Source organism: Photobacterium sp. AWH4_225 (assembly GCF_056158405.1).
The window spans coordinates 461567-519237 of the sequence record NZ_JBSWTF010000001.1 but is presented as its reverse complement, the minus strand read 5'-3'; the positions used below and the strand labels follow the sequence as shown (position 1 = coordinate 519237).

The 57671-nt window shown below is 52.1% G+C and carries 49 protein-coding genes and 15 tRNA genes (1 of these 64 cut by a window edge); 8 read left to right on the top strand and 56 right to left on the bottom strand.

From position 1 onward, the window contains the following. The first annotated feature begins 37 nt into the window (after window positions 1–37). Together ACXAD4_RS02690 and ACXAD4_RS02685 are read left to right on the top strand one after the other, a co-directional pair. A complete protein-coding gene (locus ACXAD4_RS02690; protein ID WP_475238475.1) occupies window positions 38–835 on the top strand; it encodes a cytochrome C assembly family protein in 798 nt (265 codons plus the stop codon). A 77-nt stretch (window positions 836–912) separates the two neighbouring features. After that, window positions 913–2190 (top strand): HlyC/CorC family transporter, encoded by a 1278-nt coding sequence (locus ACXAD4_RS02685; protein WP_475238472.1) that lies wholly within the window; start codon window positions 913–915, stop codon window positions 2188–2190. A gap of 94 nt (window positions 2191–2284) precedes the next feature. On the opposite strand, the gene luxS is transcribed toward ACXAD4_RS02685, so the two are convergent. The 29 genes from luxS to pncC form a co-directional block, all read right to left on the bottom strand. Further along, complete coding sequence (gene luxS, locus ACXAD4_RS02680) at window positions 2285–2803, bottom strand: S-ribosylhomocysteine lyase (RefSeq protein ID WP_317524351.1); 519 nt, start codon at window positions 2801–2803, stop codon at window positions 2285–2287. 126 nt (window positions 2804–2929) lie between these two features. Next, window positions 2930–3532: a transglycosylase SLT domain-containing protein gene (locus ACXAD4_RS02675; RefSeq protein WP_475242692.1), complete on the bottom strand. Its 603-nt coding sequence runs from the start codon at window positions 3530–3532 to the stop codon at window positions 2930–2932. A 138-nt stretch (window positions 3533–3670) separates the two neighbouring features. After that, window positions 3671–5239: a glutamate--cysteine ligase gene (gshA, locus tag ACXAD4_RS02670; RefSeq protein WP_475238469.1), complete on the bottom strand. Its 1569-nt coding sequence runs from the start codon at window positions 5237–5239 to the stop codon at window positions 3671–3673. A 160-nt stretch (window positions 5240–5399) separates the two neighbouring features. After that, window positions 5400–8264: a M16 family metallopeptidase gene (locus ACXAD4_RS02665; protein ID WP_475238466.1), complete on the bottom strand. Its 2865-nt coding sequence runs from the start codon at window positions 8262–8264 to the stop codon at window positions 5400–5402. Between the two features lie 12 nt (window positions 8265–8276). Beyond that, a complete protein-coding gene (locus ACXAD4_RS02660; RefSeq protein ID WP_475238463.1) occupies window positions 8277–8708 on the bottom strand; it encodes a YqaA family protein in 432 nt (143 codons plus the stop codon). A 117-nt stretch (window positions 8709–8825) separates the two neighbouring features. Next, complete coding sequence (locus tag ACXAD4_RS02655) at window positions 8826–9956, bottom strand: sodium ion-translocating decarboxylase subunit beta (RefSeq protein WP_475238461.1); 1131 nt, start codon at window positions 9954–9956, stop codon at window positions 8826–8828. 9 nt (window positions 9957–9965) lie between these two features. Continuing rightward, on the bottom strand, window positions 9966–11750 hold the full coding sequence (gene oadA, locus ACXAD4_RS02650) for a sodium-extruding oxaloacetate decarboxylase subunit alpha (RefSeq protein ID WP_475238458.1): 1785 nt from the start codon (window positions 11748–11750) through the stop codon (window positions 9966–9968). A gap of 68 nt (window positions 11751–11818) precedes the next feature. Further along, a complete protein-coding gene (locus ACXAD4_RS02645) occupies window positions 11819–12070 on the bottom strand; it encodes an oxaloacetate decarboxylase subunit gamma (protein ID WP_475238455.1) in 252 nt (83 codons plus the stop codon). A gap of 506 nt (window positions 12071–12576) precedes the next feature. Further along, window positions 12577–12653, bottom strand: a tRNA-Arg gene (locus tag ACXAD4_RS02640). Between the two features lie 37 nt (window positions 12654–12690). Further along, window positions 12691–12767: transfer RNA gene (locus ACXAD4_RS02635), tRNA-Arg, on the bottom strand. A gap of 50 nt (window positions 12768–12817) precedes the next feature. Continuing rightward, window positions 12818–12894: transfer RNA gene (locus ACXAD4_RS02630), tRNA-Arg, on the bottom strand. A 37-nt stretch (window positions 12895–12931) separates the two neighbouring features. Further along, window positions 12932–13008: transfer RNA gene (locus tag ACXAD4_RS02625), tRNA-Arg, on the bottom strand. Between the two features lie 51 nt (window positions 13009–13059). Beyond that, window positions 13060–13136: transfer RNA gene (locus ACXAD4_RS02620), tRNA-Arg, on the bottom strand. Between the two features lie 87 nt (window positions 13137–13223). Then, window positions 13224–13300, bottom strand: a tRNA-Arg gene (locus ACXAD4_RS02615). A gap of 41 nt (window positions 13301–13341) precedes the next feature. Then, window positions 13342–13418 (bottom strand) — tRNA-Arg (locus ACXAD4_RS02610). A gap of 88 nt (window positions 13419–13506) precedes the next feature. Further along, window positions 13507–13583, bottom strand: a tRNA-Arg gene (locus tag ACXAD4_RS02605). Window positions 13584–13621: 38 nt separating this feature from the next. Continuing rightward, window positions 13622–13714 (bottom strand) — tRNA-Ser (locus tag ACXAD4_RS02600). 10 nt (window positions 13715–13724) lie between these two features. Then, window positions 13725–13801: transfer RNA gene (locus tag ACXAD4_RS02595), tRNA-Arg, on the bottom strand. Between the two features lie 50 nt (window positions 13802–13851). Next, window positions 13852–13928, bottom strand: a tRNA-Arg gene (locus ACXAD4_RS02590). A 37-nt stretch (window positions 13929–13965) separates the two neighbouring features. Next, a tRNA-Ser gene (locus ACXAD4_RS02585) sits at window positions 13966–14058 on the bottom strand. Window positions 14059–14069: 11 nt separating this feature from the next. Beyond that, a tRNA-Arg gene (locus ACXAD4_RS02580) sits at window positions 14070–14146 on the bottom strand. Between the two features lie 52 nt (window positions 14147–14198). After that, a tRNA-Arg gene (locus ACXAD4_RS02575) sits at window positions 14199–14275 on the bottom strand. 32 nt (window positions 14276–14307) lie between these two features. Continuing rightward, window positions 14308–14400: transfer RNA gene (locus ACXAD4_RS02570), tRNA-Ser, on the bottom strand. Window positions 14401–14605: 205 nt separating this feature from the next. Then, window positions 14606–14803 carry a carbon storage regulator CsrA gene (csrA, locus tag ACXAD4_RS02565; protein ID WP_036818084.1) on the bottom strand — a complete coding sequence of 66 codons (198 nt, stop codon included), beginning with the start codon at window positions 14801–14803 and terminating at the stop codon, window positions 14606–14608. Between the two features lie 85 nt (window positions 14804–14888). Next, on the bottom strand, window positions 14889–16079 hold the full coding sequence (locus ACXAD4_RS02560) for an aspartate kinase (protein WP_475238452.1): 1191 nt from the start codon (window positions 16077–16079) through the stop codon (window positions 14889–14891). 16 nt (window positions 16080–16095) lie between these two features. Then, complete coding sequence (alaS, locus tag ACXAD4_RS02555; RefSeq protein WP_475238450.1) at window positions 16096–18720, bottom strand: alanine--tRNA ligase; 2625 nt, start codon at window positions 18718–18720, stop codon at window positions 16096–16098. Window positions 18721–18999: 279 nt separating this feature from the next. Further along, window positions 19000–19461, bottom strand: a complete 462-nt coding sequence (gene recX, locus ACXAD4_RS02550) for a recombination regulator RecX (protein ID WP_475238449.1) — start codon at window positions 19459–19461, stop codon at window positions 19000–19002. Between the two features lie 90 nt (window positions 19462–19551). Next, window positions 19552–20604, bottom strand: coding sequence for a recombinase RecA (gene recA / locus ACXAD4_RS02545; protein WP_475238447.1), 1053 nt, complete (start codon window positions 20602–20604; stop codon window positions 19552–19554). Window positions 20605–20738: 134 nt separating this feature from the next. Next, complete coding sequence (gene pncC / locus ACXAD4_RS02540) at window positions 20739–21269, bottom strand: nicotinamide-nucleotide amidase (protein WP_475238445.1); 531 nt, start codon at window positions 21267–21269, stop codon at window positions 20739–20741. 182 nt (window positions 21270–21451) lie between these two features. On the opposite strand from pncC, the gene mutS reads away from it, so the two are divergent. Next, window positions 21452–24022 (top strand): DNA mismatch repair protein MutS, encoded by a 2571-nt coding sequence (gene mutS, locus ACXAD4_RS02535; RefSeq protein ID WP_475242691.1) that lies wholly within the window; start codon window positions 21452–21454, stop codon window positions 24020–24022. A 107-nt stretch (window positions 24023–24129) separates the two neighbouring features. On the opposite strand, the gene rpoS is transcribed toward mutS, so the two are convergent. From rpoS to rlmD, 13 genes are all read right to left on the bottom strand, one after another. Further along, window positions 24130–25122: an RNA polymerase sigma factor RpoS gene (rpoS, locus tag ACXAD4_RS02530; protein ID WP_475238444.1), complete on the bottom strand. Its 993-nt coding sequence runs from the start codon at window positions 25120–25122 to the stop codon at window positions 24130–24132. A gap of 56 nt (window positions 25123–25178) precedes the next feature. After that, window positions 25179–26138 (bottom strand): peptidoglycan DD-metalloendopeptidase family protein, encoded by a 960-nt coding sequence (locus ACXAD4_RS02525; RefSeq protein WP_475238443.1) that lies wholly within the window; start codon window positions 26136–26138, stop codon window positions 25179–25181. Between the two features lie 5 nt (window positions 26139–26143). Beyond that, window positions 26144–26773: a protein-L-isoaspartate(D-aspartate) O-methyltransferase gene (locus tag ACXAD4_RS02520; RefSeq protein WP_475238441.1), complete on the bottom strand. Its 630-nt coding sequence runs from the start codon at window positions 26771–26773 to the stop codon at window positions 26144–26146. Window positions 26774–26778: 5 nt separating this feature from the next. Continuing rightward, the gene (gene surE / locus ACXAD4_RS02515) at window positions 26779–27525 is read right to left on the bottom strand and encodes a 5'/3'-nucleotidase SurE (RefSeq protein ID WP_475238439.1); all 747 of its coding nucleotides are present in this window, start codon (window positions 27523–27525) and stop codon (window positions 26779–26781) included. Next, window positions 27506–28570, bottom strand: coding sequence for a tRNA pseudouridine(13) synthase TruD (gene truD / locus ACXAD4_RS02510; RefSeq protein WP_475238437.1), 1065 nt, complete (start codon window positions 28568–28570; stop codon window positions 27506–27508). The genes surE and truD overlap by 20 nt, the downstream gene beginning before the upstream one ends. Window positions 28571–28632: 62 nt before the next feature. Continuing rightward, window positions 28633–29106 carry a 2-C-methyl-D-erythritol 2,4-cyclodiphosphate synthase gene (gene ispF / locus ACXAD4_RS02505; RefSeq protein WP_475242690.1) on the bottom strand — a complete coding sequence of 158 codons (474 nt, stop codon included), beginning with the start codon at window positions 29104–29106 and terminating at the stop codon, window positions 28633–28635. Continuing rightward, entirely contained in the window at window positions 29106–29804 is a 699-nt protein-coding gene (gene ispD, locus ACXAD4_RS02500) for a 2-C-methyl-D-erythritol 4-phosphate cytidylyltransferase (RefSeq protein WP_475238434.1), read from the bottom strand. The genes ispF and ispD overlap by 1 nt, the downstream gene beginning before the upstream one ends. Window positions 29805–29809: 5 nt before the next feature. Then, window positions 29810–30082: a cell division protein FtsB gene (gene ftsB, locus ACXAD4_RS02495; protein WP_317524333.1), complete on the bottom strand. Its 273-nt coding sequence runs from the start codon at window positions 30080–30082 to the stop codon at window positions 29810–29812. A gap of 208 nt (window positions 30083–30290) precedes the next feature. Beyond that, entirely contained in the window at window positions 30291–31592 is a 1302-nt protein-coding gene (gene eno / locus ACXAD4_RS02490; protein WP_044622522.1) for a phosphopyruvate hydratase, read from the bottom strand. Window positions 31593–31672: 80 nt separating this feature from the next. Beyond that, window positions 31673–33313 (bottom strand): CTP synthase, encoded by a 1641-nt coding sequence (locus ACXAD4_RS02485; RefSeq protein ID WP_044622521.1) that lies wholly within the window; start codon window positions 33311–33313, stop codon window positions 31673–31675. 199 nt (window positions 33314–33512) lie between these two features. Continuing rightward, complete coding sequence (gene mazG, locus ACXAD4_RS02480) at window positions 33513–34322, bottom strand: nucleoside triphosphate pyrophosphohydrolase (protein WP_475238430.1); 810 nt, start codon at window positions 34320–34322, stop codon at window positions 33513–33515. A 73-nt stretch (window positions 34323–34395) separates the two neighbouring features. Next, complete coding sequence (relA, locus tag ACXAD4_RS02475) at window positions 34396–36627, bottom strand: GTP diphosphokinase (protein ID WP_475238429.1); 2232 nt, start codon at window positions 36625–36627, stop codon at window positions 34396–34398. A 32-nt stretch (window positions 36628–36659) separates the two neighbouring features. Next, the gene (gene rlmD / locus ACXAD4_RS02470; protein WP_475238426.1) at window positions 36660–37979 is read right to left on the bottom strand and encodes a 23S rRNA (uracil(1939)-C(5))-methyltransferase RlmD; all 1320 of its coding nucleotides are present in this window, start codon (window positions 37977–37979) and stop codon (window positions 36660–36662) included. A 153-nt stretch (window positions 37980–38132) separates the two neighbouring features. Between rlmD and barA the strand changes: the two genes are divergently transcribed. Next, entirely contained in the window at window positions 38133–40919 is a 2787-nt protein-coding gene (gene barA, locus ACXAD4_RS02465; RefSeq protein WP_475238424.1) for a two-component sensor histidine kinase BarA, read from the top strand. A 219-nt stretch (window positions 40920–41138) separates the two neighbouring features. On the opposite strand, the gene acpS is transcribed toward barA, so the two are convergent. The 11 genes from acpS to rpoE form a co-directional block, all read right to left on the bottom strand. Continuing rightward, window positions 41139–41519: a holo-ACP synthase gene (acpS, locus tag ACXAD4_RS02460; RefSeq protein WP_317524325.1), complete on the bottom strand. Its 381-nt coding sequence runs from the start codon at window positions 41517–41519 to the stop codon at window positions 41139–41141. After that, window positions 41519–42250: a pyridoxine 5'-phosphate synthase gene (pdxJ, locus tag ACXAD4_RS02455; RefSeq protein ID WP_044622515.1), complete on the bottom strand. Its 732-nt coding sequence runs from the start codon at window positions 42248–42250 to the stop codon at window positions 41519–41521. The genes acpS and pdxJ overlap by 1 nt, the downstream gene beginning before the upstream one ends. Continuing rightward, window positions 42247–42957 carry a DNA repair protein RecO gene (gene recO, locus ACXAD4_RS02450; RefSeq protein ID WP_475238421.1) on the bottom strand — a complete coding sequence of 237 codons (711 nt, stop codon included), beginning with the start codon at window positions 42955–42957 and terminating at the stop codon, window positions 42247–42249. Before recO ends, pdxJ begins: the two co-directional genes overlap by 4 nt. Before the next feature lie 8 nt (window positions 42958–42965). Continuing rightward, window positions 42966–43871, bottom strand: a complete 906-nt coding sequence (gene era, locus ACXAD4_RS02445) for a GTPase Era (protein WP_317524321.1) — start codon at window positions 43869–43871, stop codon at window positions 42966–42968. Continuing rightward, on the bottom strand, window positions 43868–44542 hold the full coding sequence (rnc, locus tag ACXAD4_RS02440; protein WP_107300919.1) for a ribonuclease III: 675 nt from the start codon (window positions 44540–44542) through the stop codon (window positions 43868–43870). The genes era and rnc overlap by 4 nt, the downstream gene beginning before the upstream one ends. Before the next feature lie 10 nt (window positions 44543–44552). Then, on the bottom strand, window positions 44553–45452 hold the full coding sequence (lepB, locus tag ACXAD4_RS02435) for a signal peptidase I (RefSeq protein ID WP_475238418.1): 900 nt from the start codon (window positions 45450–45452) through the stop codon (window positions 44553–44555). 174 nt (window positions 45453–45626) lie between these two features. Beyond that, complete coding sequence (lepA, locus tag ACXAD4_RS02430) at window positions 45627–47423, bottom strand: translation elongation factor 4 (RefSeq protein WP_475238416.1); 1797 nt, start codon at window positions 47421–47423, stop codon at window positions 45627–45629. A 79-nt stretch (window positions 47424–47502) separates the two neighbouring features. Next, complete coding sequence (locus ACXAD4_RS02425) at window positions 47503–48000, bottom strand: SoxR reducing system RseC family protein (RefSeq protein ID WP_475238414.1); 498 nt, start codon at window positions 47998–48000, stop codon at window positions 47503–47505. Continuing rightward, window positions 47997–48971 carry a sigma-E factor regulatory protein RseB gene (rseB, locus tag ACXAD4_RS02420; protein WP_107300915.1) on the bottom strand — a complete coding sequence of 325 codons (975 nt, stop codon included), beginning with the start codon at window positions 48969–48971 and terminating at the stop codon, window positions 47997–47999. The genes ACXAD4_RS02425 and rseB overlap by 4 nt, the downstream gene beginning before the upstream one ends. A 14-nt stretch (window positions 48972–48985) precedes the next feature. Further along, window positions 48986–49645: an RseA family anti-sigma factor gene (locus ACXAD4_RS02415; protein ID WP_475238412.1), complete on the bottom strand. Its 660-nt coding sequence runs from the start codon at window positions 49643–49645 to the stop codon at window positions 48986–48988. 23 nt (window positions 49646–49668) lie between these two features. After that, window positions 49669–50247, bottom strand: coding sequence for an RNA polymerase sigma factor RpoE (rpoE, locus tag ACXAD4_RS02410; protein ID WP_039465260.1), 579 nt, complete (start codon window positions 50245–50247; stop codon window positions 49669–49671). Window positions 50248–50648: 401 nt separating this feature from the next. Between rpoE and nadB the strand changes: the two genes are divergently transcribed. After that, window positions 50649–52265: an L-aspartate oxidase gene (gene nadB / locus ACXAD4_RS02405; RefSeq protein WP_475238409.1), complete on the top strand. Its 1617-nt coding sequence runs from the start codon at window positions 50649–50651 to the stop codon at window positions 52263–52265. Window positions 52266–52354: 89 nt separating this feature from the next. Here nadB and ACXAD4_RS02400 read toward each other — a convergent pair whose 3' ends face one another. The 3 genes from ACXAD4_RS02400 to ACXAD4_RS02390 all read right to left on the bottom strand — a co-directional run bounded on the left by ACXAD4_RS02400 (window position 52355) and on the right by ACXAD4_RS02390 (window position 55030). Continuing rightward, complete coding sequence (locus ACXAD4_RS02400) at window positions 52355–54184, bottom strand: methyl-accepting chemotaxis protein (RefSeq protein ID WP_475238407.1); 1830 nt, start codon at window positions 54182–54184, stop codon at window positions 52355–52357. A gap of 188 nt (window positions 54185–54372) precedes the next feature. Further along, window positions 54373–54801, bottom strand: coding sequence for a protein YgfX (locus tag ACXAD4_RS02395; protein WP_475238404.1), 429 nt, complete (start codon window positions 54799–54801; stop codon window positions 54373–54375). Further along, entirely contained in the window at window positions 54770–55030 is a 261-nt protein-coding gene (locus ACXAD4_RS02390; RefSeq protein WP_317524312.1) for an FAD assembly factor SdhE, read from the bottom strand. The genes ACXAD4_RS02395 and ACXAD4_RS02390 overlap by 32 nt, the downstream gene beginning before the upstream one ends. A gap of 340 nt (window positions 55031–55370) precedes the next feature. Between ACXAD4_RS02390 and ygfZ the strand changes: the two genes are divergently transcribed. The 3 genes in view from ygfZ to ACXAD4_RS02375 are tightly spaced (at most 11 nt apart) and all read left to right on the top strand, a layout consistent with a single transcriptional unit that may run on beyond the window. After that, the gene (ygfZ, locus tag ACXAD4_RS02385; protein ID WP_475238401.1) at window positions 55371–56351 is read left to right on the top strand and encodes a tRNA-modifying protein YgfZ; all 981 of its coding nucleotides are present in this window, start codon (window positions 55371–55373) and stop codon (window positions 56349–56351) included. 3 nt (window positions 56352–56354) lie between these two features. Further along, window positions 56355–56816, top strand: coding sequence for an aminoacyl-tRNA deacylase (locus ACXAD4_RS02380; protein ID WP_317524310.1), 462 nt, complete (start codon window positions 56355–56357; stop codon window positions 56814–56816). 11 nt (window positions 56817–56827) lie between these two features. Then, window positions 56828–57671, top strand: the 5' portion of a protein-coding gene (locus ACXAD4_RS02375) for a LysR family transcriptional regulator (protein ID WP_475238398.1). It continues 95 nt past the right edge of the window; 844 of the gene's 939 nt are visible here — the first part of the coding sequence; it begins with the start codon at window positions 56828–56830; its stop codon lies beyond the right edge, outside the window.

Sequence of the window (57671 nt, the reverse complement as noted above, 5' to 3'; positions counted from 1 at the left end):
TTGCGAACTCTTACCATCTTAAATAGTTAAGTTTACTATGGATATGTTGATTGCCGTAATGGCGGCATGCCTTTACTTTCTTGCCCTAGGGCTGGTTGTACCGGGCCTTACCAACAACAATGGCATCAAGACCAAACCGGTCTTTGTTTGTGCCGTGGCCGCTATTGCCCTTCATATCCTGCTGCTCAAAGATCTCATTCTGGGTGGGCAGGGACAAAACCTCAGCATTTTAAATGTCGCTTCGTTGATCAGTTTGCTGATTGCCGCCATCACTTCCGGTGCCATGCTAAAAATGCGGGTCTGGTTCCTATTGCCGGTGGTTTACAGCTTTGCCGCAATAAACCTTACGGCCGCCACATTCTTGCCGGGTGCTTTCATTACCCACCTGGAAACCCATCCAGAAGTACTCTTGCACATTTCGCTGGCTCTTTTCTCCTACTCAACCCTGATGATAGCAACCTTGTACGCGATTCAACTGGCTTGGTTGGATCACAAGCTTAAAAACAAGAAGAGCCTGCTGATAAATCCAAACATCCCTCCTTTAATGATGGTCGAGCGCCAGCTTTTCAAGATCATTTTAGTTGGCAATTCACTATTGACTGTTACCTTGGTAACCGGGTTTATTTTCATCCAAGATATGCTGGCACAGGGCAAAACCCACAAGGCTGTATTTTCCCTGATGGCATGGTGTGTCTACTCCGTTTTGCTATGGGGACATTACCAGAAAGGCTGGCGTGGACGCCGTGTGGTCTGGTTCAGCATGGTAGGCGCATTCCTCTTGACGCTTGCCTATTTCGGCAGTCGCTTCGTCAAAGAAATCATTATTGGGGCATAAATCCGTGCCCCATTCATTGACACCCAGAGCGTCTGGGTACAAAGTTCAAGTAACAGAAACGTTAAGGAAATAGGTTTTTGGACGATATATCCACGGGGATTTTATTCTCTCTCCTGATATTACTTCTTGTTATTTCCGGATATTTTTCCGGCTCTGAAACCGGAATGATGTCTCTCAACCGCTATAAGCTGAGACATCTGGCCAACCAGGGACACCGTGGGGCCAAACGGGTAGAGAAGCTCCTTTCACGCCCGGACAGGCTAATTGGCCTGATCCTGATTGGTAATAACCTCGTCAACATTCTCGCTTCAGCCATCGCGACCATACTCGGTATGCGCCTCTATGGTGATATGGGGGTGGCCATTGCCACCGGTGCATTGACCTTAGTGGTGCTGGTATTTGCCGAGGTGACCCCGAAAACCCTCGCCACCCTCTACCCGGAACGCATCTCCTTTGCCAGCAGTATCGTATTGCAGCTACTGATGAAACTGCTCTACCCACTGGTATGGTTTGTCAACGGTATCACCAATGGCTTCCTGCTTTTGTTAGGATTACGGGTAGACAAGTCCAATGACGGTAAGCTCAGCTCGGATGAACTGCGCACGGTGGTGAATGAAGCCGGCGGGCTGATCCCCCGACGTCACCAAGACATGCTGCTTTCAATCCTCGATTTGGAAAATGTCACGGTGGAAGATTTGATGGTGCCGCGTAACGAAATCGCCGCAATCAATGTCAATGACGACTGGAAGTCAATTGTGCGCCAGCTCAGCCACTCTGCCCACGGACGTATTGTGCTCTACCGTGATACCATCGATGAAGTGGTCGGCATGCTACGGGTACGCGAAGCTTACCGCCTAATGATGGACAAGAACGATTTCAGCAAGGAAAACCTGCTTCGAGCGGCGGATGAGGTGTATTTCATCCCGGAGGGCACCCCCCTCAATATCCAATTGCTGAAGTTCCAGCGCAATAAAGAGCGCATTGGCCTGATTGTTGATGAATACGGTGATATTCAGGGCCTGATCACCCTTGAAGATATCCTGGAAGAGATCGTGGGTGAGTTTACCACGTCGATCAGCCCGACCCTGGCCGAAGAAATTACCCCGCAACCTGATGGCAGCCTAATGATTGAAGGCAGTGCCAATATCCGTGATCTAAACAAAAGCCTCAACTGGGGACTTCCTACGGATGGCCCACGTACCCTCAATGGTCTGATCCTAGAGCATCTTGAAGATATCCCAGACAGTCAACTCAGTATTGAAGTGGCCGGTTACCAAATGGAGATCATCGAGGTATCTGACAATATGATCAAACAGGTACGGGTGCTGCCCAACCAGCTGAAGAAGACCGGGTGATCTTACGACCTAACACCCTATTCAACAGAAAAAAGCCGGCAATCGCCGGCTTTTTCATGTCTAAATCAACATTCGCTGAGTGTCTTAACGCTCATTACTTTACGCTAAGCTCTTGCAGCATAGACTCAGGTAACGCCAGCTCATCATTCTTGTTGACCGCAATACCCTGGTCAAGGATATGGCGGGCAATATCCTTGGCATCATCGAGCGAGTGCATGCTGTAAGTTCCGCACTGGTACTCGTTAAGTTCTGGGATCTTGTCCTGCGACTCAACCTTAAGCACATCCTCCATTGCGGCAGTCCAGCTGTCAGCAACCTGCTGCTCGCTAGGCGTACCAATCAAGCTCATATAGAAACCAGTACGACAACCCATTGGTGAGATATCGATGATTTCAACCTGATCGGAATTAAGGTGGTTACGCATGAAACCCGCGTATAAATGCTCAAGGGTGTGGATCCCACGCTCACTCAGGATATCGGCATTCGGGCGGCAGAAACGCAGGTCAAACACCGTAATGGTGTCACCTTTCGGGGTCTGCATCGTTTTGGCTACCCTTACGGCAGGGGCATGCATTCGGGTGTGGTCAACGGTGAAACTATCTAATAGAGGCATTGCTTCCTTACTCCTTGGCCTAGTAACGGGCATCACCAACAGCCCGCAACTTAGAATCGTATTAAAAGTTATATCACAGTGCAGCAACCCAGCAAGTGAGTTTTGCAATCGCCTAGTCGCTAGGAATTAAAACGGCCACCAGCTGCGGTTATCCTCCAACTCCTGACGGCACTGCTTGAGCTGCCAACCATAGTCTTTGGCCTGCTGCTCGACTCGGCGAGATACCCGCAGCAGAGTAGGTTTGGACTTGTAGGTACCACGACGGTAACCACCACGGCCATCGTGATAGGCCAGGTACTGATTGTAGGCATCCCACTTGGAAATCCCGAGCTGGCGCTGGGTTTCATGGGTATACCAACCGATAAACATCAGAGAATCGGCAAAATTAGTACGGGAACCACCATTGCCTGTGGCCTTCTGGTAATCCGACCAAGCGGGATCCTGCGCTTGGGCATAACCATAGGCACTACTCACCCGTCCCCATGGGATGAAGCCCAATACATAGTTCTTGGGAGGCCTGGCATCATGACGATAACTACTTTCCTGTTTCACAAACGCCATGGCAACCTGCATGGGGGTTCCCCACTCATCTTCCATATCCAATGCAGCCTCGTACCATTTCGGGTACTCACGGAAGATATTGCAGAGGTTGGAGTGATCTTTGGGAGGAGGCGTCGCACAGCCAGATAGAATAACAGCACTAAAGAAAATCAGTGCCATTCGAAACATAGGAGGTTTTGCAGCCTTCAATTGGGCAAACATGGAACTTCACGCCATCCTTGTGGTCAGAATATATGATGGCAGCCAAGCGCTGCTATCATCCCTGCGAAATGAATTATCGGGCAGCAAGGTCGCTGCCCTCTTTTTTTATTTTATATCAGCGAAATACTCATCAAGAAACGCATCAAAAGACAGCTCATCGCTATTTTCGATTTGCAGCTGCCGCTCAACAGATGCTACCGCTTCCTGTTCAAACACATCCTCTGAGTAGAACTGGTACTGGCGATCATTTAGGCCATTAGCATGTTCGGTTGCCAAGTTTTCACCTACAGAACCAATGCCATTTTGCGCTCTAATCGCCTCAAGCAATTGGGCCGACAACGTCAGCTCCGGTTGTTCAATCCATGTCTGCAGTCGTGCCAATGTATCTTGGTATACATTATTCCCTGCAGCGACATCCATCGCCTTGGCCACATCAGCCAGTTCAGCAAACACACGGGTACCCCAGTCCTGAACTGACAGGCGCTCGCCGTTACAGCCAATCTTCAGCATTAGATCAGGGTTACGGCCATCAAGTACCACACGGTTCCAGTTGTCACGCCAGCATTCTAGCTCGGCGTCATCCATCGAAGCCGATGGTGACAGAACTGCCCAGGTCAGGAACATATCAAGGAAACGCACCTGATCGGCAGTGATACCAATTGGGCTGAATGGGTTCACATCCAATGAACGGACTTCGATATATTCCACCCCGCCACGGCTCAAGGCTTCAGATGGTTTTTCACCACTCTGTGCCACTCGCTTTGGACGAATCGGTGCATACAGCTCGTTCTCGATCTGCAATACGTTGTCGTTCAGCTGGCGGTATTCACCGTCAACTTTAACGCCAATCTTGGCAAATTCAGCCGATGGAGTACGGATCGCCTTTCTTAGGCCGTCAAGGTATTGCTCCAACCCGTTGAAGCCAATCTTGAGTGAGCTCTGCTCATGGTTGGTGTAACCCAAATCGCTCAGACGCAACGCGGTCGCGTTTGGCAGGAAGTAAGTGCCGCAACCGATCTTTTCGAAATCAAGCTTCGATTCGGTGTTCTCTAGGAAAGATCCACACAACGCAGGCGATGCCCCAAACAGATAAGGGATCAACCAACCGAAGCGGTAATAGTTGCGGATCAAGCCAAAGTAGGCATCGGAAACAGCGTCTTGGCGCTCTTGCTCAGACTGCTCACCAAACAACTCGTCCCAGAAACTGTCCGGGAAGGAAAAGTTAAAGTGCACCCCGGAAATCACCTGCATAATGCTGCCATAACGGCGCTTGAGGCCCTCGCGGTACAGGGTTTTCATTCGGCCACTGTTCGAACTGCCGTACTGGGCCAAAGTGATCTCATCTTGATCCCCCACCACACATGGCATCGACATCGGCCAAAGTTTTTCGTTACCCAGCTTGCTGTAGGTAAACTGATGAATATCGCTCAGCTGCGACAGCAAGTGATCAACATCCTGAGAAACAGGCGTAATAAACTCCAGCAATGGCTCGGCAAAATCTGTCGTCACCCATTTATTGGTCAATGCCGACCCCAGCTCAGCCGGATGCGGCTCACCGGAAAGCTTTCCGTTCGGGGTAATACGCAGGGCTTCACGCTCAAGACCTCGCCCTAGTTGGGTCAGGGCATCAGGATTAGCCGCAACTTTTTGCAGCCTTTGTGAAAAATCCATCACTGTGCTTCTCAATCTTCAACAACTCAGTCCGGTAGATTAATCATAATTGATACTGATTACCATGATTATCGCATCGAAACTCTTTTACCTATGAGTAACAATCTCGCTTACCGGGACGATATCTAAAAATAAAGCCGGCACAGGGCCGGCTTCGATAAGGTTACATTGTGGGCGAGAGCGCCTTGACCGGTAGGCCCAAGGTCTCTAGCTGCGGTTTGAGGCTTGCAGCGTCACCGACAACAATGATTTGGTAATCAGCCGGGTTGAACCACTTGGTCGCCAGCTCATCGATTCGTGCCTTGGTGATTGACGCCACAATGTCATTGCGGGTATCAACAAAGTTCTCTGGCAATGAGTACGTCAGGATCTGCCCTAGCAGTTGCGCCTTCTTGCTTGGCGTTTCGTAGTTCAGGGCATCTTTCTGTCCTACCGCCAAGCGCATGAAGTTCAGCTCTTCATCCGTTACCCCTTCGCTCGACATTTTCTCGAGCTCGGCCAAAAACTCCTTAACCGAAGGCAGAGTGGCGTCTGCCCTGACCTGAGCGTAATAGACTGATAGACCGACTTCTTTACCCCCGCTTTGGTAACCGCCAGCCCCATAGGTATAACCTTTGTCTTCACGCAAGTTAAGGTTAATACGGCTATTGAAGTTACCTGCCAGGTTGAAGTTTGCCAGCTGGGTTTCATACAACTCACCGGTGGCATCGAACGGTAGCCCTTGGCGCGCTAGACGGATCACAGTCTGCGGCGCCCCAGGTTTATCCACCAGCCAGACGGTTTGCTTTGGCATTGCCGGAAGCTCCGGCGTCACATAAGTCGGTTTCGGCATACCCTGCCAATCGGCCAGGAAACCCAGCGATGTGTTCAGTTGAGCCTTGTCGATGTCACCGACCACCACGATATCGGCTCCGTTAGGCGTATAGTAGCGACGGTAGAAGGCTTTGACATCTTCCAGGGTGATCGACTCGAGCGACGCCTTGGTGCCTTCCGGTGGTAGGCTGAATGTGGTACCACCAAACAAGACTTCTCGGGTTGCTTGCCCTGCCAACCATGCAGGACGCTGGTGTTCATAGATAATACCTTCAAGGGCCTGCTGCTTAACACGATCAAAATCGGCTTGGTTAAACGCTGGCTGGAACAAGCGCTCCTGCAAAATATCCAGCGTTTCTGGCAGGAACTTGGTCAGAGACGTCACAGAGACCACAGTGCCATATTTGCCAGCCGAGAAACTGACCGTACTGCCTAGGCGATCCAAGCGTGACGAAAGCTCTTCCACCGTCGACTTCTGCGAAGCTTCGGCCATCATGCTGGCCGTCATCTTGGCCAAACCCGCCTTGCCTTCCGGCTCGAAGCGACGACCTGCCGGTACAACCATCTGCAGCTCTACCGTCGGGGTCTCGCGATACTCAGTGCCCAACACCTTGATGCCATTGGCCAGCTCGAACTGGTACAACTCCGGCATCACTGCCTCTACCGGCGAAGACGGTTGCGGCATCACCGAGCGGTCAAAATCATCAACAGGCTCGCGCATCTGCTGCTGCAATTTTTCCTCGGAGACTTTGGTGTACTCAGGAATAATGCGTGGTGGTGGTGTAAAGTTCGGTTTCGCCGCCTCAATGCTGGTGCGCCCTCTCGGTACCACACTCAAGGTCACGTTAGGATGACCATTCAGGTAGCGCATATACGCCTGCTCCATGCTCGAGGTGGTTACCGCGCGCAAGTTATCAAGTTCGGTGCCTAGGTAGCCAGGATCATCAAAGAAGGTCTCATAGGCTGCCAGCTGCGAGACCTTGCCGCTGACACTCTGCAAACCGAATATCGCATTGGCTTCCACCATCCCCTTGAGCTCTTCAAGCTCTTTGGTAGACACCCCTCGCTCTTCAAGGCCATCAAGGATATCTGTCACTTCCGAGCGCAGCTTCTTCAAATCGCCCTGCTTGCCGCTTTGGCCAATGGCATACACATACATGGTACAGGCCAGCTCGGCACAATCATGGAAGGCACCTGCATCGACCACCTTGCCGGTTTTCACCAGGTTCTGGTACATCAGGCTGTTCTTACCACCACCGATCACTCTTGCCAGCATATCCAGCGAGGCTTCATCATCAGCGCCGTTGTAGGATGTCGGCCACGCCATCAGCAGCATCGGCTGCTGGATCTTGTCTTCCAGTGTCAGGTAAAGATCATTTTCCAGGGTCACTGGTTGTTTAGCCGGTTTCTCGACTTCAGGGCCGCGAGGAATACTGCCGTAGTATTTATTTACCCACTCAAGGGTTTGTTCGACATCGATATCACCACCGATAGTCAAAGTCGCATTGTTCGGGCCATACCAACGCAGGAAGAACGCTTTGAGATCATTCACATCGACGCGATCGAGATCTTCAACATAACCGATAGTCTGCCAGGAATACGGGTGGGTGCGTGGGAACAGGGCTTCCCCCATACGCTCGTAAACCAAGCCGTAAGGGCGGTTCTCGTAACGCTGGGCGCGCTCGTTTTTCACTGTCGAACGCTGGATTTCAAACTTGCGCTGGGAAACCGCCCCTAGCAGGAAGCCCATACGATCCGCTTCCAGCCACAAGATCTTCTCAAGCTGGTTGGCCGGTACGGTTTGGAAATAATTGGTCCGGTCGCGGTTGGTAGTACCGTTCAATGTACCACCCGCTTCGGTGATCAGCTTGAAATGCTCCTGATCGCCGACATGCTCCGAGCCCTGGAACATCATATGTTCGAAGAAATGGGCAAAACCCGACTTACCCAACTCCTCGCGGGCAGAACCGACATGGTAAGTCATATCAACATGCACCAGGGGATCTGATTTATCCTCATGGAGCACTACGGTCAGCCCGTTGGCCAACTGGTATTTTGAATACGGGATCACCGGTGTATCAGAAGACGAACTGGCCTTGACCTGTTCAACGAATGTCACCCCTTGCGGTAACTCGGGCGCCCCGGCCTGTTGAGACTGTAGTTGGCTACAGCCTGCCAGTGAGATCAGCGCAATCCCCACTATCCACTTTTGCACTCAATGCCTTCCTTATAATAAACCTTGGACCAACAAGGCTAGTACGGTATAACGCGCCGCTTTTCCCACCATGATGATGAAAAAGCTGAGCCAGTGGCGCATCCGCAGCCAGCCTGCGGCCAGACACAGCGGATCACCGATAACCGGTAACCAGCTGAAGAACAACGACCAGTAGCCGTATTTTTTTAGCCACAGTAATGCTTTATGACCATGTTTTTCTTTAGAAGTTTTATCTGGCAGCAATCTACCCAGCCAATAGTTGGTCATTCCACCCAATGTATTACCGATTGTTGCCACGGTAACCACCAGCCAAACAGCATTATCACCCAGCTTCACCGTGGCAATAAGATTGGCTTCCGATCCTCCCGGTAGCAGGGTTGCACTCAAAAAACCGGTGGTGAATAACACCCATAAGGCTGATTCGCCATTAAATAACTCTAGCATTGATCGTTCTAGTTGATTGATATGGTTGCTGTACCTTACCCGATCTGAGGGTAAAAAAAACGGGCTACCCCGAAGGATGCCCGTTTTAAATTGTTGCGATATTTTGCTGTCAGCGACTTAGCCCACCAAAGCTAACAGGATACCGGCAGCCACCGCTGAACCCAGTACCCCGGCAACGTTCGGCCCCATCGCATGCATCAGCAGGAAGTTTTGCGGGTTGGCTTCAAGGCCGACCTTGTTGACCACCCTAGCTGCCATTGGTACTGCCGACACGCCTGCAGCACCGATCAATGGGTTGATATCTTCCTTACTGAAGCGGTTGAGCATCTTCGCCATCAACACACCGCCACCGGTACCGACACTGAATGCCACCGCACCCAGCACCAAGATACCCAGCGTCTCGAAACGTAGGAACTGCTCGGCAGCCAATTTAGAGCCGACACCCAGGCCCAGCATGATCGTCACGATGTTGATCAGCTCGTTCTGTACCGTATTGGACAGGCGATCCACCACACCGGATTCACGCATCAGGTTACCCAGACAGAACATCCCGACCAGAGGTGTTGCTGCAGGCAGGAACAAGATTGTCATCAGCAGTACGGCGAGCGGGAAGAGGATCTTCTCCGTCTTGCTCACTTCACGCAGCTGCTGCATCTTGATCTGACGCTCTTCCGGAGTGGTCAGCGCTTTCATGATCGGCGGCTGAATGATCGGCACCAAAGCCATATAGCTATAGGCCGCGACCGCAATCGCGCCGAGCAAATCAGGCGATAACTGGCTGGCAAGGAAAATGGCCGTCGGGCCATCTGCGCCACCGATGATCGCGATCGATGATGCATCAGCTAGGGTGAACTCCATACCCGGAACGGCATTAAGCAAAATCGCGCCAAACAGGGTGAAAAAGATCCCGAACTGCGCCGCCGCACCGAGCAACAGGGTTTTCGGGTTGGCAATCAATGCCCCGAAATCCGTCATCGCCCCTACGCCCATGAAGATCAGCAACGGGAAGACACCGGTTTCGATCCCGATGTAGTAGATGTAGTACAGCAAGCCACCCGGCTCGGTAAAACCGGCATTGGGGATGTTGGCCAAAATCGCACCAAAGCCCATCGGCAGCAACAGCAAAGGCTCAAAACCCTTGCGGATCGCCAAGAACAACAGGCCGGCACCGACCAGCATCATGATCAGCTGGCCGAGTTCAAAGTTAGCAATCCCCGTCTCGTTCCAGAGAGTTAATAATCCTTCCATGGTACCCTCTTATGCCAGGCTCAGGATCGGCGAGCCGACTGCCACTGAATCGCCTTCCTTGACATGGAGATCCTGTACCGTACCGCTGCGTGCTGCACGGACTTCAGTTTCCATCTTCATCGCTTCGAGGATCACCAAGACATCACCTTCAGACACTTGCTGGCCTGGCTGGACATTGATCTTGAAGATATTGCCCGCCAGTGGCGCTGGTAAATCTTCGGCAGTACTCGCCTGTGGCGCAGGCACCGGCGCACTGGCCGCCGCAGGTTCTACCGAGGTCAGCTCTCCGCTTGGGCCAACTTCAACGTTGTACACCTGGCCGTTGACCTTGACGCTGTATGCTTCTATCGAGGCTGCACTTGCCGCAGGGGCTGGCTGGGCTGCAGGCGCTACTACTTCAGGTTCAGTGCCAGGTACTGGCTCAAATGCCTCTGGATTGTTGCGGTTTTTCAGGAAGTTCAGGCCAACCTGCGGGAACAGGGCATAAGTCAGCACGTCATCAACCTGCTCATCGGCTAAGGCGATACCCTCAGATTTAGCCTTGGCAACCAATTCAGTGGTTAGCGTATCCAACTCAGCATCCAACAAGTCCGCCGGGCGACAGGTGATTGGCTCAGCCCCATCAAGCACGCGGGTTTGCAACTCGGCATTAACCGGAGCCGGTGTCGCACCGTATTCGCCTTTAAGTACCCCTGCTGTTTCCTTGCTGATGCTCTTGTAGCGCTCACCAGTCAACACATTGATCACCGACTGTGTGCCGACAATTTGCGATGTTGGGGTGACCAAAGGAATAAAGCCGAGATCTTCACGAACACGAGGGATCTCTTCCAGTACCTCATCGAACCGATCCGCTGCACCCTGCTCCTTGAGCTGACTCTCCATGTTGGTCAGCATGCCACCCGGTACCTGAGCAAGCAGGATTCGGGCATCAACCCCTTTCAGGCTGCCTTCAAATTTGGCGTATTTCTTACGTACCGTGCGGAAGTAGCTAGCGATCGGCTCAAGCTGCTGCAAATCAAGCTTGGTATCACGTTCTGTGCCTTCCAGCATCGCAATAACCGTTTCCGTTGGCGTATGGCCGTAAGTCTGGCTCATTGAAGAGATGGCGGTATCAAGGATATCCAGTCCAGCTTCAACCGCCTTAACCGCAGTCGCCGTCGACAGGCCTGTGGTCGCATGGCAGTGCAGCGCCAGCGGAACATCACAGGAGGCTTTGATGCGCTTGACCAGCTCTTCGGCCTCATACGGCTTGAGCAGGCCAGACATATCCTTGATACAAATAGAGTGGCAGCCTAAGTCTTCTAGGCGTTTAGCCAAGTCAGTCCAGGTATCGAGGTTATGCACCGGACTGGTAGTATAGGAGATTGTCCCCTGGGCATGGGCACCGACATCAACAGCAGCCTTGACCGCTTTTTCGAAGTTGCGAACATCATTCATCGCATCGAAAATACGGAAGACATCCATTCCGTTGGCATGGGCACGCTCAACAAACTTCTCTACCACATCATCGGCGTAGTGACGGTAGCCTAGCAGGTTCTGGCCGCGTAGCAGCATCTGCATTGGGGTTTTCGGCATTGCTTGCTTTAGCAAGCGCAGGCGCTCCCATGGATCTTCACCCAAGTAACGAATACAGGCATCAAACGTCGCGCCTCCCCAGGTCTCCAATGACCAGTAACCGACATCATCGAGCTTCTCGGCAATCGGCAACATATCTTCGATGCGAAGACGGGTAGCAAATAACGACTGGTGGGCATCACGTAACACAACGTCAGTGATCGCTAATGGCTTGGACATGCTCACAAACTCCTTGTAAAAAATACTTCCTAAAAATCACAATGTTCCCGCGACAGCAACGCTATCGCCTAGGCTTTCTGCTCACGGTAGCGATGTACCGCTGCGGAAATAGCCGCTACAACCTCAGGCTGCACGCCATTGTGATTAACAGCAACTGGTGATGGCTGGCGAGTCGCCTGCGCATCCGGTGTCTCTTTAGGCGCAATTTTGGCCAACAGCTGCACTAAATAGATCAAAATACTGAGAAACATAAAAACCACGACCATACCGGTAACCATGATCGTCGCAGCTTCCCACAGCAAAGGACCTAGATCTGCCATAATGCTTCCTTTCATTCATTTTGTAATAGGCGGGTTAACAAATACCACGTTAGGTAAATTTATGTCAAACTGATTAACAACACACCAACCAACGGTGGATATTTAGCCTGTTTCTGAGGGTTTGATCGTAAAATTACAAAAATCCAGTTTAAATCAGACGTCATTCCCCGTTTAGACTCAACCCAACTTACGGCGGTACAACGCTAACGTCTTTCCAACCACCGTATAGACCTTCCTTGTCACACGGAAATTACGTTTACGTAAACGTAACCTTTAAGTATCTAAAAATACAAAGTCCTTGTTTTGTAACTTATATCAAGTTGCAAGCTAGGTTCTGTTATTGAGTTCAAATTCAAAGCGAAAAGTTCACCCTACCGATCTGAGGGGATGAATATGCGAGGAAACAAGACTAAGAAGTGGATAACCAGAGAAGAGTGGAAATAGGGTAAAGACGCGACAAAGCGCAGATAGAAAAAAAGCCCAGCCGAAGCTGAGCTTTTCAATAATGGCGCGTCCGGGAGGATTCGAACCTCCGACCGCCTGGTTCGTAGCCAGGTACTCTATCCAGCTGAGCTACGGACGCGCAGGCAATGTGCTGCAATGCAGTACATTTTGAATAATGGCGCGCTCGGGAGGATTCGAACCTCCGACCGCCTGGTTCGTAGCCAGGTACTCTATCCAGCTGAGCTACGAGCGCACACTTAATTCGGTTTTATAGCACCGCCTTATGGCAGTACGTTGTAATAATGGCGCGTCCGGGAGGATTCGAACCTCCGACCGCCTGGTTCGTAGCCAGGTACTCTATCCAGCTGAGCTACGGACGCGCAGGCAATGTGCTGCAATGCAGTACATTTTGAATAATGGCGCGCTCGGGAGGATTCGAACCTCCGACCGCCTGGTTCGTAGCCAGGTACTCTATCCAGCTGAGCTACGAGCGCACACTTAATTCGGTTTTGTAGTACTGCCTGATGGCAATACGTTGTCAATAATGGCGCGCTCGGGAGGATTCGAACCTCCGACCGCCTGGTTCGTAGCCAGGTACTCTATCCAGCTGAGCTACGAGCGCGCAAAATCGGTTTTGTTAGGAAATACCTAACGGCCAATGCGTTTCCGTCATTGGCATAAGCAACATTCCATTGGTACTTAGGAATAATGGCGCGTCCGGGAGGATTCGAACCTCCGACCGCCTGGTTCGTAGCCAGGTACTCTATCCAGCTGAGCTACGGACGCGCAGGCTATATATTCTGGCGATGCAGAACATATTAGAAGAATGGCGCGCTCGGGAGGATTCGAACCTCCGACCGCCTGGTTCGTAGCCAGGTACTCTATCCAGCTGAGCTACGAGCGCGCAGAATCTGTTATAGTTAGGAAACACCTAACGACCAATGCGTTTCCGACATTGGCGTAAGTAACAATCCATTGATACTTAAGAATAATGGCGCGTCCGGGAGGATTCGAACCTCCGACCGCCTGGTTCGTAGCCAGGTACTCTATCCAGCTGAGCTACGGACGCGCAGGCTTTCTTTCTCAAGCAGAACTTGAAGATAAGAATGGCGGTGAAGGAGGGATTCGAACCCTCGATACGGCTACAAACCGTATACTCCCTTAGCAGGGGAGCGCCTTCAGCCTCTCGGCCACCTCACCACACAAATTATGGCGCGCTCGGGAGGATTCGAACCTCCGACCGCCTGGTTCGTAGCCAGGTACTCTATCCAGCTGAGCTACGAGCGCACACTTAATTCGGTTTTATAGCACCGCCTTACGGCAGTACGTTGTAATAATGGCGCGTCCGGGAGGATTCGAACCTCCGACCGCCTGGTTCGTAGCCAGGTACTCTATCCAGCTGAGCTACGGACGCGCAGGCTTTCTTTATTCAAGCAAACTTGAAGAAAGAATGGCGGTGAAGGAGGGATTCGAACCCTCGATACGGCTACAAACCGTATACTCCCTTAGCAGGGGAGCGCCTTCAGCCTCTCGGCCACCTCACCACACAAATTAATGGCGCGCTCGGGAGGATTCGAACCTCCGACCGCCTGGTTCGTAGCCAGGTACTCTATCCAGCTGAGCTACGAGCGCACACTTAATTCGGTTTTACTGATACCGCCTTTCGGCCATATCTTTTAAATAATGGCGCGTCCGGGAGGATTCGAACCTCCGACCGCCTGGTTCGTAGCCAGGTACTCTATCCAGCTGAGCTACGGACGCGCAATGCAAGAACATTCATTCTAAAGAAAGAATGGCGGTGAAGGAGGGATTCGAACCCTCGATACGGCTACAAACCGTATACTCCCTTAGCAGGGGAGCGCCTTCAGCCTCTCGGCCACCTCACCGTCTTGCGGGGGCCCATATTACTGCCAGCCAAAAATAAGTCAAACACTTTATTGTGAAAAAACGACATCCACTGCGCGGATGCGCACTTAATAGCCAACACGGCACATTATCGCACTTAATAGCCCAGTATATCGTCTAGATTCAACGGTATGGCGTGGCAGGCAGTAACAAAAAAGGCCAGCATAAATGCCGACCTTCTTCGAATTAGTAGTTACCAGACCCCTGGGAACCCGTTTCTTTTTCCGCTTGAATGCGCATGTAAATTTCTTCGCGGTGAACAGAAACTTCTTTCGGTGCATTTACACCGATACGAACTTGGTTACCTTTAACGCCAAGAACAGTAACGGTTACTTCATCACCGATCATTAGCGTTTCACCTACGCGACGTGTCAAAATTAGCATTCGTGTGCTCCTTGAGTAATCTCAGTATTATAAGAGTTAACGTTTATTATCCAACAATATTTACATTTTCGTAAATGTTCACTGCTCAAGAAACAGCGAGAAGTGGTCGATTATCCAGACTTTCTGGCTCTACCACAAATTTTTTGTGGATGTGTTCTACGGCTAACTGTAAATCTTGCCCATTGATCAATAGTGAGACACAACGAGCAGTGCATTTTCGTTGATAGACACCCACCCCTTGTTCAGTCAGCGCGGCAGCCACTTCCGTACTGCGCACATCTACTCCTTCCCCAACCAGGGTCAGTGTAGCGACTGAGGACTGAGCCAGTTCTGTTTTTTCTAAGATAACATTCAGTCGAGCCAACTCATCATCGGCCGCAACTATATACGTTGCAGGATAGGTTGCTTGCTGACTATCACCATAGCACCAAGCATCTAAGCCCAGTAAGCCGAGCTGCTGATCCACTTTTTCAAGCGGTTGCATCACACGGTAAAGTGCCTGCTGGCCTTTAACCGCCACCCCGGCAGCACCATTATCTGATACCGTCGAGAAATCAACCAAGGTCCCTTCCCCTTCATCAAACGACGAAAGAACCCTCAACGGGACCTTATGTTGCTCAGCATATTCAACCGACTGTAATTGTAGCACTTTTGCGCCGTGGCGTGCCATTGCTGTCATATCATCGAAGTGAATTGACGGCAAACGGGCCGCTTCGCTGACCAAACGAGGATCAGTTGTATACACCCCGTCGACATCAGTGAAGATCTGACACTCATCGGCAGCCAGCGCACCAGCAATAGCCACCGCGGTTGTATCGGAGCCGCCTCGGCCCAAGGTCGTGATGTTATTTCGACTATCACGCCCCTGGAAACCAGCGACCACAACAATGTGGTCACGGTCGAGCAACTCGGTCACCACCCCAGTTTCTACCTCGGTGATGGTGGCATTATTAAATACAGTATCAGTGCGGATACCTAACTGATCACCGGTCAATGATGTTGCCAAATAGCCCCTTTTATTCAGGGCCATCGCCAGCAGGGCTATCGTGACCTGCTCGCCGGTTGACAACAATACATCCAGCTCTCGCTGGGTGGGGACAGCATCAATTTGTTTAGCCAGTCCCAACAAACGGTTGGTCTCGCCAGCCATCGCCGAGACAACCACCACTACCTGATGACCAAGCTGGCGCGCTTTGATCACGCGCTCAGCCACCGCTTCAATACGCTCGATACTCCCGACCGACGTACCACCGAATTTCTGCACTAATAGTGCCACTGCACCTCTCCAACTATTACAGTTTTTCAACCAACCATGGGGTTACTGACTCCAGTGCTGCAGGCAATGCTGCGGCATCAGTACCACCGGCCTGAGCCATATCCGGACGACCGCCGCCCTTACCGCCAACCTGCTGAGCAACAAGGTTAACCAGCTCACCAGCTTTCACCTTGCCCGTCAGATCTTTGGTTACACCAGCAATCAGACCAACTTTGTCACCGCTGACGTTACCCAGTACGACAATACCGCTGCCTAGCTGATTCTTCAGCTCGTCAACCATACCGCGTAGGGCTTTGTTGTCTGCACCTTCAAGCTTGGTTACCAACACCTTAACGCCGTTGATTTCCTGCGCCTTGTTGATAAGGCCCGCACTTTCCTGCGCAGCCAACTTGTCTTTAAGCTGCTGGATTTCTTTTTCCAGCTGCTTGCTGTGAGACACAAGTGCGCTCACCTTAGTTGCAACTGACGCCGCGTCAGACTTCACTAGGCTTGCGGTTTCTGCCAGTAGCGCTTCCTGATCGTGTAGCGCTGCAATCGCCGCTTCGCCGGTTACGGCTTCGATACGGCGGATACCCGCTGCAATACCACCTTCAGAAACGATCTTGAACAGACCAATATCACCCGTGTTAGAGGCATGGATACCACCACACAGCTCAACTGAGAAGTCACCCATGCTCAGGACGCGAACTTCATCATCATATTTCTCGCCAAACAGCGCCATCGCGCCTTTTTCTTTGGCTGATTCGATGTCCATCACATCAGTGTTGATCGCGTGGTTGAAACGGATTTGTTCGTTCACGACACGCTCGATTTCACGCAGTTCTTCCGTCTTCACCGCTTCTAGGTGAGAGAAGTCAAAACGCAGGCCTTCAGGCTTAACCAGTGAACCCTTCTGAGTCACGTGCTCGCCAAGCAGGTTACGCAGTGCTGCGTGTAGCAGGTGTGTGGCTGAATGGTTCAAGCTAGTCGCTGCACGGCGCGCTGCATCAACCGTTGCGGTTAGCTTATCGCCCACTTTCAACGCACCTTCAGCCAGCTTACCGGTATGACCGATAGCGTTGCCGAACTTCTGGGTATCTGCAACCACAAACTGAACACCGTCAGCCGTCATTGCACCCGTGTCACCACACTGACCGCCTGACTCAGCGTAGAACGGCGTGTTGTCCAATACGATCAGACCGTCTTCACCAGCGTTGATCGCATCAACGGCTTCGCCTTCACGGTAAAGCGCAACTACAGTGGCTTGACCTTCGGTCGCCGCGTAACCGCAGAACTCAGTTTCCGCATCGACTTTGATCGCATCGTTGTAATCAACACCGAACTGACCTGCATCACGTGCACGCTGACGCTGGGCTTCCATTGCATCGTTGAAGCCTTCTTCATCGATAGAGAAGCCACGCTCGCGAGCTACGTCGTTGGTCAGATCAGCAGGGAAGCCGTAGGTGTCGTACAGCTTGAATACGGTTTCACCGTCCAGTACTTTACCGTCAAGGTTGTCCAGCGCTTCAGCTAGGATCGCCATACCGCGGTCTAGTGTACGGCCGAAGTTGTCTTCTTCGATCTTCAGTACTTTCTCGACCATTTCCTGCTGTTTCTTCAGCTCTTCGCCAGCAGTGCCCATGATCTCAGCCAGAGGACCCACCAACTTGTAGAAGAAGGCACCTTTCGCGCCCAGCTTGTTACCGTGGCGAACAGCACGGCGGATAATACGGCGCAGTACATAGCCGCGACCTTCGTTTGATGGCATCACGCCATCAGCGATCAGGAACGCACAAGAGCGGATGTGGTCAGCCACAACGCGCAGTGACTGGTTGCCCAGATCGTCATGGCCAATAACAGCTGCAGCTTCTTTGATCAGGGTCTGGAAGATATCGATCTCGTAGTTTGAGTGCACGCCCTGCATGATCGCAGAGATACGTTCGATACCCATACCGGTATCTACCGACGGCTTAGGTAGCGGCTCCATGGTACCGTCAGCCTGACGGTTGAACTGCATAAATACGTTGTTCCAGATCTCGATGAAACGGTCGCCATCTTCTTCAGGTGTGCCAGGACGGCCACCCCAGATGTGATCACCGTGATCGTAGAAAATTTCGGTACAAGGACCACAAGGACCTGTGTCACCCATCTGCCAGAAGTTGTCAGATTCGAATGGCTTGCCACCTTTCTTGTCGCCGATACGCACGATGCGATCAGCCGGAACACCCACTTCTTTGTTCCAGATGTCGAACGCTTCGTCATCTGTCTCGTACACAGTAACCAGCAGGCGGTCTTCCGGCAGCTTCAGTGTCACTGTCAGGAATTCCCAAGCAAACTTAATCGCGTCTTGCTTGAAGTAATCGCCGAAGCTGAAGTTACCCAGCATTTCGAAGAAAGTGTGGTGACGAGCGGTAAAGCCAACATTTTCCAGGTCGTTGTGCTTACCACCAGCACGAACACAGCGCTGAGCTGTCGTTGCTCGAGTGTAGTTGCGCTTTTCCAGACCTAGGAATGTATCTTTAAACTGGTTCATACCCGCGTTGGTGAACAGCAACGTTGGGTCATTGGCAGGCACAAGAGAAGAACTCTCGACTACCTGGTGGCCTTTACTCTCAAAAAACGCAAGAAACGCACGGCGAATCTCATCAGTGCTCATGTACATTGGCAAATCCTGAATAATGCTTTTATGTAAACTGAATGGTCGAATTTAACTGTCTTAATCGCCTGCCCTGAGTTCCACCATGCCCTCGGCAGGACAATTCGGGCAGGCAGTGATGGGACTAAAATAAATTCTTTGGCGGTTATTGTAAAACAACGGCAGCCAATACGGGAAATGTTATGTTCAGAAATACGGCAATTTGTCCCCTACAGGCAGTGCTCAGGGGGAGATTTAGGGAATTGAAGGTGGGATTCTAGCTATTGGCGGCTGTTTGCCGCCATCTCAGTACTCATCGTCAACACCGAGGGCATATTTCACCTGCTCGAAATCAAAGCCCCGGGATTGCATAAAGCGCAGGCGACGGGCTTTTTCCTTATCCGTTTCCATCGGGGTGTCGCCATACTTCTTCTTGGCAACATCACGGGCATGCTCGAACCAGTCGAACTCATCGTCTTCGAACAGCTGGCGGATAACTTCCTCATGAATGCCCTTGAATTCCATTTCCTGGCGGATCCGCAGCAGCCCCCAGCCCTTGGCAATACCGTTATTTAGCAACCGCTCGGCAAAGCGGGCGTCATCAAGCCAGTTATAGTCTTGGCACAGCGCAACGGCCTCATCGACTTCAGCCTGCTCATAGCCGCGCGCCAGCAACTTTTGCTGCAACTCCTGCTCGGCATGGTCACGACGCGACAAAAACCTCACGGCTGCCTGCTTGGCACTCTGTGCTGGTTTCTTTGTTCTCATTCTCTTCTCACTGCAAATAAAAAACGGGCGTGGTAGCAATACCCCGCCCGTTTCTATTAATTATCATCCAGCCTAATAGCCAGAAATGAATTAGAACGCCTGATCTTCGGCATCTTCTTCAGTCTGAGCGTCTGCTGCCGCTTCTTCCAGCACTGCTGGAGTTAGCAATAGCTCACGCAGTTTAGCTTCAAGCTCTTCGGCAATGTGGCTGTTTTCCTCAATGTACTTACAGGCATTTGCCTTACCCTGGCCGATCTTGTCGCCCTGGTAGCTGTACCAAGCACCGGCTTTCTCAACCATCTTGTTCTTCACGCCAAGGTCGATAAGCTCGCCGTAGCGGTTGAAGCCTTTGCCGTAAAGGATCTGGGTTTCAGCTTGCTTGAATGGCGCAGCAATCTTGTTCTTAACAACCTTGATACGGGTTTCGTTACCAACAACCTCGTCGCCTTCTTTGATTGCACCGGTACGACGGATATCAAGACGAACAGAGGCGTAGAACTTCAGTGCGTTACCACCCGTAGTCGTTTCAGGGTTACCGAACATAACACCGATCTTCATACGGATCTGGTTGATGAAAATACACATACAGTTAGACTGCTTCAGGTTACCGGTGATCTTACGCATTGCCTGAGACAGCATACGTGCCTGCAGACCCATGTGCGAATCACCCATCTCACCTTCGATTTCAGCCTTAGGCGTTAGGGCTGCAACGGAGTCGACAACCAGAATATCTACCGCGCCAGAGCGTGCTAGGGCATCGGCAATTTCCAGTGCCTGCTCACCGGTATCCGGCTGGGAAACCAATAGCTGGTCGATATCAACACCCAGCTTGCGAGCATAGATAGGGTCAAGCGCATGCTCAGCATCGATGAAGGCACATGTCTTGCCCTGGCGCTGGGCAGCAGCAATCACTTCTAGCGTCAGCGTGGTTTTACCTGAAGATTCCGGACCGTAGATTTCAACGATACGGCCCATTGGCAGACCACCAGCACCCAAGGCGATATCGAGAGACAGAGAACCGGTAGACACGGTTTCGACATCCATAGTGCGGTTGTCGCCCAACTTCATGATCGAGCCTTTACCGAATTGCTTTTCAATTTGACCTAACGCGGCGGCGAGTGCCTTCTGCTTGTTGTCGTCCATTCGACTCTCCAAGGGATGCTTAATTAATGCTTAAACTAAGTACTGATAATGATGATTAGTATACTGTCTATTCATACAGTGTCTAGCACTGTATGAAAATTTTTTCGCCAATTTGATGTGGCTCCCGCATAGACTCAGGATTGAGCCATTAGGGCAATCAATCCAGACAACGCTTTTTCAACAGCTTGCTGGCGAACCTCTTGGCGATCGCCAGCAAAAAGGCAGGTTTCCACTTTCAGCTTACCGGTGTGATCCGCCCAGCCGAAGCACACGGTACCGACGGGCTTCTCTTCACTGCCACCACCGGGGCCGGCAATACCGCTAATCGCCACCGAAATATCTCCGCGCGACTGGGCCAACGCACCCAACGCCATTTCAGCGACTACCGCTTCACTCACGGCGCCAAATTCAGTCAGAGTTTCTGCTCTGACGCCGAGCATTTCCTGCTTGGCCTCGTTGCTGTATGTCACGAATGCCCGGTCAAACCATGCTGAACTGCCTGCGATATCTGTGATTGCCGAGGATACGCCACCGCCAGTGCAGGATTCAGCGGTAACGGCTACCCAGTTACGTTGGGCCAGGGCCAAACCGACTTGTTGTGCTAATGCCATCATCACTCCCAAATGAATACGACTTGTTGAATACGGCTTTTTGACTTGTTTCATGTCCCTTTTGGCCTACACATTACTCGGCTCTTGCCATGCGGGCAAGCCTGTTGCCCTTGGCCGCTTTTGGGCAAGGAAAGTACTGTATCGACAGGTCGGGATCACGTATCCTAAGCGACCAGAAACTTCCTCCGGGTAAACAGGGTAAACCAGCCCTCCGGCACAATGTAGCAGGCAACAACGTGACAATAAAAGGCATAGAAAAACACACCCCTATGATGCAACAGTATTTGCGGATCAAAGCAGAGAATCCGGAAGTCTTGCTGTTCTATCGGATGGGTGATTTCTACGAACTATTTTTTGATGACGCCAAGCAGGCTTCACAGCTGCTGGATATTTCGCTGACCAAGCGCGGTTCATCCAATGGCAATCCGATCCCGATGGCTGGTGTGCCTTACCATGCAGTAGAAGGCTACCTTGCTCGCCTTGTCCAACAAGGTGTTTCTGTCGCTATCTGTGAGCAAGTGGGTGATCCGGCAACCAGCAAAGGGCCGGTTGAACGCAAGGTGGTACGTATCATCACCCCGGGAACAGTCAGCGATGAAGCGCTACTGAGCGAGCGTCAAGACAACCTGATTGCCGCTATCTACCACGAAGGAAACAAATTCGGTTACGCCACGCTGGATATTACCTCGGGTCGCTTTATGTTGACCGAACCCGAAACCGAAGAAGCGATGCAGGCCGAACTGCAACGCACCAGCCCTGCTGAGTTGCTCTACCCAGAAGATTTCGACCTGCCGGGTTTGTTCCATGGCATGAAAGGGGCACGCCGTCGCCCGGTGTGGGAGTTCGATCTCGACACTGCACGCCAGCAGCTGACCATGCAATTCGGTACCCGTGATCTGGTTGGTTTCGGTGTCGAACAAGCAGAACATGGCCTTTGCGCCGCCGGTTGCCTGATGCAATATGTCAAAGACACCCAGCGCACCGCCCTGCCACATATCCGTGCTATTACCCTAGATACCAAAGATCACTCCGTGATCCTGGATGCCGCGACCCGCCGCAACCTTGAACTAACCCAGAACCTCGCCGGTGGCTTTGATAACACCTTGGCCTCGGTACTGGATCAGACGGCAACACCAATGGGCAGCCGCTTGCTCAAACGCTGGCTTCACCAGCCTATCCGAGATCGCCAACAACTTAACGGCCGCCTTGATGCTATCACTACATTCAAGGACACCGGCCTATTTTTGGATATCGCTGGCGTATTGCGGCACATGGGCGACCTAGAGCGTATCCTTGCCCGCTTGGCCCTGCGCTCTGCCCGTCCGCGCGACCTTGCCCGCATGCGCACCGCTCTTCAGCACCTGCCAGAGCTAGCTGAAATGCTGAGTGATATCGATCAACGCCGTATCGGTGAACTGGCGGGTCTTGCCGCGCCAATGGACGAGCTGTGCGAGCTGCTAGAGTGTGCGATTATCGAGAACCCACCGGTAGTGATCCGTGACGGCGGCGTACTGGCACCGGGCTACAATGCCGAGCTGGACGAGTGGCGTGATTTGGCCGATGGTGCCACCAAGTTCCTTGAGGAGCTGGAAGCCAACGAACGCGAGCGCCATGACATCGACAGCCTGAAAGTCGGCTTCAACAATGTTCACGGCTTTTACATTCAGGTGAGCCGAGGCCAAAGCCACTTGGTACCAAGCCACTATGTGCGCCGCCAGACACTGAAAAACGCCGAGCGTTACATTATTCCGGAGCTCAAAGAGCACGAGGACAAAGTCCTCAACTCGAAATCAAAAGCCTTGGCGCTGGAGAAAAAGTTATGGGAAGAGCTGTTTGATCTGCTGTTGCCGCACCTGGAACAGCTGCAAAATGCTGCTGCGGCAATTTCCGAACTGGATGTGCTGGCCAACCTGGCCGAGCGTGCCGATACCCTCAACTATTGCCGTCCGGAGCTGACAGAAACCACCGGTATCGAGATCACTGCTGGTCGCCACCCGGTGGTCGAGCAGGTATTGAGCGAGCCGTTTATCGCCAACCCGATCTCACTCCACCATGATCGCCGTATGCTAATCATTACCGGTCCGAACATGGGTGGTAAGTCGACCTATATGCGCCAGACAGCCCTAATTGCGCTGCTGGCCCATGTCGGCTCTTTTGTACCAGCGGAAGCAGTCAAGATCGGCCCACTGGATCGGATCTTTACCCGTATCGGTGCCTCCGATGACTTGGCGTCAGGCCGCTCCACCTTCATGGTTGAAATGACTGAAACTGCAAACATTCTGCACAATGCGACGCAGAATAGTTTGGTTTTGATGGATGAAATTGGCCGTGGTACCAGTACCTATGACGGTTTGTCACTGGCATGGGCCAGTGCCGAGTGGCTGGCCGACAAGATCTCTGCCATGACCCTATTTGCCACCCACTACTTCGAGCTGACCGAGCTGCCATCGCTGATGGATGGCCTAGCCAATGTCCACCTCGATGCGGTTGAGCACGGTGACGAGATCGCCTTCATGCACGCAGTACAGGAAGGCGCAGCCAGCAAGTCCTACGGCTTGGCAGTCGCAAGTCTGGCCGGTGTACCGAAGTCGGTGATCAAACGCGCCAAGTTCAAGCTGCAGCAACTGGAAGCCAGCGGCCACCAGCAAGCGGTTGCACCTGCGAGCAAAACCCCGGTTGCCGAACAGCAGCTCAGCCTGCTGCCGGAGCCAAGCGAAGTCGAGGAAGCACTGGCGCGTATCAACCCAGATGAAATGACCCCACGCCAAGCACTTGACGAGCTGTATCGCCTAAAAGCCTTGATGTAATTGGCTATTGGCTATTGGCTATTGGCTAAGCAGGAAATAAAAAGGGATGCCACGTGGCATCCCTTTTTGATCGTAACCGGAAAAAGTCTTAAAAAAAGTGTGCCGGTTTACAGTTGTTCCTGATTGAACAGCGATTCAATACTCAAGCCCTGATGGGTCAGCATATCACGCAAACGACGTAGGCCTTCCACCTGGATCTGGCGAACTCTTTCACGAGTCAGACCGATTTCACGACCGACATCTTCCAATGTCGATGCTTCATAGCCAAGTAGACCAAAACGGCGAGCCAGCACTTCGCGTTGTTTCGGATTCAGCTCCTGAAGCCAATGAACGATAGATGTTTTGATATCATCATCTTGGGTCGACGTTTCGGGACCACCGCTCTTTTCATCAGGGATGATATCCAGCAGGGCTTTTTCCGAATCGCCACCGATAGGGTTATCTACCGAACCAACACGCTCATTAAGTCGGAGCATACGGTTGACGTCATCGACGGATTTATCCAGCTTAAGCGCAATATCTTCCGCCGTCGGCTCATGATCTAGCTTTTGTGCCAGCTCACGGGCAGTACGCAGGTAGACATTCAGCTCTTTAACGACATGGATCGGTAGGCGGATAGTACGGGTTTGGTTCATGATAGCCCGTTCGATTGTTTGACGGATCCACCATGTTGCGTAAGTTGAAAAACGGAAGCCGCGCTCCGGATCGAACTTCTCAACCGCACGGATCAAACCTAGGTTGCCCTCTTCGACCAAATCGAGCAAAGCCAGACCACGGTTACTGTAACGACGGGAGATTTTAACCACCAAACGGAGGTTACTTTCGATCATTCGCTTACGGGCGACTTCGTCACCTCGCAATGCACGGCGGGCGTAGAGGACTTCTTCCTCTGCGGTTAGCAAGGGTGAAAAACCAATTTCACCAAGGTAGAGCTGAGTCGCATCAAGAGCTTTCTGCGTAGCCCCATATTGCGACATATCGACATCATCATCACTAGCACTGACATCTTCGGCTTTGGTTTCAACAGTCGTAGATTCTGCTTCCATTTCTGCATCAAAATCAAAGTCTTCAATATCTGCAGCAGTATTGCTTCCACTCATAGCGCCTCCCAGATGGCGAGTTAGCAAGACATTACAACTTTACTATGCCATGTTGTCTATCGTGGTAAATAACGCATAGGATCTACGGATTTACCTTTGTAACGGATCTCAAAATGCAGCTTTACTGTATTTGTGCCCGAGCTTCCCATAGAAGCAATTTTCTGGCCAACCGATACCTTTTGCTGCTCCTTCACATAAACCTGGTCGTTATGGGCGTAGGCACTGAGGTAATCATCGTTGTGTTTGATAATGACCAAATTACCGTATCCGCGAAGCGCATTCCCGGCATAGACCACCACCCCGTTTGCTGATGCATTGACAGCTTGTCCACGCTGCCCGGCGATGTCGATACCTTTGTTGCCATTCTCCGAATTGGAAAACTTTGCAATCACACGCCCCTTTGACGGCCAAGTCCACTTAGCCACTTTGGTGTTGCTAGGTTGCGGCCTGGATGTAACAACTTTGTTACTTTTGGTTTTTTGAGAGTACTCTTTTGTGGGAGCCGGATCAACATTTTTATTGGCGGCTTTTTGTGCGTTTTGTTTTTGAGACACTGCGGCTTGGGCCGGTTTCTGGGAGGCAGGCTGAGCTGCTGGTTGCGCCTTTGCCGCAGGCTTTGGTTGAGCCGGTTTTGAGCTTGTTGTTTTTGTTGGTGTTTTAGCAGCAGGTGTTGCTGCTACGGCCACAGGAGCTGCCCGACCATATTGCGGGGCAACATATTTCGGCCGCCATAACTGCAACTTTTGACCAGGGAAAATGGTATAAGGCTTCGACAATTTATTACTTGCAATAATATCGTCGACATCACGGCCGGTAATATAGGAAATAAAGTACAAGGTATCGCCCTTTTGCACTTCATAGTAGCTACCACGGTAGCTACCGCGCTCGAGGCTATGGTAGTCCTTACCAAGACTCGTCACCGGCGCAGGGTTATGGTTACTGCAGCCAGATAGCATCAAGCCGGCAACTATCGCTGCCAGCTTCCACGTCCTTGCTGAAGACAACACCCCTAACATATGACCTAAGCCAACTCCCCGGCTACAAGCGGAACAAAACGTACTGCTTCAATATCGCGGTAAGCAAAGCGCTCACCTTCGCGGATAATCACTTTCAACACTTGCGAATGCTCACCGACCGGGATCACCAGGCGGCCACCATCAGCCAATTGCGTTAACAGCTCAACTGGGATTTCAGCTGCAGCAGCTGTCACGATAATGGCATCAAACGGGCCTTTACCTGCCCAGCCACGCCAACCGTCACTGTGCTTGGTCGAGACATTATGCAATTCAAGCTGCTTCAGGCGGCGCTTGGCCTGCCACTGCAACGCCTTGATCCGCTCAACGGAATAGACGTGATTAACCAGATGCGCCAGCACTGCCGTCTGATACCCTGACCCGGTCCCAATTTCGAGGATCCTTGAATCAGGCGATAACGCCATCAGCTCAGTCATCTTAGCGACAATATACGGCTGCGAGATCGTCTGCCCACAGCCAATCGGCAGAGCATTATTCTCATAAGCTTTGTGTGACAGGGCTTCATCGATAAATAGCTCCCGCGGGACAGATGCCATGGCCTGAAGCACCTTGTCATCTTTGACTCCCTGCTGGCGTAAATAGTTCAGCAAAAGCGTCCGCTCGTCCACATAGCGCATTGCGACTATTTCTCCTGTTGCTCAATCCACGTGCTCAGTCCTGCCAGCGCATCATGCGCAGTAAGGTCGACCTGCAGTGGCGTTATCGATACACATTGCTGTTCAATGGCATAAAAGTCAGTACCCGGCCCGGCATCCTGACAAGGCCCCGGAGGCCCCAGCCAGTATAGCTCCTTACCACGGGGGTCGGTTCCCTTAACCATGTTCTCGGCTCGGTGGCGGGCGCCAAGGCGAGTGACCTGCCAACTCCCCAACTCAGAATAAGCGACATCCGGCACATTGATATTTAAAATTTTATTGCTTGGCAGCGGCGCAGACTGCATTTTTTGCAAGACTTGCTTAACCACCTGCGCAGCCGTATCAAAATGCTGATCCCCAACCAAGGATACGGCAATTGCTGGCACGCCTAGAAAATGGCCTTCTGTCGCCGCAGCTACCGTACCGGAGTACAGCACATCATCACCTAGGTTGGCACCATGGTTGATGCCGGCGACAACCACATCAGGACGGTCATCGAGCCATTCATTAAGCGCAAAGTGGACACAATCTGTCGGGGTGCCTTCCACCGAGATCTGCTGTTCGCCTTCGTGGCGGATCCGGAGCGGGTTATCCAGCGTCAATGAGTTTGACGCCCCCGAGCGATTACGATCCGGGGCAACGACCGTCACCTCGCCAATCTCACTCAAGACCTTTGCCAGGGTCTTGATCCCTTCGGCAAAGATACCATCGTCATTACTGATCAGAATTCGCATAGTGTCCTTCCTGTTGTTCCAGCTCAACCATGAGCTCACGAACGACCGCCGTGGCAAAACAGCCCGCCGGAAGTGCAAAAGAAACGGTTACCGTATCGCCTTCTCGTTGCCAAGCCATGTCTTGTGGTTTCAGCAGCAACGGGCGGCGCTCATGGCGCATGCGGTTATCGCGGATCAACTTCAGCAGCAGCGGCTCTTGCTCGGCGATAGCCATTTCAAATGCTTCAGCCTGGCCACTAGTCGGTAGGGCATTATCACCCATCATCGGCGCTGTGATGAAGGCCGTGCCGTTATCTACGGCCTGTTGCCACTGTGCAACATCCGTTTCGACCAGACGATCGCGATCATCACCGTCGACGTCCAGCAGATCACCATCGATCACGGTATGGACATTCTGCTGCTCGATACGGGCTGACAGGATCATGTTGAACAGCCATGAGCGAGCTGCCGACAAGTAGAAGCTGCGCTTGCTCTTATCGCGCACGCGGAATTCATCATTGCCCCAGGCGCGGGCCTTAGTGACATTATTACCGCCGTGGCCAAAACGCTGCTCACCGAAATAGTTCGGAACACCAAGCTGCTGAACCTGCTCCAATCGGGCAATTACATCCTCAGGCTGATCAAGCTCTCGCAATGTCAGTTGGAACCAGTTTCCGGTTAAATCGCCCGGACGGAGCTTTTTATCATGGCGGGCTGTTTCCAGCACTTCAACACCCGGATGTTCAGCTACAAACTGGGTCAGGTCAGGGTCGGGTTTACCCGGTAAGTGGACACTGAGCCATTGTTCGGTCACCGCGTGGCGATCTTTCAAGCCGGCCCAGCTGACATCACGCGATTTCACATCGCAGGCTTTGGCCAGTTCATTAACCACATACTTGGTGTTTTCACCGGTTTTGCGGATCTTCACCATGAAATGCTCGCCCACACCGGCAAACTCAAAGCCAAGGTTTTCCTTTACTACAAAATCTTCAGGCTCAACCTTAATGCGGCCCTGACAGCTAGGTTTTCCATATAACCAGCTGAAGTTGTCCATTACCGTAGACATAATTACACCATTCTTTAGCAGCACCGAGATGCCAGAAGGCAGGGCCACAGGCCCTACCCGATTTATTCTTTGTTGATCAGCACTACCGCTTCACAGGCAATGCCTTCTTTGCGTCCGGTAAAACCAAGACGCTCCGAGGTGGTCGCTTTGATATTGATATTCTCAACATCGGTTTCCAAGTCCTCGGCAATCGCTTGGCACATCGCATCAATGTGCGGTGCCATTTTTGGTGCCTGGGCAATAATGGTGACATCCAGATTGCCCAAGCGGTAGCCTTTTGCTTTTACTTTGCGGTATACGTCGCGCAGCAGCATACGGCTGTCAGCGCCTTCCCACTCCGCATCGGTATCAGGGAAATGGCGGCCAATATCACCGGCGCCAATCGCACCCAGCAAGGCGTCACATACGGCATGCAGTGCAACGTCACCGTCGGAGTGGGCAATCAAACCCTGCTCATAAGGAATCGCAACACCGCCGATAATCACCGGGCCTTCGCCACCAAATTTATGCACGTCAAAGCCGTGTCCTATACGCATCATTGCTCTTCCTTCAATAAGTGTTGCAGATAAAATTCCGCGATAGCGAGATCTTCAGGTTGGGTGACTTTGAGGTTATCAGCCCGTCCCGCTACCAGCTTCGGTGACATACCGCAGTGCTCCAGGGCCGATGCTTCATCGGTCACTACCGCCCCCTCCGCCAGCGCTTTTTCCAGTGCCTGTTTCAACTGGCCTGCCCGAAACATCTGCGGGGTTAATGCATGCCAGAGATCACTGCGCTCAACGGTCACCGCGATAGCTTGCTGGCCATTGCCGCGCTTCATGGTATCGCGCACCGGAGCCGCCAGAATAGCACCACACTCACTTGCCAGTGCCCCATCAATCAGCTTTTGCAGATCCTGCTGGCGCAAACAAGGGCGGGCTGCATCATGAACCAGTACCCAGGCATCAGGGTCATCAATCGCCGCCAAGCCCGAAAAAACAGAGTCCGCGCGTTCTGCCCCGCCATCGACACGGGTGACCCTTGGGTTTTCCGCCAACGGTAAGGTTGGGAAATACGGGTCCTGCTCGCCAATAGCAACGACAACGCGCTCGATCATTGGGTGATGCAACAAACGGTCAATGGTATGTTCGAGAATAGTCTTGCCAGCAATATGCAAGTACTGTTTAGGTCGGTCTGCAGCCATCCGGCTACCGACGCCTGCAGCCGGAACGACTGCGATCATTTTATCTTTCATGGGATTCAATCACTGACAATACGGAAAAAGGTCTCACCGGTTCCGATCATGCCCAGCTCGTTACGGGCCCGCTCTTCGATTGCTTCCTGACCACGGTGCAAGTCATGGATTTCGAAATACATCTGCTGGTTGCGCTGAACCAGTTCGGCATTGGCCTGCTGTTGCACCGCGACGTTATCGCGCACCGCAAGATAGTCGACCATACCGTTTTTGCCGAGCCAGAAGTCATACTGTAACCAGCCGAGAATTGCCAGCAGCAGGAGGTTTAACAATCGCATTGCGCCCTCTTGGCAATGGTATAAGAAATTAAGCTAATCATAACAGATTGAAACACAAAGACGTGTCAAGCTGCTGGTAATAATCCCATAACTTGCACTCTGACACTAGGGGCAGTAAGCCTCCAAGCCGCTATTCGCCCATAAAAAAACCGCCCATGATGGGCGGTTTTTAGTATCAGCTCGAGTTACCCCGACGCGCAGCTTTTAATTAAGCTTGGCCTTTAACTTCTTTAAGACCGTTGTAAGGTGCTTTCTCACCTAGCGCTTCTTCGATACGGATTAGCTGGTTGTACTTAGCAACACGGTCAGAACGGCTCATAGAACCAGTCTTGATCTGGCCAGCAGCAGTACCTACCGCTAGGTCAGCGATAGTTGCATCTTCAGTTTCACCAGAACGGTGAGAGATAACTGCAGTGTAACCAGCGTCTTTAGCCATCTTGATAGCAGCTAGAGTTTCAGTTAGAGAACCGATCTGGTTGAACTTGATAAGGATAGAGTTAGCAACGCCTTTCTCGATACCTTGAGCAAGAATCTTAGTGTTAGTAACGAATAGATCGTCACCTACTAGCTGGATCTTGTCGCCTAGTAGTTCAGTCTGGTGCTTGAAGCCGTCCCAGTCAGACTCGTCTAGACCGTCTTCGATAGAAACGATTGGGTATTCTGCAACTAGGCCAGCTAGGTAGTGGTTGAACTCTTCAGAAGTGAAGATCTTACCTTCGCCTTTCATGTTGTAGTTGCCAGCTTCTTTGTCGAAGAATTCAGATGCTGCACAGTCCATAGCAAGAGTAACGTCTTTGCCTAGCTCGTAGCCAGCTAGCTCAACAGCTTCTTTGATTGCAGCTAGAGCAGCAGCGTTAGACTCTAGGTTAGGAGCGAAACCACCTTCGTCACCTACAGCAGTGCTCATGCCTTTAGACTTAAGAACTTTAGCTAGGTTGTGGAATACTTCAGCACCGATACGTAGACCTTCTTTAAGAGTCTTAGCGCCAACTGGCTGAATCATGAACTCTTGGATGTCAACGTTGTTATCAGCGTGCTCACCACCGTTGATGATGTTCATCATTGGTAGAGGCATAGAGAACTGACCAGCAGTACCGTTTAGCTCAGCGATGTGCTCGTATAGAGGCATGCCTTTAGCTGCTGCAGCAGCTTTAGCGTTCGCTAGAGATACAGCTAGGATTGCGTTTGCACCGAAGTTAGATTTGTTTTCAGTGCCGTCTAGGTCAAGCATGATCTGGTCGATTTCAGCTTGTGCTTTAGCGTCTTTACCTACTAGAGCTTCCGCGATTGGGCCGTTCACAGCTTCAACAGCTTTAAGAACACCTTTACCTAGGAAACGAGACTTGTCACCGTCGCGTAGCTCAAGAGCTTCACGAGAACCAGTTGATGCACCAGATGGTGCAGCAGCCATACCTACGAAACCGCCTTCTAGGTGAACTTCAGCTTCAACAGTTGGGTTACCACGTGAGTCAATGATTTCACGACCTAGAACTTTAACGATCTTAGACATTGTGTTTCCTCTTGCTTTATCTTCAAATTAAAAGCTAAAAAAATAGCTGCAGCCATCACTGCTACAGCTATCCGTAATCCTTACTTGTTAAGCTCACCGCGCTGGTTTGCGCCAGCCGCTTTCACGAAACCTTCAAATAGAGGGTGGCCATCGCGAGGCGTAGAGGTGAACTCAGGGTGGAACTGAGCAGCCACAAACCATGGGTGGTTCGGGATCTCGATGATTTCCACCAATTTCTTGTCTGCTGACAGACCAGAAATCTTCAGACCTGCTTTCTCAAGTTGAGGAAGTAGGTTGTTGTTTACTTCGTAGCGGTGACGGTGACGCTCATGAATCGTTGGGTTACCGTATAGTTCACGCGCTTTAGAACCTTCAGCCAAGTGACATAGCTGAGAACCAAGACGCATAGTACCGCCAAGGTCAGATTTTTCGGTACGCTCTTCAACGTTGCCTTCGCCATCAACCCACTCAGTGATCAGGCCAACAACCGGGTTCTTGGTATCAGCGTTAAACTCAGTTGAGTGAGCGCCTTCAAGACCTGCAACGTTACGTGCGAATTCAATCAATGCCACCTGCATACCCAGACAGATGCCAAGGTAAGGGATGTTGTTTTCACGGGCGTACTGTGCAGTCAGGATCTTGCCTTCTACACCACGGCCGCCGAAGCCACCAGGTACCAAGATAGCGTCAAGGCCTTGTAGCGCTTCTTCGCCTTTGCTCTCAACGTCTTGTGAGTCAACGTACTTGATCTTAACAGACAGGCGGTTCTTCAGGCCTGCGTGCTTCAGTGCTTCGTTCACTGACTTGTACGCATCTGGTAGTTCGATGTACTTACCCACCATACCGATAACAACTTCGGCAGTTGGGTTAGCTTCTTCGTAGATCACCTGTTCCCACTCAGAAAGATCAGCTTCCGGTGCAGTAATGCCGAAACGCTGACATACCAAGTCGTCAAGACCCTGAGCCTTGATAAGCTGTGGGATCTTGTAGATGGAATCTACGTCTTTCATGGAGATAACTGCTTTTTCCTGAACATTACAGAACAATGCAATCTTGGCACGTTCGTTAGCAGGGATCATACGGTCAGAACGACATACAAGGATGTCTGGCTGAATACCGATAGAAAGCAGCTCTTTTACAGAATGCTGGGTTGGCTTGGTTTTCACTTCGCCAGCCGCTGCCAGGTATGGTACTAGTGTCAGGTGCATGAACATAGCGCGCTCGCGGCCCAGTTCAACTGCTAGCTGACGGATAGCTTCCATAAATGGTAGAGATTCGATATCACCTACTGTGCCGCCAACTTCGACGATAGCAACGTCGTGGCCTTCTGCACCAGCAATAACACGCTCTTTGATGGCGTTGGTGATGTGTGGGATAACCTGAATCGTTGCACCTAGGTAGTCACCACGACGCTCTTTACGCAGTACATCAGCGTAAACACGTCCCGCAGTGAAGTTGTTGCGCTTAGTCATCTTGGTACGGATGAAACGCTCATAGTGACCTAGGTCAAGGTCAGTCTCTGCACCGTCTTCCGTTACGAATACTTCACCATGCTGAATCGGGCTCATTGTGCCTGGGTCAACGTTGATGTAAGGGTCTAGTTTCATCATGGTCACTTTCAGACCACGTGCTTCTAGAATAGCCGCCAGCGATGCAGCAGCAATACCTTTACCTAGTGAGGATACGACCCCGCCCGTAACAAAAATGTAATTCGTTGTCATGTTTTACCTGGAAGATTGGTATAGAGGATATAAAAAGTATCTGGACGGGAAATTAGTATACCAGACACACTTTATTGCCACAACGTGAAAACTATCACAGCACGTTTGGTTTTTTTTTGTTTCAAATCAAATCTACTAAACTAGGTGACTATCCTTTGACCATTCCTTCGTGCGAGCGCTACTATCCTCTCCACCTAGCCTACTTTGTCTTCAGCTCGTTTTGCTTGACCTCATCCCAGATCGCATCCAGATAATCCAGCGAGCAATCGTCAAGGCGCTTTCCTCTTTCTAGCACAGTTTTCTCCACTTCGCGAAAACGGCGCTCGAATTTTTGGTTAGCTCGCTGCAGGGCGACTTCCGGTTTGACCTGGACATGACGGCTGAAGTTGGCGACAGCAAACAGCAAATCCCCCATTTCTTCTTCGATCTTAGCCTGATCAGGTGACACTTGGATGACTTCCTCCATCACCTCTTCAATCTCTTCCTGGACCTTGTCGACCACTGGCCCCAAGGTGTCCCAGTCAAAGCCATGTTTAGCACACCGCTTCTGGATTTTATCGGCTCGAGTCAATGCCGGCAGCGCCCGCGGAATGTTGGCAAGGACACTGCTATCCTCCCCTTTAGCTGAACGCTCCTTGGCCTTTTCTGCTTCCCAATTGGCGTTGATGTCCGCCTCGCTGGCAAACTCGGTATCAGAAAAGACATGGGGATGGCGACGGGTGAGCTTTTCGTTGATCCCCAGCACCACATCATCAAAATCAAACAGCCCCTGCTCCTTGCCGAGCTGGCTGTAAAAGATCACCTGAAACAACAAGTCACCCAACTCTTCTCGGACATCATCCCAATTCTGCTGCTCAATCGCGTCAGCCACTTCGTAGGCTTCTTCCAAGGTATGCGGAACGATGGTGGCAAAGGTCTGTTTCAAATCCCACGGGCAGCCATTGTCCGGATCACGTAGCTTGGCCATGATCTCCACCAGTTGTTCGATAGGACGCTGTGATTTACTCATTGGTTTCTTCTCTATGTGCAAAAGAAAAAGCGGCAGCCTCGGCTCCCGCTTTTGTCGTCAATTTTAATAGTGCTTAATGTAGCCTTTTCGCCTCGGCGACGTCTCTCACCTGCTCGATGCGCTTGAGTACCCGGCCCAGCACTTCCAGATCAGTCAGCTCGATATCGAAGTCCATGATCGACATCTGTTTCTTGTAGTCGACCCGGCTCTTCATCCCCGCGACTTTGACCTTCTCGTTAGCCAAGGTATTGGTCAGCTCTTTAAGCAGACCATTACGCTCTGCCGCCGTCACCCTTACCGTGATATGGTAGTTGCCAACAAAGCCGCCGCCCCACACCGTATCGATAATACGCTCAGGCGCAACATGGCGGAGCTCTTCAAGCTGCTCACAGTCACTGCGGTGAACCGAAATCCCGCGCCCCTGGGTGACAAATCCCTGAATATCATCACCCGGAATTGGCTGGCAACAGCGGGCAAGGTGGGTCATCAGATTATCAACCCCTTCCACCACCACGGCATCACGCTGAGGCTTCTTGGTAGTAGCCGGTTTGCTGCTCGCTTCGGTCAGTTTCTCAAGCAGTTGCTGATCTTCTTCCTCGGCGGTTGGTTTGTTGACCAAGGCATTGATGTGGTTGATAACCTGGTTGATACGCAGGTCACCACTGCCGATACCGGCAAACAGTTCATCGGCCGAATTAACATTGAAGCGCTTGAGGGCATAGGCCTCGGCATCCTTCATGGTGGCGCCGATTTTGACCAACTCGATTTCCAAGATCTCGCGACCGGCCAAGATATTCTTGTCGCGATCTTGCTTACGGAACCAAGCATGGACCTTGGAGCGTGCGCGGCTAGAATTCACAAACCCCAGATTCGGGTTCAACCAGTCGCGTGACGGGTTCGGCTCTTTCTGAGTGATGATCTCTACCTGATCACCCATCTGCAGGTTATAGGTAAACGGAACAATACGTCCCTCAACCTTGGCACCAATACAGCGGTGGCCGACTTCCGAGTGGATGTGGTAGGCGAAATCCAACGGCGTTGCATCAAGCGGCAAATCGACAACATCACCTTTTGGAGTAAAGGCATAGACACGGTCATCAAATACCTGGCTACGCAACTCTTCGAGCATCTCGCCCGAGTCGGACATCTCTTCCTGCCAGGCAAGCAGCTTACGCAGCCAGTTGATTTTCTCGTCGTAGGATGACTTGGCGCCGCCTGAAGATGAACCGCTTTCCTTGTACTTCCAGTGGGCCGCAACCCCCAGCTCCGACTCTTCGTGCATCTGCTTGGTACGGATCTGGATCTCAATGGTTTTGCCTTCCGGCCCCAGCACCACAGTGTGGATTGACTGGTAGCCATTAGGTTTCGGGTTGGCGACATAGTCGTCGAATTCTTTCGGCAAGTGGCGGTATTTGGTGTGGACGATACCCAGTGCGGCGTAGCAGTCCTGGATTTCATCAGCGATGATCCGCACCGCACGGACATCGAACAGCTCGTCGAACGCCAAGCTCTTCTTCTGCATCTTGCGCCAGATACTGTAGATATGCTTCGGACGCCCCTGCACATCGGCTTTGATAGCCGAGGCTTTCATGTCATCGGCCAAGTCCGTCACGAAGTGCTCGATGTATTGCTCGCGGTCAATACGACGCTCAGAAAGCTGTTTAGCAATCTGCTTGTAGGTCTCCGGGTGACGGTAGCGGAACGCGTAGTCTTCAATTTCCCACTTGAGCTGACCGATACCCAGGCGGTTGGCCAGCGGCGCATAGATGTTGGCACACTCTTTGGCTGCCGCCCTACGCACCTCATCCGGCTCGTCTTTCACTTCGCGAAGATTACAGATCCGCTCGGCCAGCTTGATCACCACGCAGCGGAAGTCATCGACCATCGACAGCAGCATACGGCGAATGTTATCCACCTGTGCTGACTGCTCAGCGCCCTCCTTGGTAGCGTTGAGCTGACCGATGGCCGCCATCTGACCAACGCCAGTGACCATCTGCAAAATTGTATTGCTGTAGTCTTCCTTGAGCTGCTCTGGGCTGTATACGCCGGCTTCCACCAATGGGAACAGCAAGGCTGCCACCAGCGTATCTTTGTCCATGCTGAGCGTTACCAGGATCTCGACCATCTCGCGGCCGCGCCATAGCAATAATGACGCGCGCTCGTCCTCTGTCGTTAAATCGATACATCGCTGATAGGTCTTGGCCAGATGCTTGGTGACCTTGGCATCTTGCTTCAGGCTATCAACCCACGAAGAAAGCTCGAATGTATCATTTTCCTTTAAATGCGCACCGCGAACTGCGACCATTTTTCTATCCTGTTTACTCTAGTAATGTGAGCCTATCGCTTGATAAATAACGCCATCGACTCCAAATGTCCGGTGTGAGGGAACATGTCCATTATACCCAACCGTTCCAACTGATAACCTTGCTTCAGTAATACCTGGCTGTCTCGTGCCAGCGTTGCCGGATTACAGGAGACATACACCACCCGCTCTGGACCCAAATTTACCACGTGCTGCATAACACCAGCTGCACCGGCCCGGGCTGGGTCGAGCAAAACCTTACTGAATTTTTCTTTTGCCCACGATTTTGTCGTGACATCTTCTTCTAGGTTCGCTTGATAAAACTCAGCATTAACCTGTTGATTCTTTTTTGCATTCTCTGATGCACGATGCACCATCTCGTCGACGCCTTCAACACCAACCAGTGCTTTTGCTCGCTTTGCGAGCGGTAAACTGAAATTACCAAGCCCACAGAATAGATCAAGCACTCGATCATCAGGTCCGACAGCCAACCAGTCCATGGCCTGCGCCACCATCTTCTGGTTCACCTCGCGGTTAACCTGGATAAAGTCTTTCGGCGAGAAAACCAGCTCTAGGCCATCCAACTCATAATAAGGTGCTGGCCCGGAAATGCTATCAAGAGCATCAGAAGTGGGCGCCAGGTACAACATTAACTGGTGTTGGTCAGCAAACTGACGGATGGCGGTCATGTCTTTGTCAGAAAACGGCTGCAGATGGCGGATCAGTACCACCCGGCCGTTATCGGCCTCTACCAGCTCGACATGGCCAAGATGCTTACGGCCTTTCAACTGAGATAACAGAGTTCGCAATGCCGGTAAAAGTTCATTCAATGATTGCGCCAGCACCGGACAATGTTCGACATCGACGATTTCCTTGCTCTGCTTCTTGCGAAAGCCAACCTTCAGCTCACCGCCTTTTGGCATAATGCTCAGGCGGGCACAGCGGCGGTATTGCCATTCATCACTGGTGATAGGTGTCACCTGCTCGACCTGCTCACCGGTACGGGCAAATTTGCCCATCAGCTCGCCCAGCGATTGCTGTTTGGCTGCCACCTGACCCTGATGGGATAAATGCTGCAAGTTACAACCGCCACACTGGTCATAGATAGGACAGGCAGGCGCAACACGCTCTTCGCTGTCACTGAGGCGACGGATCACCTTGGCACGGGCAAACTGCTTTTTGTCTTCCGTCAGCTGGATGATTGCCTTCTCCCCTGGCAATACCCCCTCGACAAACACCGGCTTGCGGTCGAGGTGGCCGATACCGGCACCAAGGTGGTCGAGCCGGCTGATGGTGATTTCTTTATGCTTGGTATCGGTTAATTTTCGTTTCTGAGGCTTAAAAAAGCGTGCCATAGTAATTGGACCCACGGAGCAATTTGCCCAAACTGGTGATTTCAACAACAGTTTGGGATGAGTTGATTGTCGAATAGCCTGACTTTCATTAAGCTAGCGGCCATAGATGGGATAATTGTCCCATAGAATCGCATTCTTGTAATTAAGAGAACCATGACCAAATATGGACTTCGTGCCAGGGTATTCACCCTGACATTAGCACCGACGCTGATTATTGGCCTGCTTTTAAGCGCATTTTTTACCATGAGCCGATATCGCGATCTTGAACACCAGCTTATCTCGACCGGTGCCAGCATTATCGAGCCTTTGGCGATCTCCACCGAATATGGCATGGCCGATCAAAATCGCGAGGCCGTGCGCCGGTTGATCAGCTATGCCCATCGCAAGCATTCGCAAATTGTACGCAGTATTGCGGTCTTCAATACCAAGAACGAACTGTTCGTGACCTCGAACTTCCACCGTAATTTCGAGGCGCTGATGTACCCAGACGATCAGCCAATCCCGCTGTTGCTGGAAACCCGGCTCAATGAAAACTCGCTGATCCTGCGTGCGCCAATCCTCAAGGAAGGCCAGTTCAGCAACTCGTCTGTCCCAGGCTACCAGGCCGAAACACTTGGCTACATCGCGCTAGAACTCGACCTGAGTGCCCTGCGTCTGCAGCAATACCAAGAAGTATTCACCGCCCTGATGGTGCTGCTATTGGGCCTAACGCTATCATCACTGTTTGCCTACCGACTGATGAAAGACGTCACCCGCCCTATTTCGCACATGGTGAGCGTGGTTGACCGGATACGCCGTGGTCACCTTGATGTCCGTATCGAAGGCCAGCTGCTGGGCGAGCTCGATACCCTGAAAAACGGCATCAATGCGATGGCGATTTCGCTGTCGGAATACCATATCGAGATGCAGCAGAGCATCGATCAAGCAACATCCGATCTGCGTGAAACACTCGAACAGTTGGAAATCCAGAACGTCGAGCTGGATATCGCCAAGAAACGGGCGCAGGAAGCGGCAAGGGTGAAATCCGAGTTCCTGGCCAACATGTCGCACGAGCTGCGTACCCCGCTCAACGGTGTTATCGGCTTTACCCGCCAGATGCTCAAGACCCGTCTCAGCACCAGCCAGCAAGACTATTTGCAGACGATCGAAAAGTCGGCCAACAACCTGCTGACTATCATCAACGACATTCTCGACTTCTCCAAGCTGGAAGCCGGTAAGCTGTTGCTTGAAAACATCCCATTCGACTTTACCGAGTCCCTTGATGAAGTGATGAAACTGCTGGCCCCAAGTGCCCATGAGAAAGGCCTGGAGCTGACCCTCAAAGTCGATCACCGTATTCCGAGCGGCATGATTGGCGATCCGCTCCGTATCCAGCAGGTACTGACCAACCTGATCGGCAACGCGGTGAAATTTACCGAGCGCGGCAACATCGATGTCTCGGTTGAGCTCAAGACCGAACGCGATGAGAGCCTCGAGCTGCAGTTTATGGTGCGTGATACCGGTATCGGTATTTCTGAGCGCCAACAAGCCCAGCTGTTCCAGGCCTTCAGCCAGGCCGATGCCAGTATTTCCCGCCGCTATGGCGGTACTGGCCTAGGCCTCGTCATCACCCAGAAACTGGTGAGCCAAATGGGTGGTGAAGTCAGCCTGACCTCGCGCCTGCATCAAGGCTCAACCTTCTGGTTCAGCCTGCGCTTGAACAAGACCGATCTACCGGTATCGCAGCCAATCGACACCCACTCGCTGATGAACAAGAAATTGCTGCTTATCGAGCCGAACATGCAGGCAGCATCGGTGATCCAGCAACGTTTGATCCGCGCCGGTATCCATGTCACGTACCGCTCAAGTATGCCGGATGATGCAGAGCAGCATGACTTTGCCCTGCTCAACCTGTCTCCGGGCGAACAGCCACCTATCGCCACCTTGCTTGATCAGGTCTTCAAGGCCGAGCAGCTGAGTGAGAAAGTCATCGTCAGCCTGCCGACCACCGAGCTGGCACTGTCCGAGCGTCTGATCAATGCCGGGGTAACCTCCTGCTTGCCGAAACCACTCGGTCACCGCAAGCTGTTCGAAGCGCTGGTCAGCGAACCGGATCCGTTCAGCGAGCCAGAGCCACAGCCTATCACCACCGAAGCACCGAACATCCAGCCACTGACCGTCATGGCGGTCGATGACAACCCGGCCAACCTCAAGTTGATCTCCGCCTTGCTGTGCGAGCGGGTAGAAACAGTGATCACCGCCAGTGGCGGCCGCAAAGCGGTGGAATACGCCCACCAGAAAGAGTTTGATCTGATCTTCATGGATATCCAGATGCCGGAAATGGACGGCGTGACAGCCTGTCAGGAAATCCACAAAACCGATCTCAACCACTCGACACCAGTGATTGCCGTTACCGCCCATGCCATGGCCGGTGAACGCGAGCGCCTGATTGAAGCGGGGATGGATGATTACCTGACCAAACCAATCGAAGAGCGGATCCTGCAGCAGATTCTCGCCAAATGGACCACGCCACACGACAAGCCAATACTTGAACTCGATGCGCCAGCACCTGAGCCTGCGGAAGCAGAAGAAGGCAAGAGTGAGGCACCAGCCCCAGTAAACAGCAATGTCAGCTGGGACTGGGAACTGGCCTTAAAACAGGCCGCAGGCAAGGAAGAGTTGGCCAAGGATATGTTGCAGATGCTGCTCGATTTCATGCCGGAAGTAGAAATGCTGGTCAACGAAGCCCTCGACGGGAAGGATATCGAGCTGTGGCCGCCAATCCACAAGCTTCACGGTAGCTGCGCCTATAGTGGCGTACCGCGCCTCAAGAGCCTGTGTCACACCATCGAAACCGAACTCAAGGCCGGTGCCAGCACCGACGATATCGAGCCTGAGCTGTTCGAGCTCATCGACGAGATGAACAACGTGGTTAAGGCGTCGAAGGCTTATAGGCATTAGGGCTATGGGCTATGGGCTATGGGCTATGGGCTATGGGCTATGGGCTATGGGCTATGGGCTATGGGCTATGGGCTATGGTGATATGACTCCCGTAAAATAGATACACTTTGAAAAAAATCCCCGATAAATCGGGGATTTTTTATTGAAGCTTATATCTTGTGGGCTGGAGGTTCACTTTAACAACCTATTGCCAATAGCCTCTTGCCACGGACCGGAGAGCTAGCTCTCCAATACCACCGTCGCCACCGCGTACTTCTTCTCGTCGGCAATGGTCAGGTGGACATGGTTAACGCCCATCGCGGCGGCGAGTTCAGCCGCCTTGCCCGATAAGGCTAGCAAGGGTTTGCCGCGCTCGTCGTTAGTCACGGTAAAATCGTGGAAAGTGACCCCACAAGCAATGCCAGTGCCCAACGCTTTCGAGGCGGCTTCTTTGACCGCAAAACGCTTGGCCAAATAGCGCCCCTGATGCTTGAGCGACTGGTAGATCTCGTATTCACTCGGAGCCAGTAGGCGCTGGGCAAAGGCATCACCGGTACGAGCGAAGGCTTTCTCCACCCGCTCGATATCAGCAATGTCGGTTCCCAAGCCAACAATGGCCATTAGCGGCGGGCACTCAGCATTTCTGCACGCATATCGGCAACCGCTTTCTCCAAGCCGTCAAATACCGCGCGGCCGATAATAGAGTGGCCGATGTTCAACTCGTACAGCTCTGGCAGTGCCGCAATCGGCTTCACATTGTGGTAAGTCAGGCCGTGGCCCGCGTTAACTTTAATACCCTGATCGTCAGCGTAGCTCGCAGCCGCAGCGATTTTCTTAAGCTCGGCCTGCTGCTCTTCTTCCGTCTCGGCATCGGCGTAGTGACCAGTATGCAGCTCAATGTAAGGTGCACCACAGGCAACCGCGGCATCAATCTGGGCACGGTCGGCATCAATGAACAAAGAAACCTTGATACCAGCTTCAGTCAGGGTGGCGGTTGCCGCTTTGATTTTCTCCAGCTGGCCTGCCACATCCAAGCCGCCCTCGGTAGTCAGCTCTTCACGCTTCTCAGGAACCAGGCAAACAAACTCAGGCTTGGTATCCAGCGCGATCTGAACCATCTCATCGGTTACCGCCATTTCCAGGTTCATGCGGGTCTGGATGGTCTCACGCAGAATGCGCACATCGCGATCGGTGATGTGGCGACGGTCTTCACGAAGGTGGATGGTAATACCGTCTGCTCCGGCACGCTCAGCTACCTCGGCTGCGTGCACCGGATCAGGATAACGGGTGCCACGTGCATTACGCAGAGTCGCAATATGGTCGATATTCACGCCGAGTAAGATGTTGTTCATTTTCCGGTACTCCTTCCTCTAGGGATAAACAATTCCCTGCTTTTTAATGGCTTGCCGCCCAGATAGGGCTTTAGGGCGATACGGGTGAAACGCTTGGCAGCCCGGAGCTGATCTGGGCTCTCAAACCGCCTAGCGGCTATCGCCTTTAGTTGTTCACCGGTGAAGGTCAGCTGGCCGACCGTCAACGAGGCAATAAATCCCCGTTGTTCCCGATAGTTATAAGTCATGGTGTCATCCACCGGCAGGCCACTGCCCGCACAATGGAGGAAGTCCACACCATAGCCGAGATGATCCAGCAAAGCCAGTTCAAAACGGCGCAGTGCTGGCTCTGGATTCTCCGCCTGTGCCAGCTCGCGCAGCACATTCAGGTAATCCAGAAACAACACGGGGTAAGGGGTATCGGTTTCCAGCACTCGCGCCAGCAACTCGTTGACATACATAGCCGAATACAAGATATAGCTGCGCATCGGCAGGCCGATACTAATCGGTTCGGCATGGGTTAATACGGGCATGGTGCCCTTGCCGGACCATTTCATGAAGAGCGGGGTAAAAGGCTGAAGCGCCCCTTTGAGGTTGGAGCGCTTGCGTCGCGCCCCCTTCGAGAGAAGGGTAAGACGGCCCGAGTCCTCGCTGAAGACGTCGAGGATCAGGCTCGTCTCGCTATAAGGACGAGTATGAAGGACAAAACAACGCTGAAGCCCTTCCATTCGCTACCTTATAGATCGTCAATATAGCCCAAGCTACGCAGGGCACGTTCGTCATCCGCCCAACCGGATTTCACTTTTACCCACAGCTCAAGGTAAACCTTACGCTCGAACAGATCTTCCATGTCGATACGGGCTTCGCGGCCGATGGTCTTGATCTTGTCACCACCCTTGCCGATCACCATTTTCTTCTGGCCTTTACGCTCAACCAGGATCAGGCCATTGATATCAAAGCCATCGGTGTCCGGGTTGTAGTCAAAACGCTCGATTTCCACCGTGATTGAGTAAGGAAGCTCATCACCGGTAAAGCGCATCAGCTTTTCACGGATGATTTCAGACGCCATGAAGCGCTGGGAGCGGTCGGTTACATACTCTTCAGGAAAGTAGTATTCGCCTTCAGGCAGGTGTTCACGAACAATCTTTTCAACCGCATCAATGTTGGTGCCGTGCTTAGCCGAAACCGGTACGACATCAACAAATTCCATCTTGCTGGATAGCTCCTGCAAGTGTGGGAATAGCTCGTGCTTGTCTTTGACGTTATCGACCTTGTTGACCAACAACACGGTACGCAAACCTGACTTGGCCAGCTTGTTAAGGACCATCTCATCGTCTTTGGTCCACATGGTACCGTCGACCAAGAACAATACCAGCTCAACATCGGTCAGCGAGCTGCTGGCAGCACGGTTCATCAAACGGTTGATAGTGCGCTTTTCTTCGATGTGAAGACCCGGAGTATCCACGTAAACGGCCTGGTAACCGTCACGGGTATCGACACCCATGATGCGGTGACGCGTAGTCTGGGGTTTACGCGAAGTGATAGAGAGCTTCTGGCCTACCAAACGGTTCAGGAGCGTCGATTTGCCAACGTTCGGGCGACCGACGATGGCAATAAAACCACAATGTTGCTTATCTGTCATGATTCCAACTGCTTAAGTGCAATTTCTGCCGCTGCCTGCTCTGCCTTGCGCCGACTGCCGCCTTTACCGATAACAGGTTTCTCCAAACCTGCCACTTCACACTGCACCGTAAACTCTTGGTTGTGTGCCTCACCATGTACCTTAGTCACAGTATAAACTGGCAATGGCTGGCGACGCCCCTGCAGGCATTCCTGCAGACGGGTTTTTGGATCTTTCTGGTTGATGCCCGGCTTGATCGTTTCAAGGCGAGACTGATACCAACGCAGCACAATGCCGCGGACATTTTCGATATCGCTATCAAGGTAGATAGCACCGATGATTGCCTCGACACAGTCAGCCAGGATCGAATCACGGCGGAAGCCACCGCTTTTCAGTTCACCCGGGCCTAGCAGCAAGTGATCACCCAGGTCGAACTCACGGCCCAACTCTGCCAATGTCTTACCACGAACCAAGGTAGCTCGCATGCGGCTCATATCGCCCTCGTCCACCGCCGGGAAGCGGTGGTAAAGGTCGTCAGCGATCACGAAGCTGAGGATCGAGTCACCCAAGAACTCAAGGCGTTCGTTGTGTGTCCCGTTGGCACTGCGGTGTGTCAGTGCCAAAGTCAGCAAGTCTAGATTGTTAAATTGGTAACCCAGCTTACGCTGAAGTCTATTTGCAGGAGTGGTCATTTTTTCCCGATCAGTTTATGCCACCGATGCGACTGAATCGCACACCGGTAGGAATCCAAGATGGAAGTGCACTGTCAGCACCTCGTTCAAACTCAAAGCTGATCCAGATCCCGACCGCTTTGCCTACTAGGTTAGCTTCAGGTACGAAGCCCCAGTAACGGCTATCTGCACTGTTGTCGCGGTTATCACCCATTACGAAGTACTGGCCTTCCGGTACTACCCACTCGCTGACACCCGGACGTGGCTGATACGCCAATGTGCGGTCACGCTTAAGTGGATGAACCAGAATTTGGTGCTCATGCTCGCCCAATTGCTCGTTGAACTGCACCAAACGGGTCATGCCCTGACTAAATTCGCTATCGGTCATCTCTGTCAACGGTACTGGCTTACACTCGTTCGACCCTTTCGCTGCCACACATATCTGCTTATGGGCACTGTAACGAACGGTATCGCCCGGCAAGCCAACAACACGCTTGATGTAATCGATGTTTGGTTGAGGCGGGTACTTGAATACCACGATATCGCCGCGTTCTGGCTCGCCAGTTTCTACCATTTGATGGCGGAAAACCGGGTCTTTCAGACCATAGGCAAACTTCTCAACCAGAATAAAATCGCCAACCAACAAGGTCGGCATCATCGAACCGGATGGGATCTGGAACGGCTCATAAATAAATGAGCGAAATACCATAATGAGCGCGATCACCGGAAACATCGAACTGGCAGATTCTACCCAGCTCGGTTGCGGTGCCACGGCCTGTAGGGTTTTGGCATCCACCTGATCGCCGGCATTGGCTGCCGCCGCTTCAATTTTCAATTGACGTTTTGGCGCCCAGATAAATTTATCCAAAGCCCAAATGATCCCGGTGATCAATGTTGCCAGCACCAGGATAAGCGAAAAAGTATTTGCCATTATCTTCCCTACTTATATCAACTACCGAGCAAACCGTTACGGCCTATGCCATTACAGCCCACTCGATATAACAATGCAGCAAGACGAGCTTGCTGCATTGCTTTTGTTATCAATGTCTTTGCTAATGGTAGCAAGGTGAACACAAAAGCGTCCAGTGATAACAATGAGTTATAGTTACTTATCTTTGCCTACATGCAAGATAGCAAGGAAAGCTTCCTGTGGCAGTTCAACGTTACCGATCTGCTTCATTCGCTTCTTACCTTCCTTCTGCTTCTGCAGGAGTTTCTTCTTACGGCTCACGTCACCGCCGTAACACTTGGCGATAACGTTCTTACGCAACTGCTTCACCGTCGAACGGGCGATGATGTGGTTACCGATAGCCGCCTGAATCGCGATATCAAACATCTGGCGAGGGATGAATTCCTTCATCTTCTCAACCAAGTCACGACCACGGTACTGGGCGTTATCCTTGTGGGTAATAATCGCCAGTGCATCAACGCGATCGCCGTTTAGCAGGATATCAACACGAACCATGTCAGATTCTTCGTAGCGCTGGAAGTTGTAATCCAGTGACGCGTAGCCACGAGACGTTGACTTCAAACGGTCGAAGAAATCCAGTACAACTTCAGACATCGGGATATCGTATGTCAGAGCAACCTGGTTGCCGTGGTAAACCATGTCTACCTGCATACCACGCTTCTCAACACACAAGGTGATCACGTTACCCAGATAATCACTTGGCACCAGGATGTTACAGCGGGCGATAGGTTCACCAACAACTTCAATGTCGTTTACCGCTGGTAGCTTAGACGGGCTATCAACGTAGATCATTGTGCCGTCGGTCTTCTTCACCTCGTACACTACAGTCGGTGCAGTTGTGATCAAGTCCAGGTTGTATTCACGCTCCAGACGCTCCTGGATGATTTCCATGTGCAACATACCAAGGAAACCACAACGGAAACCAAAGCCCAATGCTGCAGAGCTTTCTGGCTCGTAGAACAACGAGGCATCGTTCAAGCTCAGCTTGCCAAGTGCATCACGGAAGTTCTCATAATCATCTGAAGAAACTGGGAACAGACCCGCATAAACCTGTGGCTTCACCTTTTGGAAACCCGGTAGTGGCTCTTCACTGCCGTGTTTTGCATGGGTCAGGGTATCACCTACCGGTGCACCAAGGATGTCCTTGATACCACACACAACCCAACCTACTTCACCGGTGCGCAGGATATCAGTATCGACCTGCTTCGGCGTGAAGATACCGATACGGTCTACACCCCAAACCTGGCCAGTACTCATTACCTTGATCTTGTCATTCTTCTTCAGCTCGCCGTTTTTGATACGAACCAAAGAAACAACACCTAGGTAGTTATCGAACCAGGAGTCAATGATCAGTGCTTGAAGCGGCGCTTCAGGATCGCCTTCCGGCGCTGGGATCGCCGATACGATGTTCTCAAGAACATCATCTACACCCAAGCCGGTTTTCGCTGAACAGCGAGTCGCTTCAAGGGCATCAATACCAACGATTTCTTCAATCTCTTCTGCTACACGCTCAGGATCGGCGGCAGGCAGGTCAATCTTGTTCAAGATTGGCACGACTTCCAGATCCATTTCGATGGCGGTGTAACAGTTTGCCAATGTCTGGGCTTCTACCCCTTGGCCAGCATCAACCACCAGCAGCGCACCTTCACAGGCCGCCAGAGAACGAGATACTTCGTAAGAGAAGTCTACGTGTCCCGGGGTGTCGATAAAGTTTAGCTGATAGGTTTCACCATCTTTGGCTTTGTAGTCGAGCGTCACGCTCTGAGCCTTGATGGTAATACCGCGTTCGCGTTCAAGATCCATGGAATCAAGAACCTGAGCAGCCATTTCACGATCGGAAAGGCCGCCACAGACTTGAATCAGACGGTCGGATAGGGTCGACTTACCATGGTCGATATGTGCAATAATCGAAAAGTTACGAATGTGCTTCATGAATTGGCGTGACTAACTCGTGATTAATAAATGAATGGGATCTACAGATCAAGTTGACGGATTCTACCGAATTTCGCCGCTAGTCGCTATCTTTCGATGCGCCATTTATCGCCAACTCTGCAGAAACCGCACTTCCCAGTACCCGAATAAGGTGAGGTTTGTAGGCTAAATCCCCTTCAACCCGCACCGCCAGGCGCCTTGCCAGCCATAAACCAAAGGCTGCACAGCCAAGTGCGGTCAGGATCACTCCCAACTCACCGCCACCTGCCAGCACCACAAACCACCACTGGCCCAGCGCTGCACCTAGCACTAAGCATAGCAAAGGCAGCACATAAACCAGTGCGGCTGAATGAAGCATACTGCGTTCGGACAAACCGATTTCAACCACATCACCGACCTTGGCCGGTTTATCGGTGGCTATTTTGAGTTGGTGCTGGCGTCCCGGCAATGCCTTGCTGACAATGCCGGTACCGCAGCTATCGCGGGAAGCACAGCTGCCACAGCTGGTTTGCTGCTGGCAGCTGACAGTGATCTCGCCGGGTTTGGCGGCAATCACTTCAGCGAGGGAGCGCATCATGGAGTTTGGCTCCCCGCCGCATCAAATACTACAGACTCTGCCACCCGGCGTGCTGTTGCCGGTGGGATATCACCAACCACCGTCACTTCTTTATCATTCATCAGGTAACTGTGCAGGGTACGGCGGCCTTGGCGCACCAGCTGCTCCCTGACGGTAAAGTTATCTGCCGAAGAAATATAAATCGAGAAGCTGAACAAGCCATCGCTGTACATTTTGCTCTCGACAGGACGCTCGGTCATCATCAAGCGGTGGCGATTACGAGAAATTGACTCAAACCCTTGCGGCAACCAGTTAACTTGCCAGTCAAGTTCGGCCTGAGGTTGAGGCGGCAATTGCACCACAGCTGGCAGCTCGACAGTTTTCAGGCTTTTCAGCACATCTGCCACTTTCGGATTGATGACATAAGATACCGCCCGGTACTGCTCCAGCGGCTCGCCGTCACGGTCAAGCAAGTCGGCACGCATCACCAACTTGCTGCGGGTATCAATCCACAGCAGATAGGAGTAGCGGGCACCGTCTTTGGGGGCAATCCGAACCACATCACAAGCTACGCCAGCTTCACGGGCACGTCCCATCGAAATGAAGTCGTAGTAGCCAGCCAGCTCATTGATATCGGTTTTCATGATCGGCGGCAAAGGGGCCACCATCTTGTTGCTGTCAATGGTGAACGGATCCAGTCCCGGTTCGAAGTAACTGACTTCATCGCCACGCTGGATCACCTCTCGTGGCGGGCCACTGAGGTAAACAAGGTGTGCATAGGTCTCGCCATCTTCCAGAGCATGACGATAACGCAGGGGTTCGATACTGTTTTTCTTGATTAAGATATACGACAGCTCATAGCTGAGCTTACGGCTAGCCTCGTCCATTTGATGCAACAAAGCCTCGGCAGAAGAAACCGGTTCTTCCGCAGAGGCTTGGCACGGCATCGCGAGGCTGACCAGTGTCAATACACCGACCAGGAGTCTCTTCATTTATCCGCCATCGATTAATTCACTTCGAGCATAGTACGGTCAATAGAACCGTCTTCCGCATTGAGACGAAGCTGTAATTCATAATCCTGTAGCATGGCATTGATGCGGCGACGTTGTTCCATCACCTGCTCTTCACTCGGCCCTGCATGGCGATTCGAGCGAACAGAATCACGTGTCAAACTTACAGGTTCAGCAGTTCCCGCAAACGGAATAGTTTCTAAAACGGGTAGTTGTGCTTCCCCTGTCGACGTAGTCAATGACTCTTCACCGCCGTTGTATTGCTGGACACCAACAATCACTGCCAGAGAAACACTCGCGGCAACCGCGACCTGTCCGAATTGGGTTAACCAAGCCGGCATCTTACGTTTGGCTTGCTGAGGTGTCGGCTGAGATTCCTCAACCCGCGCCTCGCGCGCCGTAGCAATCGAAACCACAGAGGCAGGCTCTGCCTGTATCTGACCTGTATGAGCAGGTTCATCTTCCAGCGCCAGTGCTACCTTAGCCGCAATGTCCCATTCCTTGTTTTGCGGTGCTTCCCCGCGCATCACATCACCTATAAGGTTGAAGTTCTGCCAGGTCTGCTTACTGTCATCATCGACAGCCAATGCATTAATAATGCTCTGATCCAGCTCTTCGCCATCAAGCAATGACGAGATTTTTTCTTTATCAGCCATCTTTTTCACCGTTTGGCCCAACACTATCGCTGTGTAAGAGGTCGAATACGTTTTTCAACCGCCTCTCGCGCACGAAATATTCGGGAGCGAACTGTACCGACGGGACAACCCATGACCTCTGCAATTTCCTCATAGCTTAAGCCTTCCAGCTCGCGTAAGGTGATCGCAGTTTTGAGATCATCCGGTAATCCTTCAATGGTACTGAAAACTACCCGCCTTAATTCATCAGACAACATTTGGTTCTCAGGGTTCGAAATTTCTTTCAGGGCATTGCCACTTTCATAATATTCCGCATCCTCTGCATCCACGTCAGATGCAGGCGGACGACGCCCCTGAGCCACTAAGTAATTCTTTGCTGTATTGACAGCAATACGATACAGCCATGTATAAAACGCACTCTCCCCCCGAAAGGTCGGCAAAGCCCGGTACGCCTTTATAAATGCTTCCTGAGCGACATCCGGTACATCACCAGAGTTGCTGACATATCTGGCAACTAAGTTGCACACTTTATTCTGGTATTTCACTACCAGTAAGTTAAATGCCTGCTTGTCACCACGCTGTACCCGCTCAATTAATACCTGATCAGTTTGCTGCTCGCTCATTCGAGCGTGTACTCCTATATCAATTTCACCCGCACTTTTATCAGTTGTCCCGGCTGGAAACCAAAAAACAAACTCTTCTTGCTGGTACACCTTGTGCCAAACTCGCCTAGCTATGACGAGCATGCTCAATCAAAACAATATGATAAAAATGTATGAGCGTGAGCACTATTTAAGACCTAGGGATACTGGCAAAGTTCCCGACGAAAACTTAATTTCTCAATAATAGTGCGCGATTTTTCCATTGTATTAAAGCAGTATGACTGCTTGATGCACGCTTTGATAACGCTGATTTGTGCATTATATCGCTTATGAAGAGTGATTTGTGAACCATCCGTCAAAAATGAACAAAATGAGTGGAATTTGGTAAGATAGTGGGATTACCACAGGGATATGAAATCATTATGAACGAAAACCGTGAACATCAATGCGATGTGCTTGTTGTTGGTAGTGGTGCAGCAGGACTGTCATTGGCCCTTCGACTGGCACCTATGGGTAAAGTGATTGTCCTGAGCAAAGGACCGCGTAGCGAAGGAGCAACCTTCTATGCCCAGGGCGGCATCGCCGCCGTCTTCGATGAGTCTGACAGTGTCGACTCCCACGTCGAAGACACCCAAATTGCCGGCGCCCATCTGTGTGACGAAGACGTGGTGCGCTTCATTGCCGAAAATGCCAAGCACTGTGTCCAATGGCTGATCGACGGCGGGGTCCCGTTTGACCGCGAAGAAAGCGACAGCGACGAAGCGCCGCGCTACCACCTGACCCGCGAAGGTGGGCACAGCCACCGCCGTATTCTTCACGCAGCGGATGCCACCGGGATGGCAGTACAAAATTCACTGCAGGACAATGTTCACAACCACCCGAATATCGAGGTGCTGGAACGTCATAATGCCCTTGATCTGATCACCGCCCACAAACTGGGCCATACCGATCAGCCGAACCGAATACTGGGTGCCTATGTCTGGAACCGTAACCTCGAAGCGGTAGAGACTGTTCGTGCTAAGTTCGTGGTACTGGCAACCGGTGGAGCCTCTAAAGTCTATCAATATACTTCCAACCCGGATGTTTCTTCCGGTGATGGTATCGCCATGGCCTGGCGTGCAGGTTGCCGTGTCGCCAACCTGGAATTCAACCAATTCCACCCAACTTGCCTGTTCCACCCCGATGCTCGCAACTTCCTGCTGACCGAAGCCCTGCGCGGTGAAGGTGCCTACCTGCGCCGTCCAGACGGTTCACGGTTTATGAAAGACTTCGATGAGCGAGGCGAGCTGGCCCCGCGCGATGTGGTTGCCCGCGCCATCGACTTCGAGATGAAGCGCCTAGGTGCCGATTGCATGTACCTCGATATCAGCCACAAAGAGGACGAGTTCGTCACCAAGCACTTCCCGACCATCTACGAGAAACTGCTGACCTTCGGCATTGATATCACCAAAGAGCCTATCCCTATTGTCCCGGCTGCCCACTACACCTGTGGCGGTGTTGTTGTCGACAAGCAGGGCCAGACCGATCTCGATGGCCTTTATGCTATCGGCGAAGTGAGCTACACCGGCCTGCACGGCGCCAACCGTATGGCCTCCAACTCACTGCTGGAATGTGTGGTCTATGCATGGTCTGCCGCCGAGAGCATTGCCGAGAAAATGGAAACCGTCGAGCTGCCGCCTTCCCTACCTTGCTGGGATGAAAGCCAAGTCAGCTGCTCGGATGAAGAAGTGGTGATCCAGCACAACTGGCACGAGTTGCGCCTGTTTATGTGGGACTACATGGGCATTGTCCGGACCACCAAGCGCCTTGAGCGCGCAATGCGCCGGATCCAACTGCTCAAAGACGAAACCGACGAGTATTACAGCAACTTCAAAGTTTCGAACAACCTGCTGGAGCTGCGTAACCTGCTCCAGGTTGCCGAGCTGATGGTCCGTTGTGCCCTGGAGCGCAAAGAAAGCCTCGGCCTTCACTATACCCTCGACCACCCGGAAGCATCAGGCAAAGCTAAGCCGACGGTATTGATCCCAGAGCAGCAATAACACCAGAGTTGCAATATAAAAAGTGACAACGAATAAAAAAAGCGAGCGCACCAGCGCTCGCTTTTTGTTTAGTCTACATTGGTATTGGCCTATACCCGGAAACCGGCAATGGCTTTTTCCAGCCCGCCCGCTTGCTGGGCCACGGCCTGGGCAGCTAGCACATTGTCATGCGCTACCTCGGAATTCACCGATGTCAGATCACTAATTGACGAAACATTCTGCCCCACCTCTTCCGACACCAAGCTCTGTTGCTCGACCGCTGCAGCTATCTGGTGGCTGGTATCCATGATCTGCTGCATATCCGTCATGATATGGTTGATTTTCTGCTCGGCGCTCTCGGCCTGCAGGGCACTCTGCCCGCCAAGTTCACGGCAGTGACCGATATGCTCAACCACCTGCCCGGTTTGCGCCTGCAAGGAGCCGATAATGGTAGTGATCTCCTCTGTCGACTGACGGGTCCGCAGCGCCAGAGTCCGAACTTCGTCAGCCACGACCGCAAAACCACGTCCCTGCTCACCGGCACGGGCCGCCTCGATAGCGGCGTTCAGCGCCAGCAAGTTAGTCTGCTCAGCAATATCTTTGATCACATCCAGCACCGAACCGATATTTTCTGACAGGCTCGATAGATTAGAGACCTGCTCGCTGGTCCCAGCCAGATCTTCAGACAACTCGCCAATTTTATGCTTGGTATCCGCAACCTCTTGCAACCCTTCCGTGGCACCTTGATAGCCACGTTCGGCATTGCCCGCTGCCGTTTCGGTATTGTTAGCTATTTCGCGGATAGTCGCCCCCATCTCGGTCACCGCCGCCGCAACTGATTCTGTTTCTCCCTGTTGCTGGCGCAGGGCTTGTTCCGATTCGTTACTACGCTGTTGTAGCTGAAGCGAAGCACTACCCAGCTCAGATATCGCCAGTTGTACATCCCCCACAAGCTGGCGAAGGCTACCTAACAGATAATTAAAGTTAACGGCCATCTCGGCTAATTCGTCATCGCCTTCCTGATCCGCTGTACGGGTCAGATCATGGCTAGCGGCTATCTCTGCCATTAGCTGGCTCATTCCAGCCAAGCGACGATTGATCGACTGACTGATCCACCAAGACAAACCCAGCAAGGCAATAATCACCAGCACAACCGCCACCACCAGCATTGATATCAGTTGTTGCTGATCGTCAGCGACGGTCTTACCAAGCTTCTGTTTGACAAGATCAAACATTTCTTCAACTTGATGGGCATGGCTTCTGATATCGCCCCGCAACCCTTGGCTAGGGCTCAAACCAATCAGGCCCAACTGCTGGCGGACTTGCTCGCTAACCTGCTGGTAGCGTTGATAATCTTCCCCTAGCAACATCGACAGCTGGGTACCATGAGTCTGTTTCATTGCAAGATAATCAGAAACACTGTCCTGGGTGCCTTCAAGCACCATTATCTTACTGGCCATCACCAAAGAAAAAAGCGAGCTGACATCTTCCAGTTGCTCATCGGCAACATTAACCACATTATCAGCCGCAGCAAAATATTGGCGCAACATGCCTTCATCCGGTGTCAGGCCAAGCTGCTGGTAGCCCGCCATCAAAGCCAGCATCCCCTGACGGTAATTAACCATAACATCGCCAAGCTGAACCAGCTCAGGGATAGACAACGACAGGGTATTCGCCTGTTCGGATAACTGGGTTTCTAACGCTGTAAAGTGAGTGAAATTACCTTCAAAGGTTGCCCGGTACTTCATATCCATCCGCATCAGAAAGTCTTTTTCATTACGGCGCAAGTTCAGCAGCGCAACTTCCATTTCACTGACCGTAGTCATCGCTTGGTTGATACTGACAACCCGCTGGCCAGCCTTTAGTCCAATGGCTAGCACTGCGCCTAATGCCACGACTGAGATCAAGGTCAGTCCCAGCAATTTAAATTTGATTTTCATTACCCTTCCTGTTGTCGCTCTACACTGCCTGACTGCAGCAACCCATATTAATCGGCAAAGCAGAAAATCACTTGAAACAATAATTGGCGATTTCATAATCAAGCGATCTACTTCACACAAAAAACTATTTATTGTTCATAAAGATGGCCAATTTTGACCCGCCAAAAAAATTTCATTTTTTCTTCGACCTAATCGGATATTGCCCGATATTGATGGGAATAAAGTGCCAGAGAGCGATAGTCTGCATGGTTACAGGCATCGGGAATGATAGGTAACCAACGTCGGCCACCCTCTCCTTCAAGCTGCCATAGTAGGATTTGAGCTGTACGGATACGTACGGTACGCAAGGTCCACATTTGGCCCTGCCAGCGAATGCGCCCTTGTGTTGAGATCTGCAGTCGTCCAGCCAAGCGGCAAATACCGATTAGACGCTTTTCCCATTCATCGAACAACCACCAGGCCATGGCGAAAAAGACAGGCAAAGGGAGTGTCTGGCGGAAAACACAGAGCAGTAATAGAAGAAGCGCACTGGCATACAACAATGCCAATGCGCCGATTAACCGATAGGAAGGTGTTAGGGTAAGATCAGCGAAGCTTGCTGTTGTTGTGGGCGACAATCTTATCGACCATAGCAGCATGCGCCGGGTTTTCACTGCGACCGTGCTGCATCATCCAAGTAAACAGATCAGGATCATCACACTTCAGGAGAGAGACAAAATCCAGTTGCTCTTGCTCAGACAGTGAATCGAAACACTCTTCGAAAAACGGCATGATGATGACATCCAACTCCAGCATGCCGCGGCGGCACGCCCATTTTACTCGTGCTTTATCGTCTGCACTCAACATTTTACAACCTCATTACTGATCCCGGAGCAGCCTTAAGTAGGCATGAATCGACAACAATGGCTCCGGACGTTAACAATGCCCACCATACTAGCAGCCTGTCTGGCCAGCGACCATGAGGTAGCACAAACATTGCCCCAAGTTGAGAGCTAGGATCAATTTTGCAATAGGATCCATTTTGCAGTAGCTACTGCCTCTAGTCAGCATCATACCCAAGGCAGCAATATCTGACCCGTTTCCTTGGGTATTATGCTGACAAACTCCAGCAACCGCTTTAACATAGACCCTATACCCAAGCTATTAAGCGCACACCATCTTTCAACGTCTCTCAACTGGAAGTCCTATGAGCAACTGGTCTGAAAACCTCAATTTTGATCGTATCTCCCTCTCTTCGGGCGATGCCTTGCCTTCTCTCGCTCTGATTGATCTCTCTAACTGGGCATTGGTCACCCTGATTGGTGATGACAAGAAATCATACCTGCATGGCCAGGTAACCTGTGATGTGGTAGGCCTTGCTGCTGACCAAAGCACCCTTGCTGGCCACTGCGATGCCAAAGGCAAGCTACGTACGGTATTTCGTCTGTTCCACCACAATGATGGCTACGGTTTCCTCCAGCGTCGCAGCATCATGGATACCCAGCTACCCGAGCTGAAAAAATACGCCATTTTCTCCAAGGTAGATATCGAAGCCAGTAATGATATTCTGCTGGGCCTTGCCGGCCACGAAGCCGATGCGCAGATCGCACAACTGTTCGATGGTGAGGGTGATGTCCGTGCCGTTGAAGGCGGAACGGCTGTTAAAATCGATAATCAGCGTTGGTTGCTAGCGCTAACTGCCGATGCTGCGGGTGACATTGCCAACAAACTGGCAGACTCTGCCGTACTGAGCGATGACACTTTGTGGGATCTGTTCGATATCCTTGCAGCGATCCCGCGCGTTGACGCTGCAACCGAGCTCGAGTTTATTCCGCAAGCAATGAACCTGCAGGCACTGGGCGGTATCAGCTTCACCAAAGGTTGCTATACCGGCCAGGAGACTGTGGCCCGTGCCAAGTACCGTGGCATCAACAAGCGTGCAATGTACATTGTCAACGGCCCAGCCGAGCAATGCCCGCAGGCAGGTGACAGCCTTGAGCGCAGCGTCGGCGAGAACTGGCGCAAAGGCGGCACCATTGTGGCCGGTTATCAGTTTGCCGATAACCAAGCCACTGCGCTGGTTGTGCTACCAAACGATCTGGACGAAGGCACCACTTTCCGCCTCGCCGGGACCGAGAACGTATGGCACCAGCAAGCCTTGCCGTACTCGCTGGACGACAGCCAATAAGCTATGAATACCCCGGTTACCCATTACCTGGACAAAGAAGGCGTGGAATACCGCCTTCTTCCCCATAGCCAACCGGCTAAAACCATTGAGGAAGCAGCCCGCGAGCGTGGCGTGGACCCACAGCAGATGGTCAAGTCCATTTTGCTGCGGGACATGGGCGGGTTCCATGTGCTGGCCTGTGTTCCCGGCCCGGCCCAGGTTGATCCGAAAAAAGTCCGTGCGATGTTCGGCTGCCGCCGGATGACCTGCGCCGATGCCAGTGACGTCGAGAAAGTTACGGGATTGGTGATAGGCACGGTTGCCCCTATCGGGCTCAAGCGCCCTCTCCCGGTAATTTTTGATCACCAGATCACCGCCCATACCCTGGTCAATATCAGCAGTGGCGATCGCATGGCGGGCGTCGAGCTGGCGACCGATGATCTGCTGGTATTGTGTGATCCGATGTTTGCCGATATCTGCCGTTAAACTGGAGTTGCATGAACAATATCAATTGGCGAGGCATTGACCTCAACCTGCTGGTGGCTTTTTCGGCACTGATGGAAACCCGCAGTGTCACCAAAGCCGCCGCTAAATTGTCTATTGGCCAGTCGGCGATGAGCCACAACCTATCACGGTTGCGTGCCTTGCTTGACGATCCTTTGTTCGAACGCCGAGGCCACCAGATGATCGCCACGGAAAAAGCCATTGAGCTTACACCGGTGGTTGAGCATATTCTCCAGCTGATCACCAGCGAGATCCTGCAACCAGACAAATTCTCCGCAGATGATTATCAGGGCACCTTCCGAATTGGCCTGACTGATTATGCCGAGTTATTGTTTGCCCCGGCGCTGTTCGATGCTATTCGCCAAGCAGCACCGCAAAGCCAGCTTAGCTTCTGCAATGTCGACCGCAATAACTACCAGCAGGCTACCGAGAGCCAGAAGATCGATCTGATCATTGGCTCGATGACCAATCTGCCCCATGAGTTCGACAGCCAATACCTGTATACCGAAGATCACGTTTGCCTATTCGATGCCAAGGCGACAGGCCTGTCCTCGCCGATAGATCTGGCACGCTATATCCAAACGCCACAGGCATTGGTATCCCCAGATGGCAAACTGCAGACCAACGTCGATAACCAGCTACAGCAACAAGGATTTCAGCGCCAAATTGCTGTGGGATCAAGCAGCTTCCTGACCATCCGCCACCTGCTGAGCGGACGAAACCTGCTATGTGTGGTTTCGACCCTGATGGCCAAGCTTGATGTCTTCCACGACAACCTGAGCCAGTGCCGCCCGCCGGTTGATATTCCTGACTTTGATATCAACATGCTATGGCTGC

Excerpts from the sequence above, each read along its gene's own strand:
- ACXAD4_RS02690 (WP_475238475.1), top strand. The coding sequence starts at position 38 with ATGGATATGTTGATTGCCGTAATGGCGGCATGCCTTTACTTTCTTGCC.
- luxS (WP_317524351.1), bottom strand. The coding sequence starts at position 2,803 with ATGCCTCTATTAGATAGTTTCACCGTTGACCACACCCGAATGCATGCC.
- ACXAD4_RS02675 (WP_475242692.1), bottom strand. The coding sequence starts at position 3,532 with ATGTTTCGAATGGCACTGATTTTCTTTAGTGCTGTTATTCTATCTGGC.
- ACXAD4_RS02660 (WP_475238463.1), bottom strand. The coding sequence starts at position 8,708 with ATGCTAGAGTTATTTAATGGCGAATCAGCCTTATGGGTGTTATTCACC.
- ACXAD4_RS02655 (WP_475238461.1), bottom strand. The coding sequence starts at position 9,956 with ATGGAAGGATTATTAACTCTCTGGAACGAGACGGGGATTGCTAACTTT.
- oadA (WP_475238458.1), bottom strand. The coding sequence starts at position 11,750 with ATGTCCAAGCCATTAGCGATCACTGACGTTGTGTTACGTGATGCCCAC.
- ACXAD4_RS02645 (WP_475238455.1), bottom strand. The coding sequence starts at position 12,070 with ATGGCAGATCTAGGTCCTTTGCTGTGGGAAGCTGCGACGATCATGGTT.
- csrA (WP_036818084.1), bottom strand. The coding sequence starts at position 14,803 with ATGCTAATTTTGACACGTCGCGTAGGTGAAACGCTAATGATCGGTGAT.
- alaS (WP_475238450.1), bottom strand. The coding sequence starts at position 18,720 with ATGTACATGAGCACTGATGAGATTCGCCGTGCGTTTCTTGCGTTTTTT.
- recX (WP_475238449.1), bottom strand. The coding sequence starts at position 19,461 with ATGAGAACAAAGAAACCAGCACAGAGTGCCAAGCAGGCAGCCGTGAGG.
- recA (WP_475238447.1), bottom strand. The coding sequence starts at position 20,604 with ATGGACGACAACAAGCAGAAGGCACTCGCCGCCGCGTTAGGTCAAATT.
- pncC (WP_475238445.1), bottom strand. The coding sequence starts at position 21,269 with ATGAAACAAGTCAAAAAGCCGTATTCAACAAGTCGTATTCATTTGGGA.
- rpoS (WP_475238444.1), bottom strand. The coding sequence starts at position 25,122 with ATGAGTGGAAGCAATACTGCTGCAGATATTGAAGACTTTGATTTTGAT.
- ACXAD4_RS02525 (WP_475238443.1), bottom strand. The coding sequence starts at position 26,138 with ATGTTAGGGGTGTTGTCTTCAGCAAGGACGTGGAAGCTGGCAGCGATA.
- ACXAD4_RS02520 (WP_475238441.1), bottom strand. The coding sequence starts at position 26,773 with ATGCGCTATGTGGACGAGCGGACGCTTTTGCTGAACTATTTACGCCAG.
- surE (WP_475238439.1), bottom strand. The coding sequence starts at position 27,525 with ATGCGAATTCTGATCAGTAATGACGATGGTATCTTTGCCGAAGGGATC.
- truD (WP_475238437.1), bottom strand. The coding sequence starts at position 28,570 with ATGTCTACGGTAATGGACAACTTCAGCTGGTTATATGGAAAACCTAGC.
- ispF (WP_475242690.1), bottom strand. The coding sequence starts at position 29,106 with ATGCGTATAGGACACGGCTTTGACGTGCATAAATTTGGTGGCGAAGGC.
- ispD (WP_475238434.1), bottom strand. The coding sequence starts at position 29,804 with ATGAAAGATAAAATGATCGCAGTCGTTCCGGCTGCAGGCGTCGGTAGC.
- ftsB (WP_317524333.1), bottom strand. The coding sequence starts at position 30,082 with ATGCGATTGTTAAACCTCCTGCTGCTGGCAATTCTCGGCTGGTTACAG.
- eno (WP_044622522.1), bottom strand. The coding sequence starts at position 31,592 with ATGTCTAAGATCGTTAAAGTTCTAGGTCGTGAAATCATTGACTCACGT.
- ACXAD4_RS02485 (WP_044622521.1), bottom strand. The coding sequence starts at position 33,313 with ATGACAACGAATTACATTTTTGTTACGGGCGGGGTCGTATCCTCACTA.
- mazG (WP_475238430.1), bottom strand. The coding sequence starts at position 34,322 with ATGAGTAAATCACAGCGTCCTATCGAACAACTGGTGGAGATCATGGCC.
- relA (WP_475238429.1), bottom strand. The coding sequence starts at position 36,627 with ATGGTCGCAGTTCGCGGTGCGCATTTAAAGGAAAATGATACATTCGAG.
- rlmD (WP_475238426.1), bottom strand. The coding sequence starts at position 37,979 with ATGGCACGCTTTTTTAAGCCTCAGAAACGAAAATTAACCGATACCAAG.
- barA (WP_475238424.1), top strand. The coding sequence starts at position 38,133 with ATGACCAAATATGGACTTCGTGCCAGGGTATTCACCCTGACATTAGCA.
- acpS (WP_317524325.1), bottom strand. The coding sequence starts at position 41,519 with ATGGCCATTGTTGGCTTGGGAACCGACATTGCTGATATCGAGCGGGTG.
- pdxJ (WP_044622515.1), bottom strand. The coding sequence starts at position 42,250 with ATGAACAACATCTTACTCGGCGTGAATATCGACCATATTGCGACTCTG.
- recO (WP_475238421.1), bottom strand. The coding sequence starts at position 42,957 with ATGGAAGGGCTTCAGCGTTGTTTTGTCCTTCATACTCGTCCTTATAGC.
- era (WP_317524321.1), bottom strand. The coding sequence starts at position 43,871 with ATGACAGATAAGCAACATTGTGGTTTTATTGCCATCGTCGGTCGCCCG.
- rnc (WP_107300919.1), bottom strand. The coding sequence starts at position 44,542 with ATGACCACTCCTGCAAATAGACTTCAGCGTAAGCTGGGTTACCAATTT.
- lepB (WP_475238418.1), bottom strand. The coding sequence starts at position 45,452 with ATGGCAAATACTTTTTCGCTTATCCTGGTGCTGGCAACATTGATCACC.
- lepA (WP_475238416.1), bottom strand. The coding sequence starts at position 47,423 with ATGAAGCACATTCGTAACTTTTCGATTATTGCACATATCGACCATGGT.
- ACXAD4_RS02425 (WP_475238414.1), bottom strand. The coding sequence starts at position 48,000 with ATGATGCGCTCCCTCGCTGAAGTGATTGCCGCCAAACCCGGCGAGATC.
- rseB (WP_107300915.1), bottom strand. The coding sequence starts at position 48,971 with ATGAAGAGACTCCTGGTCGGTGTATTGACACTGGTCAGCCTCGCGATG.
- ACXAD4_RS02415 (WP_475238412.1), bottom strand. The coding sequence starts at position 49,645 with ATGGCTGATAAAGAAAAAATCTCGTCATTGCTTGATGGCGAAGAGCTG.
- rpoE (WP_039465260.1), bottom strand. The coding sequence starts at position 50,247 with ATGAGCGAGCAGCAAACTGATCAGGTATTAATTGAGCGGGTACAGCGT.
- nadB (WP_475238409.1), top strand. The coding sequence starts at position 50,649 with ATGAACGAAAACCGTGAACATCAATGCGATGTGCTTGTTGTTGGTAGT.
- ACXAD4_RS02400 (WP_475238407.1), bottom strand. The coding sequence starts at position 54,184 with ATGAAAATCAAATTTAAATTGCTGGGACTGACCTTGATCTCAGTCGTG.
- ACXAD4_RS02390 (WP_317524312.1), bottom strand. The coding sequence starts at position 55,030 with ATGTTGAGTGCAGACGATAAAGCACGAGTAAAATGGGCGTGCCGCCGC.
- ygfZ (WP_475238401.1), top strand. The coding sequence starts at position 55,371 with ATGAGCAACTGGTCTGAAAACCTCAATTTTGATCGTATCTCCCTCTCT.
- ACXAD4_RS02380 (WP_317524310.1), top strand. The coding sequence starts at position 56,355 with ATGAATACCCCGGTTACCCATTACCTGGACAAAGAAGGCGTGGAATAC.